56 protein-coding genes (2 of these 56 only partly in view) are annotated in these 56106 nt (G+C 70.9%); 31 read left to right on the forward strand and 25 right to left on the reverse strand.

Annotated elements, in window-relative coordinates:
- The 6 genes from upp to HHX40_RS24865 all read left to right on the forward strand — a co-directional run.
- On the forward strand, positions 1-41 hold the 3' portion of the coding sequence (upp, locus tag HHX40_RS24840) for a uracil phosphoribosyltransferase (RefSeq protein WP_182882517.1). 598 nt of this gene lie to the left of the window's left edge; the window shows 41 of its 639 coding nt (coding positions 599-639); its start codon lies beyond the left edge, outside the window; its stop codon occupies positions 39-41.
- A 127-nt stretch (positions 42-168) separates the two neighbouring features.
- Entirely contained in the window at positions 169-387 is a 219-nt protein-coding gene (locus HHX40_RS24845) for a hypothetical protein (RefSeq protein WP_117408390.1), read from the forward strand.
- Between the two features lie 73 nt (positions 388-460).
- Positions 461-637: a hypothetical protein gene (locus HHX40_RS24850; RefSeq protein ID WP_165900791.1), complete on the forward strand. Its 177-nt coding sequence runs from the start codon at positions 461-463 to the stop codon at positions 635-637.
- The gene (locus HHX40_RS24855) at positions 634-1164 is read left to right on the forward strand and encodes a PH domain-containing protein (RefSeq protein WP_117408391.1); all 531 of its coding nucleotides are present in this window, start codon (positions 634-636) and stop codon (positions 1162-1164) included. The genes HHX40_RS24850 and HHX40_RS24855 overlap by 4 nt, the downstream gene beginning before the upstream one ends.
- Before the next feature lie 181 nt (positions 1165-1345).
- On the forward strand, positions 1346-2623 hold the full coding sequence (locus HHX40_RS24860; RefSeq protein WP_259403891.1) for a helix-turn-helix domain-containing protein: 1278 nt from the start codon (positions 1346-1348) through the stop codon (positions 2621-2623).
- Between the two features lie 99 nt (positions 2624-2722).
- A complete protein-coding gene (locus HHX40_RS24865; protein ID WP_117408393.1) occupies positions 2723-3412 on the forward strand; it encodes a FadR/GntR family transcriptional regulator in 690 nt (229 codons plus the stop codon).
- A gap of 35 nt (positions 3413-3447) precedes the next feature.
- Here HHX40_RS24865 and dnaN read toward each other — a convergent pair whose 3' ends face one another.
- The 3 genes from dnaN to HHX40_RS24880 form a co-directional block, all read right to left on the reverse strand.
- Positions 3448-4539, reverse strand: coding sequence for a DNA polymerase III subunit beta (gene dnaN / locus HHX40_RS24870; RefSeq protein WP_117408394.1), 1092 nt, complete (start codon positions 4537-4539; stop codon positions 3448-3450).
- Between the two features lie 92 nt (positions 4540-4631).
- Positions 4632-5285, reverse strand: coding sequence for a response regulator transcription factor (locus HHX40_RS24875; RefSeq protein WP_117408395.1), 654 nt, complete (start codon positions 5283-5285; stop codon positions 4632-4634).
- Positions 5276-6772, reverse strand: coding sequence for a sensor histidine kinase (locus tag HHX40_RS24880; RefSeq protein ID WP_182882519.1), 1497 nt, complete (start codon positions 6770-6772; stop codon positions 5276-5278). Before HHX40_RS24880 ends, HHX40_RS24875 begins: the two co-directional genes overlap by 10 nt.
- A 132-nt stretch (positions 6773-6904) precedes the next feature.
- Here HHX40_RS24880 and HHX40_RS24885 point away from each other — a divergent pair, with 132 nt between their 5' ends.
- From HHX40_RS24885 to HHX40_RS24905, 5 genes are all read left to right on the forward strand, one after another.
- Positions 6905-7897, forward strand: a complete 993-nt coding sequence (locus HHX40_RS24885; protein ID WP_182882520.1) for an ABC transporter ATP-binding protein — start codon at positions 6905-6907, stop codon at positions 7895-7897.
- On the forward strand, positions 7894-8655 hold the full coding sequence (locus HHX40_RS24890) for an ABC transporter permease (RefSeq protein WP_182882521.1): 762 nt from the start codon (positions 7894-7896) through the stop codon (positions 8653-8655). The genes HHX40_RS24885 and HHX40_RS24890 overlap by 4 nt, the downstream gene beginning before the upstream one ends.
- Positions 8656-8837: 182 nt before the next feature.
- Entirely contained in the window at positions 8838-9629 is a 792-nt protein-coding gene (locus HHX40_RS24895; protein ID WP_182882522.1) for a helix-turn-helix domain-containing protein, read from the forward strand.
- A gap of 89 nt (positions 9630-9718) precedes the next feature.
- Positions 9719-10171, forward strand: a complete 453-nt coding sequence (locus HHX40_RS24900; protein WP_182882523.1) for an SRPBCC family protein — start codon at positions 9719-9721, stop codon at positions 10169-10171.
- A 180-nt stretch (positions 10172-10351) separates the two neighbouring features.
- A complete protein-coding gene (locus tag HHX40_RS24905; RefSeq protein ID WP_182882524.1) occupies positions 10352-11086 on the forward strand; it encodes a metallophosphoesterase in 735 nt (244 codons plus the stop codon).
- A gap of 70 nt (positions 11087-11156) precedes the next feature.
- Here HHX40_RS24905 and HHX40_RS24910 read toward each other — a convergent pair whose 3' ends face one another.
- Together HHX40_RS24910 and HHX40_RS24915 are read right to left on the reverse strand one after the other, a co-directional pair.
- The gene (locus tag HHX40_RS24910) at positions 11157-12461 is read right to left on the reverse strand and encodes a carotenoid oxygenase family protein (RefSeq protein ID WP_182882525.1); all 1305 of its coding nucleotides are present in this window, start codon (positions 12459-12461) and stop codon (positions 11157-11159) included.
- A gap of 72 nt (positions 12462-12533) precedes the next feature.
- The gene (locus HHX40_RS24915) at positions 12534-13094 is read right to left on the reverse strand and encodes a hypothetical protein (RefSeq protein WP_259403892.1); all 561 of its coding nucleotides are present in this window, start codon (positions 13092-13094) and stop codon (positions 12534-12536) included.
- A 93-nt stretch (positions 13095-13187) separates the two neighbouring features.
- Here HHX40_RS24915 and HHX40_RS24920 point away from each other — a divergent pair, with 93 nt between their 5' ends.
- Positions 13188-13757 (forward strand): PadR family transcriptional regulator, encoded by a 570-nt coding sequence (locus HHX40_RS24920; RefSeq protein ID WP_182882527.1) that lies wholly within the window; start codon positions 13188-13190, stop codon positions 13755-13757.
- A 161-nt stretch (positions 13758-13918) separates the two neighbouring features.
- On the opposite strand, the gene HHX40_RS24925 is transcribed toward HHX40_RS24920, so the two are convergent.
- Positions 13919-14512: a TetR/AcrR family transcriptional regulator gene (locus HHX40_RS24925; protein ID WP_182882528.1), complete on the reverse strand. Its 594-nt coding sequence runs from the start codon at positions 14510-14512 to the stop codon at positions 13919-13921.
- Between the two features lie 115 nt (positions 14513-14627).
- Between HHX40_RS24925 and HHX40_RS24930 the strand changes: the two genes are divergently transcribed.
- The gene (locus HHX40_RS24930) at positions 14628-15572 is read left to right on the forward strand and encodes an SDR family oxidoreductase (protein WP_182882529.1); all 945 of its coding nucleotides are present in this window, start codon (positions 14628-14630) and stop codon (positions 15570-15572) included.
- A 30-nt stretch (positions 15573-15602) separates the two neighbouring features.
- On the opposite strand, the gene dnaB is transcribed toward HHX40_RS24930, so the two are convergent.
- Complete coding sequence (gene dnaB, locus HHX40_RS24935) at positions 15603-16970, reverse strand: replicative DNA helicase (protein ID WP_182873222.1); 1368 nt, start codon at positions 16968-16970, stop codon at positions 15603-15605.
- 290 nt (positions 16971-17260) lie between these two features.
- On the opposite strand from dnaB, the gene HHX40_RS24940 reads away from it, so the two are divergent.
- The gene (locus tag HHX40_RS24940) at positions 17261-18589 is read left to right on the forward strand and encodes an MATE family efflux transporter (RefSeq protein WP_182882530.1); all 1329 of its coding nucleotides are present in this window, start codon (positions 17261-17263) and stop codon (positions 18587-18589) included.
- Between the two features lies 1 nt (position 18590).
- On the opposite strand, the gene HHX40_RS24945 is transcribed toward HHX40_RS24940, so the two are convergent.
- The 7 genes from HHX40_RS24945 to rpsF all read right to left on the reverse strand — a co-directional run bounded on the left by HHX40_RS24945 (position 18591) and on the right by rpsF (position 23074).
- Positions 18591-19334, reverse strand: coding sequence for an amino acid ABC transporter ATP-binding protein (locus HHX40_RS24945; protein ID WP_182882531.1), 744 nt, complete (start codon positions 19332-19334; stop codon positions 18591-18593).
- Positions 19331-20266 carry an amino acid ABC transporter permease gene (locus tag HHX40_RS24950; protein ID WP_310738263.1) on the reverse strand — a complete coding sequence of 312 codons (936 nt, stop codon included), beginning with the start codon at positions 20264-20266 and terminating at the stop codon, positions 19331-19333. The genes HHX40_RS24945 and HHX40_RS24950 overlap by 4 nt, the downstream gene beginning before the upstream one ends.
- Positions 20263-21150: an ABC transporter substrate-binding protein gene (locus tag HHX40_RS24955; protein ID WP_182882533.1), complete on the reverse strand. Its 888-nt coding sequence runs from the start codon at positions 21148-21150 to the stop codon at positions 20263-20265. The genes HHX40_RS24950 and HHX40_RS24955 overlap by 4 nt, the downstream gene beginning before the upstream one ends.
- Before the next feature lie 182 nt (positions 21151-21332).
- Positions 21333-21779 carry a 50S ribosomal protein L9 gene (rplI, locus tag HHX40_RS24960; protein ID WP_117408409.1) on the reverse strand — a complete coding sequence of 149 codons (447 nt, stop codon included), beginning with the start codon at positions 21777-21779 and terminating at the stop codon, positions 21333-21335.
- Positions 21780-21796: 17 nt separating this feature from the next.
- A complete protein-coding gene (gene rpsR, locus HHX40_RS24965) occupies positions 21797-22033 on the reverse strand; it encodes a 30S ribosomal protein S18 (RefSeq protein WP_036324737.1) in 237 nt (78 codons plus the stop codon).
- Positions 22034-22143: 110 nt separating this feature from the next.
- Positions 22144-22692 carry a single-stranded DNA-binding protein gene (locus HHX40_RS24970; protein ID WP_182873231.1) on the reverse strand — a complete coding sequence of 183 codons (549 nt, stop codon included), beginning with the start codon at positions 22690-22692 and terminating at the stop codon, positions 22144-22146.
- Between the two features lie 91 nt (positions 22693-22783).
- Entirely contained in the window at positions 22784-23074 is a 291-nt protein-coding gene (rpsF, locus tag HHX40_RS24975; protein WP_117408411.1) for a 30S ribosomal protein S6, read from the reverse strand.
- Positions 23075-23256: 182 nt separating this feature from the next.
- Between rpsF and HHX40_RS24980 the strand changes: the two genes are divergently transcribed.
- Complete coding sequence (locus tag HHX40_RS24980) at positions 23257-23589, forward strand: hypothetical protein (RefSeq protein ID WP_117408412.1); 333 nt, start codon at positions 23257-23259, stop codon at positions 23587-23589.
- A gap of 33 nt (positions 23590-23622) precedes the next feature.
- On the opposite strand, the gene HHX40_RS24985 is transcribed toward HHX40_RS24980, so the two are convergent.
- Entirely contained in the window at positions 23623-23799 is a 177-nt protein-coding gene (locus HHX40_RS24985; RefSeq protein WP_165900793.1) for a hypothetical protein, read from the reverse strand.
- Between the two features lie 178 nt (positions 23800-23977).
- On the opposite strand from HHX40_RS24985, the gene HHX40_RS24990 reads away from it, so the two are divergent.
- The gene (locus HHX40_RS24990) at positions 23978-24766 is read left to right on the forward strand and encodes a deoxyribonuclease IV (protein ID WP_117408413.1); all 789 of its coding nucleotides are present in this window, start codon (positions 23978-23980) and stop codon (positions 24764-24766) included.
- A 46-nt stretch (positions 24767-24812) separates the two neighbouring features.
- Here HHX40_RS24990 and HHX40_RS24995 read toward each other — a convergent pair whose 3' ends face one another.
- The 4 genes from HHX40_RS24995 to HHX40_RS25010 all read right to left on the reverse strand — a co-directional run bounded on the left by HHX40_RS24995 (position 24813) and on the right by HHX40_RS25010 (position 31171).
- Positions 24813-26048, reverse strand: a complete 1236-nt coding sequence (locus tag HHX40_RS24995; protein ID WP_182882534.1) for a glycosyltransferase family 87 protein — start codon at positions 26046-26048, stop codon at positions 24813-24815.
- Positions 26049-26172: 124 nt separating this feature from the next.
- On the reverse strand, positions 26173-27573 hold the full coding sequence (locus HHX40_RS25000; protein WP_182882535.1) for a glycosyltransferase family 87 protein: 1401 nt from the start codon (positions 27571-27573) through the stop codon (positions 26173-26175).
- Between the two features lie 114 nt (positions 27574-27687).
- On the reverse strand, positions 27688-30384 hold the full coding sequence (locus HHX40_RS25005; RefSeq protein WP_182882536.1) for a transglycosylase domain-containing protein: 2697 nt from the start codon (positions 30382-30384) through the stop codon (positions 27688-27690).
- Between the two features lie 403 nt (positions 30385-30787).
- Positions 30788-31171: a DUF5318 family protein gene (locus HHX40_RS25010; RefSeq protein WP_182882537.1), complete on the reverse strand. Its 384-nt coding sequence runs from the start codon at positions 31169-31171 to the stop codon at positions 30788-30790.
- Positions 31172-31296: 125 nt separating this feature from the next.
- On the opposite strand from HHX40_RS25010, the gene HHX40_RS25015 reads away from it, so the two are divergent.
- Together HHX40_RS25015 and HHX40_RS25020 are read left to right on the forward strand one after the other, a co-directional pair.
- The gene (locus tag HHX40_RS25015) at positions 31297-31935 is read left to right on the forward strand and encodes a PadR family transcriptional regulator (protein WP_111700074.1); all 639 of its coding nucleotides are present in this window, start codon (positions 31297-31299) and stop codon (positions 31933-31935) included.
- Between the two features lie 13 nt (positions 31936-31948).
- Positions 31949-33028 (forward strand): inositol-3-phosphate synthase, encoded by a 1080-nt coding sequence (locus tag HHX40_RS25020; RefSeq protein ID WP_111700075.1) that lies wholly within the window; start codon positions 31949-31951, stop codon positions 33026-33028.
- A 92-nt stretch (positions 33029-33120) separates the two neighbouring features.
- Here HHX40_RS25020 and idi read toward each other — a convergent pair whose 3' ends face one another.
- Positions 33121-33714 (reverse strand): isopentenyl-diphosphate Delta-isomerase, encoded by a 594-nt coding sequence (gene idi, locus HHX40_RS25025; protein ID WP_182882538.1) that lies wholly within the window; start codon positions 33712-33714, stop codon positions 33121-33123.
- Between the two features lie 101 nt (positions 33715-33815).
- On the opposite strand from idi, the gene HHX40_RS25030 reads away from it, so the two are divergent.
- The 3 genes from HHX40_RS25030 to HHX40_RS25040 all read left to right on the forward strand — a co-directional run bounded on the left by HHX40_RS25030 (position 33816) and on the right by HHX40_RS25040 (position 38826).
- Positions 33816-35123 (forward strand): MFS transporter, encoded by a 1308-nt coding sequence (locus HHX40_RS25030; protein WP_138459824.1) that lies wholly within the window; start codon positions 33816-33818, stop codon positions 35121-35123.
- 119 nt (positions 35124-35242) lie between these two features.
- Complete coding sequence (locus HHX40_RS25035; RefSeq protein WP_182882539.1) at positions 35243-37333, forward strand: vWA domain-containing protein; 2091 nt, start codon at positions 35243-35245, stop codon at positions 37331-37333.
- Positions 37333-38826, forward strand: a complete 1494-nt coding sequence (locus HHX40_RS25040; RefSeq protein WP_182882540.1) for an extracellular solute-binding protein — start codon at positions 37333-37335, stop codon at positions 38824-38826. Before HHX40_RS25035 ends, HHX40_RS25040 begins: the two co-directional genes overlap by 1 nt.
- 20 nt (positions 38827-38846) lie before the next feature.
- Here HHX40_RS25040 and HHX40_RS25045 read toward each other — a convergent pair whose 3' ends face one another.
- Both HHX40_RS25045 and HHX40_RS25050 read right to left on the reverse strand, forming a co-directional pair.
- Entirely contained in the window at positions 38847-40109 is a 1263-nt protein-coding gene (locus HHX40_RS25045; RefSeq protein WP_182882541.1) for an adenosylmethionine--8-amino-7-oxononanoate transaminase, read from the reverse strand.
- A complete protein-coding gene (locus HHX40_RS25050) occupies positions 40110-41546 on the reverse strand; it encodes a CCA tRNA nucleotidyltransferase (protein WP_182882542.1) in 1437 nt (478 codons plus the stop codon).
- A gap of 141 nt (positions 41547-41687) precedes the next feature.
- Between HHX40_RS25050 and HHX40_RS25055 the strand changes: the two genes are divergently transcribed.
- The 8 genes from HHX40_RS25055 to trxA all read left to right on the forward strand — a co-directional run bounded on the left by HHX40_RS25055 (position 41688) and on the right by trxA (position 51225).
- Complete coding sequence (locus tag HHX40_RS25055; RefSeq protein ID WP_111700081.1) at positions 41688-42224, forward strand: aminoacyl-tRNA deacylase; 537 nt, start codon at positions 41688-41690, stop codon at positions 42222-42224.
- A 46-nt stretch (positions 42225-42270) separates the two neighbouring features.
- Positions 42271-44511 carry a DUF6049 family protein gene (locus tag HHX40_RS25060; RefSeq protein WP_182882543.1) on the forward strand — a complete coding sequence of 747 codons (2241 nt, stop codon included), beginning with the start codon at positions 42271-42273 and terminating at the stop codon, positions 44509-44511.
- Between the two features lie 72 nt (positions 44512-44583).
- Positions 44584-46182: a murein biosynthesis integral membrane protein MurJ gene (murJ, locus tag HHX40_RS25065; RefSeq protein WP_182882544.1), complete on the forward strand. Its 1599-nt coding sequence runs from the start codon at positions 44584-44586 to the stop codon at positions 46180-46182.
- 385 nt (positions 46183-46567) lie between these two features.
- Positions 46568-48067, forward strand: coding sequence for a protein kinase family protein (locus tag HHX40_RS25070; protein WP_182882545.1), 1500 nt, complete (start codon positions 46568-46570; stop codon positions 48065-48067).
- A 9-nt stretch (positions 48068-48076) separates the two neighbouring features.
- Positions 48077-48718, forward strand: a complete 642-nt coding sequence (gene sigM, locus HHX40_RS25075; RefSeq protein WP_182882546.1) for an RNA polymerase sigma factor SigM — start codon at positions 48077-48079, stop codon at positions 48716-48718.
- On the forward strand, positions 48708-49667 hold the full coding sequence (locus HHX40_RS25080; RefSeq protein ID WP_182882547.1) for a zf-HC2 domain-containing protein: 960 nt from the start codon (positions 48708-48710) through the stop codon (positions 49665-49667). The genes sigM and HHX40_RS25080 overlap by 11 nt, the downstream gene beginning before the upstream one ends.
- Positions 49668-49889: 222 nt before the next feature.
- The gene (trxB, locus tag HHX40_RS25085) at positions 49890-50819 is read left to right on the forward strand and encodes a thioredoxin-disulfide reductase (protein ID WP_111700087.1); all 930 of its coding nucleotides are present in this window, start codon (positions 49890-49892) and stop codon (positions 50817-50819) included.
- Positions 50820-50901: 82 nt separating this feature from the next.
- The gene (trxA, locus tag HHX40_RS25090; protein WP_111700088.1) at positions 50902-51225 is read left to right on the forward strand and encodes a thioredoxin; all 324 of its coding nucleotides are present in this window, start codon (positions 50902-50904) and stop codon (positions 51223-51225) included.
- 198 nt (positions 51226-51423) lie between these two features.
- Here trxA and HHX40_RS25095 read toward each other — a convergent pair whose 3' ends face one another.
- Complete coding sequence (locus HHX40_RS25095) at positions 51424-52041, reverse strand: GNAT family N-acetyltransferase (protein ID WP_111700089.1); 618 nt, start codon at positions 52039-52041, stop codon at positions 51424-51426.
- Positions 52042-52392: 351 nt separating this feature from the next.
- Here HHX40_RS25095 and HHX40_RS25100 point away from each other — a divergent pair, with 351 nt between their 5' ends.
- Together HHX40_RS25100 and HHX40_RS25105 are read left to right on the forward strand one after the other, a co-directional pair.
- On the forward strand, positions 52393-53625 hold the full coding sequence (locus HHX40_RS25100) for a PLP-dependent aminotransferase family protein (protein WP_138459930.1): 1233 nt from the start codon (positions 52393-52395) through the stop codon (positions 53623-53625).
- Between the two features lie 571 nt (positions 53626-54196).
- Positions 54197-55147: a D-alanine--D-alanine ligase family protein gene (locus HHX40_RS25105; RefSeq protein WP_182873247.1), complete on the forward strand. Its 951-nt coding sequence runs from the start codon at positions 54197-54199 to the stop codon at positions 55145-55147.
- A gap of 90 nt (positions 55148-55237) precedes the next feature.
- On the opposite strand, the gene HHX40_RS25110 is transcribed toward HHX40_RS25105, so the two are convergent.
- Together HHX40_RS25110 and HHX40_RS25115 are read right to left on the reverse strand one after the other, a co-directional pair.
- Positions 55238-55693, reverse strand: a complete 456-nt coding sequence (locus HHX40_RS25110) for a VOC family protein (RefSeq protein WP_182882548.1) — start codon at positions 55691-55693, stop codon at positions 55238-55240.
- Between the two features lie 177 nt (positions 55694-55870).
- On the reverse strand, positions 55871-56106 hold the 3' end of the coding sequence (locus HHX40_RS25115; protein WP_182882549.1) for a ParB/RepB/Spo0J family partition protein. It continues 784 nt past the right edge of the window; only the last 236 of its 1020 coding nucleotides appear in the window; its start codon lies beyond the right edge, outside the window; its stop codon occupies positions 55871-55873.

The raw sequence follows: 56106 nt of genomic DNA on the forward strand, positions 1-56106 counted from the left end.
GCCTCGGCGACGCCGGCGACCGCCTATACGGCGTGGTCTGATTTCCCTCTCCTTCCGCACGCTCCGCAGCCCTTCTCTCCCTGGTTACGCACCGCTCCCGCTAGGGTACGCAGTGTGATGACGACGTCACCTCGCGCTCACGCGAGCGGGGCGCCACAGGGAGAGCGATTGAGCCAGCATCCGGGCGGCGAGCACTACGAGCAGCTCGAAGCCCTGCTCAGGGACGAGTTCGCGGGAGTGCATCCCCCCGCGACGGTGACCCGGTGCGTGCAGGCCGCCCACCACGGCGCCGTCGAGGTCATCGGCCACGCGCCCGCCGGGCTCGTGGAGCGGATCGCCCGCAAACACCTGCGGGTGCTCGCGACCGCCGCCGAGGGGCGGGGCTGACACCGTCACGATCACTGATCCCGTTCGCGGTTCGCCGCTTTACCAAACGGGGTGACTGGGTAATGTATTGGTCATGGGAGTGGTGACGGCGGTGCAGGGGAAGAAGATCCTCAAGTGGACGGTCATTGTCGTGGTGGCCTTCTACTTGCTCACGAGGCCGACTGACGCGGCCCACACGGTCCACGGAGCCCTCAACGGAATGATCAACGCGGCCGACTCGATGGCGCAGTTCTTCGCCTCCCTGACATGAGACTTGTGACCCACGGGGACTCCGCCCCGTCGTCGGTCAACCGTTACCTCCTCCCCCACGAACAACAGGTCATCATGGTGCGGCGGCACCCTGCCGTGCTCCTGCGCCCGGTCGCCGAGATCTTCGGAGGGCTCATCCTCGCCGGAGTTCTCAGCAAGTTCCTGAGCGACGGCGGCGCCGCGCAGGCCCTGGCCATCGTCTGGTGGGCCTGGCTGCTGCTGCTCGTCCGCTTCGTATGGAAGGTGGCGGAGTGGTCGGTCGACTACTTCGTCGTCACCTCCCAGCGCATGCTTCTCACTACCGGCCTCATCACGCGCAAGGTCGCGATGATGCCCCTGGGCAAGGTCACCGACATGAGCTTCCAGCGCTCGCTCCTCGGCCGCATGCTCGGCTACGGCGAGTTCGTACTGGAGTCGGCCGGCCAGGATCAGGCCTTCCGCACCGTCCCCCACATCCCGTATCCGGAGACCCTGTATCTAGAGGTCTGTCAGATGATCTTCCCCGGCAAGGACGGGGACGACGACTGACGGCCTCGGCCGTCCGTTATCTCGACACCGTGATCGAACCTTCACCGTCGTGATTCTTGACGGAGGGTTACACGAATCGGTCGCTTCGTGCCATTATGGCGACACTATTGACCCTTCCCCCGCCCTGAGAGATCAGATGCCGAGTCAGGGAACCATCGGTGACCGCGTCCGCGGACTGCGGTTGAGCAGGCGAATGTCGCAGGCCCAGTTGGCCGGACCCGACCTATCCGACAGTTATGTCTCACTCATCGAGTCCGGAAAGCGGACGCCAACGCCGGTCGTCGCCCGGCTGCTCGCCGAGCGTCTCGGTTGCACCACCGAGTTCCTGCTTCACGGGATAGAGCCTCGGCAGCGCATCGACACCGAGCTCGGCCTCCGGCACGCCGAGCTGGAGCTGTACCACGGCGACCCCGCCGTGGCCGCCGACCGCTTCGGCGAGATCGCCAAGGCGGCGGGCGAGGACAACGCGATGCTGGCCGCGCACGCGCGGCTCGGCGTGGCGCGGGCGCTGGAGGCCCAGGGCCGCGTCGGCCGGGCCGTCGAGGCGTACGAGCGGCTGCGCCGTGAGGCCACCGCGCATCCCGAGCGCCTCGCCGACCTCCCGCTGACCATCGCGCTGTGCCGCTGCTACCAGCGGGCCGGAGACCGGTTGCGCGCCCGCGACCTCGGCGCCCACGCGCTCGGCCAGGTCGACCGGCTCGGCGTGATCGAGGGCGACCTCGCCGTCGAGCTCGCGCTGGCGCTCGTGGAGGCCGAGACCGGCCTGCCGTACGTCGAGCGGGTGCTGGACAGCGCGGGACTGCCGCAGGCCGCCGACCGCAGCGGAGAGATCCTCGCGTTGTGGCAGGCGAGCGTGACGGCGGGCGAAGGCGAGGACTCAGCCCTGGCCGTGCAGCTCGCCGAGGACGCCCTCGCGGCCGGCCGCCCGGCCCGGATCGCCCTCCGGTGCGCCCGCATCGCGATGCACTGGGCCCGGATCACAGCGGCGGATCCCGAAGGTGCGGATTTGGATCGAGCCAACAAGCTGGCGGCGTCCGCCGTGGGGGTTTTCGCCCGATTCCCGGCCGAGCGACGGGAGCACGCGAGGGGTCTCGTGGTGCTGAGTTCGGTACGGCTGCGGACGGGAGACACGGAATCCGCACTCGAACTCGCCGACGAGGCACTGGTTCGGCTGGGCGACGCCCGGGGGACCACAGCGGCCACCGCGAACATGGTGCTCGCCGAGATCGCTTTGGCACGGTCCGAAGACCCGGCGCCCGCGCTCACCCGGGCCCATGACCTGCTGGGCGGCGAGACGCCGGACCGGGACACCGCCCGGGCCTGGCGGACGCTCGGCGACCTGTGGGGTCAGGCCGGTGCTCTCAACCAGCAGACGGAGGCATATCGTAGAGCCCTGGAAGCCGTGGGGATCCGCGTGAACATACCGGGCTCCACCACCGCGGCGGCGCTCGCTCGGTAGCCTCCCTGGAGCTCCGGATTTGTTCCGGAAGCTCTGGAATAATTAGGGTCGACCACTCATTCCATCATCGGATGATTGGCTACCCAAAGGAGGCTGACTGTGAGCCTGCGGACGGCGCAGCGGGCGTCTCTCGTGGACCAGGTGATCGACCAGCTCAAGGAGCAGATCACCTCCGGCTCCTGGCAGATGCATGCCAAGATTCCCACCGAGACCGTGCTCGCCGAGCATCTCGGAGTCGGCCGGAACACCGTCCGCGAAGCGGTGCGGGCACTGACGCACGCCGGGCTGCTGGAGTGCCGCCAGGGCGACGGCACGTATGTTCGGGCCACAAGTGAGCTCTCGGGCGCGATGGCCCGGCGGCTGCGGGCGGCCGAGCAGCTGGAGATCCTCGAGGTGCGTCGTGCCCTGGAGGTCGAGGCGGCCCGGCTCGCCGCGACGCGGCGCACCGACCAGGACATCGCGTCCATCGAGGCCGCGCTGGCCGCGCGGGAGAAGGCGTGGGCGGACGGCGACGCGGAGGCGTTCGTCGAGTCCGACCTCGCCTTCCACGTCGCGGTCGTCGAAGCCACGCACAACACGGTGCTGATCGACCTGTACGTCGACTTCTCGGCGGCGCTCCGGGCGAGCATCGCCGCTGCCGGCGGCTCGCTGGAGCAGAACTACATCCCCCACGACGCCATCGTCCGCGCGATCGTCGCCGGTGACGCCACCGCGGCGGAGCGGGCGGGTCACGCGTGCATGGAGCACATCCTCATCGCCCTCACCGAGTCGGCGACGCTGACCTCCTGAGCCGCCCTCCGGCTCCCAGAACCGGGACCGCGAGGTCAGCCGAGCCGCAGGGACATCACCAGGTAGCGGTAGCCGGGGTCGTCGCCCTCGTCCGTGACCAGGGCGGGCCGGGTCGGCGAGTCCAGGTGGACGCGCGCCCGCTCGGTCCCGACGCCCGCGAGGCCGTCGAGCAGGAAGTGGGGCTGGAAGGCGATCTGGATGTCCGGGCCTTCCAGCTCGGCCTCGACGACCTCCGCGCCCCTGCCGATGTCGCCGCCGCCGGCCTGGATCAGCACCTGTCCCGGGGAGAACGACAGCCGGACCGCGGTGTTGCGCTCGGCGACCAGCGTCACCCGCTTGACGGCCTCCACGAACGGCCCCACCGGGACGTCGGCGTGGATCGGCCACTGCTCGGTCAGCCGGGCCCGGTAGTCGATGAACTGCTCGTCGAGCAGCCGGACGGTGGTGGTGCGGCCCTGGCTCTCGAATCCGGCCACGTTGTCGCCGAGCCCGACCGCCACCTCGCCCCCGCGCAGCGAGCGCGCCACCTCGACCAGCACCCGCGCCGGCACGACCACACCGTGCCGCTCCTCCTGCCGCTCCGGGTGCCACAGGAACTCGCTCGCCGCGATGCGGTAGCGGTCGGTGGCGGCCAGGGAGACCCGGACGTCCTCGATGTCCATCCGGATGCCCGTGAGCATGGGCAGCGTGTCGTCGCGGCTCGCGGCGGGCGCGACCTGGTTGACGGCGGTGGCGAAGACACCCCCGCCCACGGCACCGACCCTCGGCGGCATCGGCGGCATCGCGGGGAAGTCCTCGTCCGGCATGGTCAGCAGGCCGAACTCGGCGCTGCCGCAGGTGAGCACGGCCTCCGAGCCGCTGGTGGCGATCTCGACGGGGCGTGCCGGAAGGCTGCGGGTGACCTCCGCCAGGACCTTCCCCGGGATCAGCACCCGCCCCGGCTCCGCCACCTCGGCCTCGACGTCGGCCCGCGCCGACACGTCGTAGTCGAAGGCGGACACCCGCAGGTCGTCCCCCGCCTCCAGCAGCAGCCCCGCGAGGACGGGCACCGCGGGCCTGGCCGGGAGCACCCGGGCCGCCCACGCCACCGCTTCGGCGAGCACGTCGCGGTTCACCTGGAATTTCATCCCGACCTCCTGCCTGTGCCACCTGCCTGTGCCACGACTCGATTCCCCAAGGTAGCGCCCAGCACCGACATTCCAGGGGCCGGTCACACGGTTCAGCTGGGCCTGCTGCCGAGGAAGGCCAGCACCGCGAGCACCCGGCGGTTGTCGTCGTCGGAGGGCGCCAGGCCGAGCTTGGCGAAGATGTTCGCGGTGTGCTTGCCCACCGCGCTGTCGCTGAGGAACAGCCGCTGCCCGATGGCGGCGTTCGACCTGCCCTCCGCCATCAGTTCCAGCACCTCCCGCTCCCGGGGGGTGAGCCGGCCGAGCGGCTCGTTGCGCGAGTTGCTGGCCAGGAGCCTCGCGATGACCTCCGGGTCCATCGCCGTGCCGCCCGCCGCGACGCGACGTACGGCGTCGACGAACTGCTCGCCGTTGAACACCCGGTCCTTCAGCAGGTAGCCGACCCCGCCCGAGCCGTCGGCCAGCAGCTCCCTGGCGTACAGCTGCTCGACATGCTGGGAGAGCACGAGCACCGGCAGCCCCGGCACCCGCCGCCGCGCGGCGAGCGCGGCCTGCAGCCCCTCGTCGGTGAACGTCGGCGGCAGCCGTACGTCGACCACTGCCACGTCCGGACGTTCGCCGACCAGCGCGGCGAGCAGCTCCGGGCCGGACTCGACCGCGGCGACGACCTCGAAGCCGTGCGCGCGCAACAGGTGGACCAGGCCCTCCCGCAGCAGGTGCAGATCCTCCGCCAGGACTACCCGCACCCGCTCTCCTTCTCCCGCATGGCCCGTGCCGTCGTGGTCAGCGCGACGGTCAGCAGGCCGCCGCCGAGCAGCATCATGCCGACGATGACCGGCCACTGGAAGGGCTCGGGCATGTACAGCCCCAGGAACCAGGACCTCACCGGCGAACCGGCCAGTTTGAGCACCATCGCCACCAGCCCCTGCGGGAACAGCGCGATCGGCCACAGCGCCCAGCAGACGCCGCCGAGAAGGCGCCACGGAGACCGGGGCGCCACCCGCAGCGGGAAGGCCCGCGGCAGCTCGACGACCGCCGTGGTCGGGCCGCCCGCCGGGCTGCTCAGCGCGAACACGCCGTCGAACGCCCCGAGCCTGCGCTCGATGCCGCGCAGGCCGGTGCCACGCCCGGGGTCCGCGCCGCCGCGGCCGTCGTCGGTCACCGTCACCCGCAGCGCGGGACCCCGCGCGCTCACGTCCACCCACGCCTCGGTCGCGTCGCCGTGCCGGGCGGCGTTCGCCAGCAGCTCGCTGACCGCGAAGTACGCCGCGGACTCCAGCGGCGCGGACGCGCGCTCCGGCACGTCGACGGTCACATGGACGCGCAGCGGGCTGTCCAGGGCCAGCGCGCGTACGGCGTCGCCGAGACCGCGTTCGGCGAGCACGGGGGGATGGATGCCGCGCACCAGCCGCCGGATGTCCTGCAGCGCGGCCGCCGAGGCGTCCCGCGCCTTGTCCAGCAGCGCCCGGGCGGCCCGCGGGTCGGTCTCCAGCAGCTGCTCGGCCGCGCCGATCGTCATCCCGATCGCGACGAGACGGGCCTGGGCGCCGTCGTGCAGGTCGCGTTCGATCCGCCGCAGCTCGGCGGCCTGCGAGTCGACGACCTCGGTGCGCGCCGCGTCCAGGTGGCTGACCCGCCGGGCCAGCCGCGTCTTCTCCGTGGGCCCGAGGAGCACGGCGGCGACGCCTCCGTGGACGCGCAGGGCCCACGGCGCGTACCAGTAAGCGACGCCCGCCGCGAGCAGGATCCACACCACACCCAGGGGGTCGCCTCCGGCCAGCCGCAGCACGCCGTACGCGGTCGTGAGCAGCGGAGCGGCGGCCACGAGTCCGCAGGTCACCGGCGCGGCGAGCAGATAGGCGAGGTCGCGCCAGGTCGCCGGATCCTTGATCATCCAGTTCCACCGCTTGTTGAAGGCGGGGATCGTGGGCTTCTTGTACAGGGTGCGGCCGTCGCGGTACCAGCCGTCCGCCTGCGGCACCGGCGGGGACGGCGCCGGCAGGTAGGGGTCGTCCACCGGCACGCCCGACCAGCGCCCGGACAGATCGCGCGCCAGCCCGGTCACGGCCCGCGTGAGCCGTACGGCCGGGGGCAGGGCGAAGACCAGGCCGAGCAGGAAGGTGAGCAGCGCCGCCGTCAGCATCACCAGGGCGGCGGCCAGGCCCAGCAGGGCGAGGCCGGCGAGGGCTGCGCCCCTGCCGAGTGCGACGAGGGTACGGCGAGCTGCGGTCATGCGTCCAGTCTGCGAGTTCCGGGCGGTTCCGCACAGTGGCCCCGGACCCCCGGCAGGGGTGGGGGAAAGTACACCCCCGCCGGGTCCGCAGCCGCATTCCGGGCGGCCCGCCTGATTTCTAACGTCGTCGGCATGGCAATCATCACCGTGGACCACCTCCGCAAGACGTACGGGGCACGCGTGGCGGTCGAGGACGTGTCGTTCTCCGTGGAGGAGGGCGAGGTCTTCGGCATCGTCGGCCGCAACGGGGCCGGCAAGACGACGACGGTCGAGTGCGTCGCCGGGCTGCGCACCCCCACGGCGGGCACGATCGATCTGGACATCGGCCCGGACGGCGGCGTAGCCGCGGACCTGAAGGAACAGGTCGGCGTGCAGCTCCAGGAGTGCTCGCTGCCCGACAAGATCCGGGTCGGGGAGGCGCTGTCGCTCTACGCGTCGTTCTATCGCCGTCCCGCCGACTGGCGGGCGCTGGCCGCCGACGCCGGGCTCGACCTCCGCGCGTCGTTCGCCACCCTCTCCGGCGGGCAGCGCCAGCGGCTGTCGGTCGCGCTCGCGCTGGTGGGCAGCCCGCGCGTCGCGATCCTCGACGAGCTCACCACCGGCCTCGATCCGCAGGCCCGGCGGGAGACCTGGGAACTGGTCACCCGGATCAGGGACCGGGGCGTGACGGTCCTGCTCGTCACCCACTTCATGGAGGAGGTGGAGCGGCTGTGCGACCGGGTCGCGGTCATCTCGCGCGGCCGGGTGCGCGCGGTCGACACGCCCGCCGGGCTCGTCGCCCGCGCCGGCGGCGAGCAGCGCCTGGTCTTCCGTACGGAGAGGCCGCTGACGCATGCGCAGGTCACGGGCCTGCGGGCGCTGCCCGAGGTGACGTCGGCCACCGTGGAGGGCACGGTTGAGGGCACGGTGGAGGGCTCGGTGCGGGGCGCGGAGGACGGCGGGGGCGACGCCGGGGAGGTCACCGTCACCGGCACCGGCGACCTGCTGAGCGCGGTGACGGCGGTGCTGCCCGCGTCCCTGATGCGTGGCCTCCGCATGGAGCGCACCACCCTCGACGACGCGTTCCTCGCCCTCACCGACCCCTCGTACGGACCCTCTCACGCACCCTCCCAGGAGGAGTCATGACCACCGCCCCTACAGGGGTTCTCGTCCGGATCGCGGCCGTGGAGGCCCGGCTCTTCCTCCGTGAGCCCGCCGCCGTGTTCTTCGCGGTCGTGCTGCCGGTCGCGCTGCTGCTGACCCTCGGCGCCACGATTCCCGGCTTCCGCGACGCGGACCCGTCCCTCGGCGGGCAGCGCTTCGTGGACGCGCCCTTCACCTCGATGATGGTGCTGCTGTCGGTCGTGACGCTCGGGCTCAGCGCGCTGCCGGCGGTCCTGGTGACCTACCGCGAGCGCGGCGTGCTGCGGCGGCTGTCCACGACGCCGGTACGGCCCGGGGCCCTGCTGTCCGCGCAACTGCTGATCAACGTGGGCGTGGCCGTGGTCGCGACGACGCTGACGCTGGGGCTGGGGCACCTGTTCCTCGGGGTGCCGCCGCCCCGCTCGCCCTGGGCGTTCGCGGGGGTCTTCGTCCTCGGCTCGACCACCATGCTCGCCATCGGGCTCCTCCTCGCCGCCGTGGCGCCGAACTCCAAGGTCGTCCAGGGTGCGGGGGCCGCGCTCATGTTCCCGCTGCTGTTCCTGGCCGGGATGTGGCTGCCCAGGCCGCTCATGCCGGAGCTGCTGCGCCGGATCAGCGACTTCACGCCCACCGGGGCCTTCGGGCAGGCGCTCACGGACGCGCTGGGCGGCGGGGGTCCCCAGGCCGTCCACCTCGCCGTACTGGCGGGCTGGGCGCTGGCCGCCGGGCTCGCCGCGGCCCGGATGTTCCGCTGGCAGTGAGACCGGTGCGGTGAGAGCCGTGCGGTGAGAGCCGTGCGGTGAGACCGGTGCGGTGGAAGGCGGCCCATTCCGTGCCCGTCGCGGGGGCGGGGGCACGGGACGGGCCGCGACCGGTCACGTGGGGCCCGGTGGTTACCCCGGGGGTAATCGCCCGGCTGTGCGGACGGGGATAGCGTCGGGGCGTGACCGTCGCCCAGATCCACCAGCGGCCGTTCGGTGAGCTCCTGCGCCGGTGGCGCGAGCACCGGCGGCTCAGCCAGCTCGACCTCTCCAACCGCGCCGAGATCTCCACTCGGCACATCAGCTTCCTGGAGACCGGCCGCTCCACGCCGAGCCGCGACATGGTGCTCCACCTCTCCGAGCACCTGGATCTCCCGCTGCGCGAGCGCAACCACCTGCTGCTGGCCGCCGGGTACGCCCCGGTCTACGCGGAGTCGCCGCTCAACTCGCCGGGGATGGCGGCGGTGTGCGAGGCGATCCGCCGGCTGCTGTCGGCCCACGACCCCTATCCGGCCGTGGTGGTGGACCGGGCCTGGGACCTCGTCGACGCCAACGAGGGGATCGCGCTGCTCGCCGAGGGCGTCGATCCCGACCTGATGGGCAACGTGCTGCGGGCGAGCCTGCATCCGGAGGGTCTCGCGCCGCACATCCTGAACCTCGGCGAGTGGCGGGCGCACCTGCTCGGACGGCTGCGGCGGCAGATCACGCACACCGCCGACCCCCGGCTCACCGAGCTGTACGCCGAACTGCGCGACTACCCCTGCGACCAGCCCGAGCCCGAGGTGGAGCTGCCCGGGCCCGGAGACATCCTGGTGCCGCTCCGGGTGCGGCGGGCCGGGCAAGAGCTGTCGTTCTTCAGCATCGTGGCCACCTTCGGCACGCCGCTCGACATCACGGTCTCCGAACTGGCCATCGAGTCGTTCTACCCGGCGGACGCCGCGACCGCCGCCTTCCTGCGCGACACGTCTTCGTGATCATCCGGAGATCATCCGGCGTCCGGCGTTCTGTCACACTTCGTGCATCGACACGTGCCTTGGCCGTGCCTGAGCAGAAGGAGGCGGGAATGCCCACACGAGTACTGGTCAACACGTTCCACGTGGACGCCGCTCCGGAGAAGGTCTTCGCGCATCTCACGACGCCCGAGAGTTACGTCGGCCTGTCACCGCTCGTGGTCGCCGTACGCGACGTCGACCGGTCCGAGCCGGGCGTGGTGCGGTACACCTCCGTCGAGCGGTTCCGCTTCCTCGGTCTCAGCTACGACAACCCCATCGCCGTGACGCTCCTCACCGAGGGCCTGTCCGTACGCGGACAGGTGCGCAGCCCCGGCGGAGTCCGGCTCGGCTACCGGTTCGATCTGTCCCCCGAGGGGCCCGGAACCCGGGTGGCCGACCGGCTCGACGTGGGCGCGGCCTGGTTCCTGCTGGGCTTCGCGGCAGGCCAGGCACGGAAGGTGCAGCTGGCCCGGGCCGGTATCCTCGCCCAACGGCTGTCGGAGGGTTCCGCCCGGATGTCCTGACGGAACCGGTTTCACGGCGTACGGTGCGGTCGCGGGCGGCGCTCGCGAGCGGTGGCCCACCGGCGGCGGCTCGCGGGATGTGCACGCGGGCGGCGGCTTCCGGGGCGGCGCCTCGTGATCATGTCCGCCGCGCTCTCACGTGAGAAGCTGTAGCCCCCCATCCATGGCCGGAGGTATCACATGCTCGTGCTGGCGCACGTCAGCGACATCCACATCGACGGAAGCGAGCGGAACACCTCGCGCGCCGCACGCGCGCTCACCTACGCGAGGTCGCTGCGGCCCGACGCGATCGTGCTCACCGGTGACCTGGCGGACCACGGCGCGATGGAGGAGTACGAGATCGTCCGTGAGCTCGTCTCCGGTGACGACGTGCCGCTCGTGCTGTGCCCGGGCAACCACGACACGCGCGCCCACCTCCGCAAGGTCCTGCTGGAGCAGGACGGCGACCACCCGGTGAACCAGGCGCTCAACCTCGACCACGCGACGATCGCGCTGTGCGACTCCAGCGTTCCCGGGCGGCCCGAGGGTGAGATGAGCGACGACACGCTGGCCTGGCTCGACTCGGTGCTCGCCGCGACCCCCGGAGTTCCGGCCTTCGTCGGCATGCACCACCCGCCGGTCGCGCTCGGCATCCCGTACGTGGACGGCATCCGGCTGGAGCGGCCGGAGGGGCTGGCGGAGGTCCTCGGCCGTCACCCGCACGCCATCGCGGTGCTGGCCGGGCACGCGCACACCGCGGCGGCCACGACGTTCGCCGGGCTGCCGCTGCTGGTCGCGCCGGGAGTGGTGAACACGGGGCTGCTGCCGTCCGAGACCTCCGCGCACCCGCCGGTCGACCACGACCTGCCTCCTGCCGTCGCCCTGCACGTGCTCGACGACGGCCGGGTCACCACCCACTTCCGGCCCGTCCCGTAGGCCGCGGCGCCGTCCGGCCGTACGGCCCGCGCCGGATCCTCCCGCGCGGGCCGTACGGGCGACGGCGGCCTCAGGCGTCGGGGATCCACGAGCCGTGGAACCCGGCGGGCACCCGCCGCGGCAGCCGTACCGACGCGACCTGGGTCAGGTCCGACGCGTCGAGCACGAGCAGCTCGGCGCCGTCGTCGGTACCGGCGATCGACAGCAGCCAGCCCGCGTCCTCCCCGCCCTCGCTGACTGCGCCGGCGGCGGGGACGAACACGGCCTCACCGGGCGTACGGTCTCCCGTCTCGTGGGCCAGACTCGTGCCGGCGCCGGTGTCGTACTTCACGATCGCGTCCTTGGTGACCGCGTAGAGGTAGCGGCTGCGCAGGCCGGTCAGCGTCTCGTTGACGGTGGGGAACTCGACGTCCCGATCGTCGAGGGCCTCGTCCTTCGACACGCCGGTCGCGGGGTCGAGCACCCAGCGGTGCAGCGCCGCGCCGCCGGTGTGCGCGGCGGGGCTGGCCGTGCCGCCGATGGTCGGCCAGAAGGCCTGGAACGCCCCCGGCGCGTAACGCACGGCGTCGACGACGATCCGCCCGTGCTCGTCCTCGCTCGCGTTCCCCACGTGGAAGACGTAGCAGGGGTCGATCTCGAACCACCGGACCTTCCCGGTGCGCCGGCTCATCACGCCGAGCCGGGCGCCGTACAGGTCGTCCCACCGATACGGCATGCTCCGGCCCACCAGGTTCACGTCGAAGACGACCGGCAGGTCGAGCCAGACGACGTGGTTCGCGGTGATCGCGAAGTCGTGCGCCATCGTGGGCCCGGGGACCTCGACCTCACGGGTCTCCACCAGCTCGCCGGCAGCAGACAGGCGGTGGTAGGTGAGGTAGGGCGGCGCCCAGCCGTACCCGAAGAAGTGCAGCTCCCCGGTGACCGGGTCCTCCTTGGGGTGCGCGGTCATCGCGGTGGCGAGCCAGCCGCCGAAGTCGCAGGGGCCGACCGTGTCGAGCTCCGGCGTCATCTCGTACGGCAGGCCGTTCTCGACCAGCGCGAAGATCTTGTCGGCGTGCGAGACGACATGGGTGTTCGCGGGGACGGCGGCCAGGTCGACGCCCTTGTCGCCGAGGTAGGGCGCGCCGTCGAGGCGGGTGGTGCGCACCCACCGGTTGCGGTACCACTCGGCACGCCCCTCGCGTAACCGGATGCCGTGGATCATCCCGTGGCCGACGAACCAGTGGCCGGGCTCTTCGCCGGGGCGGGGGTTGGGCCCGTTGCGGAAGTAACGGCCGGTCAGCTCGGGCGGCAGCGTGCCCTCCACGGGCAGGTCGAGCGCGTCGATCTCGTCGGGTACGGGGGCGAGGCGGCCGGAGAGGTAGGAGGCGGTCATGTCTCGTGGCTCCTTTCAGAACGGCTTTCCAGACGGCTTTCCAGACGGCTTTCAGACGGTTTTCGGGCGGCTTCAGGCGGCGTTGTAACGGGCGCGGACGATCCGGGGGTAGCGGACCGTGAACAGGGCGGGCAGTGCGAGACCGCAGACCTTCACGGTGACGAGGGCGGCGGTGGCCTGCGGCTCGAAGGCGAGCAGCAGGGCGAGCGCGACGGCGGTGAGCGTGAACGCGGCGGCCCAGACGGTGGTGATGACGGCGTTGACCTGGTAGAAGATCTCGGTCGCGTGCACCTCGGGGGCCGTGGAACGGCGGGCCATGCCCAGCGTGAACGGCCTGCGGACCGCCAGCGACCCCCAGGCGGTGAGCGCCAGCCAGCCGACCGACACGGCCGGTCCGTACTCGCCGAGCGGCGCCGGGGTGACCGTGAAGGCGACGAGCGCGAGGGCCGCGAAGAACACGCCCGAGCTGAGCTCCAGGACGATCTCGTCCCAGCCGCGCCCCGCGCGGCGGTCGACGGCCAGCAGAACGATCGCCACGAGGAGACCGGCCCCGGCTCCGTACCTCGCCTCGCCGTTGGTGCTGAGCACGGAGAAGACGATCCAGGGGAGGAAGGTGAGGACGTAACGGAGCACGGCGGGTTCCTTCGGGCGACGTTCCATTTGTGACATGTCAAAAGTAGAAGCTCCAGAGATGACATGTCAACACAGGAATGTAGGATCTGGCGCATGAGTCTTCGTCACGCACTGCTGGGGCTGCTGTCGGCCGGCCCGGCCAGCGGGTACGACCTGCTGAAGACGTTCGAGATATCGCTGGCCAACGTCTGGCCGGCCACCCAGAGCCAGCTCTACTCGGAGCTGACGCGCCTGGATCGCGAGGGTCTGATCGAGGTCGCCGCCGAGGGCCCGCGCGGACGCAAGGAGTATCGGATCACCGGAGAGGGCCTCGCCGAGCTGCGCCACTGGCTGGTGGAGGAGCCGCCGACGCAGAGCCGGCGCAGCGACATGCTGCTGCGGGTGTTCTTCCTCGACACGGTCGCGCCGGACCAGGCCCACGGCTACCTGGAGAGGCTGGCCGTACAGGCCCGCAAGGAGCACGCCGCGCTCCGCGGCGTGCGCGAACAGATCATCGGCCAGGGCGAGGACGCGCTGCGGCTGTACGGAGACCTCGCGCTGGAGTGGGGTCTGCGCCTGACCGCCGCCCAGCGCGACTGGGCCGAATGGGCGGCCGCCCGGATCGCGGCCCTGCCCCACCAGAGGCCGCACGAGAGCTCCGAGCCCGGCCCACGGCCCGCGTGAGCCGTCCGGCGCCGCGTCCTCCAACCGCCTCATGGCCCGCTACATCGCGGCGCCGTCGTCCTCATCGGCGGCGCGCGCGGCCGCCCCAGCTCGAAGGCCCGCGTGCCCTCCGGCACCTCCAGCAGCTACTCCAGCGCAGCGCGAGCGCGGCCGGCACGGCTCTATTCCGGCCTGCATCCTCGGATGATGGACGCGATGACGTCGTCGAGTCCCTGCTCGTCCGTCTCGGGCAGCGGCACGCCGCTCACCGTGAGGCCGACGTACCCGTGTAGCGGAGCGAACACCGTCAGGGCGATACGGTCCAGCGGCCCTTCGCGGACCTCGCCTCGGCGCTGCCCGGTACTGACCAGTTCCAGGCTCTGCTCCATCCACCGGCGTGCGGCCGCCCCCAGCGCCTGTGACGCCTCCGGGCTGTGCTTGGCCGAGAACATCAGGTCGAGCAGGGCGGCGTTCGCCACGCAGAAGCCCACGTAGGCCCGGGCCATTACGTTCAGGCGCTCGCCGAACGTCTGGCCGGCGCCGTCCTGGGCGGCTGCGATGGTTTCCACAAGCCGTTCGAATCCGTCCAGGGCCAGCGCGTCCAGCAGTGCCTGCTTGGTCTTGAAGTGACGACTCGGCGCTGCGGGGCTCACCCCGAGGTCGCGGGCCAGTTCCCGGAGCGACAGCGCACCCGATCCCCGCTCGCGCAGCGTCTGCTCGGCCCGTTCTAGCAGGGCAGCGCGGAGGTCGCCGTGGTGGTAGGGGCGCTTCTTCATACCGCCAGCCTAGTCCGAACATCAACTACCTTGTATGCATTGCATACAATGTAGTTGTTGCATACATTGGAGAACCAGTGCAGACGGTCAACGAAAACGACCCCAGGAGGAGCGCATGCCACGCAAACCCATCGACATCACCGTGCCCGACCTCACGGGGCGGCGCGCCCTCGTCACCGGAGCGAGCGACGGCATCGGTCTCGGAATCGCGACGAGGCTCGCCGCGGCCGGAGCCGAGGTGCTCCTGCCGGTACGGAACCCACGCAAGGGCCAGGCGGCGGTCGCCAGAATCTCGCAGGCGGCTCCCGGAGCCGACGTGTCGCTTCACGCCCTCGACCTGTCGTCGCTCGCCTCCGTCGCGGCCCTCGGCGACACCCTCCGCGAGGAGGGCCGCCCGATCCACATCCTCATCAACAATGCCGGGGTGATGACCCCGCCCGACCGCCAGACGACCACCGACGGGTTCGAGCTTCAGTTCGGCACCAACCACCTCGGCCACTTCGCCCTGGTGGCCCACCTGCTTCCGCTGCTGCGCGCCGGACAGGCCCGCGTCACCTCGCAGATCAGCGTCGCCGCGAGCCGGGGCGCCATCAACTGGCGGGATCTGAACTGGGAACGCTCCTACGACGGCATGAAGGCGTACAGCCAGTCGAAGATCGCCTTCGGGCTCTTCGGCCTCGAACTCGACCGGCTCAGCCGGACCCACGGCTGGGGCATCACGAGCAACCTCTCCCACCCTGGGGTCGCCCCGACCAACCTGCTCGCCGCGCGGCCCGAAGTCGGCCGCGACACGGAGACAGGAGGCAGGAAGCTCATCGGCGCCCTGTCCAGGCGGGGCATCCTCCTCGGGACCGTCGAGACCGCCACGCTCCCCGCCCTGTACGCCGCGACGGCCCCCGAAGCCCGGCCCGGCGGCCTCTACGGGCCGAGCGGACTCGGCCACCTCGGAGGCCCGCCCGCCGAACAGAAGCTCTACTCCCGCCTGCGCGGCACCGAGGACGCCCGGCGAGTCTGGCGAGCCTCCGAAGAACTGACGAAGGTGTCGTTCCCAACCGGCTGAGACACTCGGCACCCGTCGCGGGGCGACACGCTAGTGGGTGGCCATGTCGACGAAACGGCTGTAGTGGCCCTGGAAGGCGACGGTGACCGTGGCTGTGGGGCCGTTTCGGTGCTTGGCCACGATCAGGTCCGCCTCGCCCGCGCGCGGCGACTCCCGCTCGTACGCGTCCTCCCGATGCAGCAGGATGACCATGTCGGCGTCCTGCTCGATAGATCCCGATTCACGAAGATCGGACACTTGAGGCCGTTTGTCCGTTCTCTGCTCGGGACCACGGTTGAGCTGGGAGATGGCGATGACGGGCACCTCCAGCTCCTTGGCCAGCAGCTTGAGCGCCCGGGACAGCTCGGAGACCTCCTGCTGGCGGCTCTCGGTCTTCTTCGGCGAGCTCATGAGCTGCAGATAGTCGACGATCACGAAGCGCAGGTCGTGCCGCTGCTTCAGGCGGCGGCACTTGGCCCGGATCTCCATCATCGACATGTTCGGGGAGTCGTCGATGAACAGCGGCGCCTCGGCGACCTCCCCCATCCGGCGGGCCATCCGGGTCCAGTCGTCGTCGCTCATCGTGCCCGAGCGCATCGTGTGCAGCGGGACCCGCGCCTCCGCCGACAGCAGGCGCATCGTGATCTCGTTGCGCGACATCTCCAGCGAGAAGATGACCGTGGTCATCCCATGCTTGATAGCCGCAGACCGGGCGAAATCCAGACCTAGGGTGCTCTTTCCGATCGCGGGGCGGGCGGCCACGACGATCATCTGGCCGGGGTGGAGGCCGTTGGTGAGGACGTCGAGGTCCTGGAAGCCGGTCGGGACGCCGACCATCTGGCCGCTGCGGCTGCCGATGGCCTCGATCTCGTCCAGGGCGCCGGGCATGATGTCCGACAGCGGGAGGTAGTCCTCGGAGGTGCGGCGCTCGGTGACCTTGTAGATCTCGGCCTGGGCGCGGTCGACCAGGTCGTCGACCTCCTCGCCCTGGCCGCCGTAGCCGTAGGAGACGATGCGGGTGCCCGCCTCGATGAGGCGCCGCAGGACGGCCTGCTCCCGGACGATCTTCGCGTAGTAGCCGGCGTTCGCGGCGGTGGGCACGATCGCGGTAAGGGTGTGCAGATAGGCGCCGCCGCCGACGCGGGCGACCTCGCCCCGCTTCTGCAGTTCGTCGAAGACGGTCACCGAGTCGGCGGGCTCGCCCCGGCCGTAGAGATCGGTGATCACGTCGAAGACGATCTGGTGGGCGGGCCGGTAGAAGTCGTCGGCGCGCAGCACCTCGATGACGTCGGCGATGGCGTCCTTGGACAGCAGCATGCCGCCCAGCACCGACTGCTCGGCCTCGATGTTGTGCGGCGGCGTCCGCTCGAACGTCGATTCGGAGCCTCCCGGGCCTCCCGGGAAGTCGAGCACGCTCACCTCACACCCCCTGCCCAGCGGTCACAGCATCCCCAACCCGGTGCGACAGTCTCCCCAACCTCGGGGCGGGGCGGCAACCCGGCCGGTGGACAAGCCTGTGGACAACGTGTGCAGGCACGCCCGTGACATGTGGGAAGCCTGGGGACGAGCCTGTGGACAGCCAAGCAGCCGCATCGGGGAAATCCATCGCTACCTGCGGTTTCACTGTCCACCGCCTGTGGAGGAAAGAAAGTCGCAGAGGGATTCCCGATACTGATCGAGCATGACCTCGTAAGCCGCAAAATAGGCTTATGTCCCTTACCTCCAGAACAGGACACGGACGCGCCCACGACAGGGAGATCCTGAGGCTCGCGATCCCGGCATTCGGGGCACTCGTGGCCGAGCCGCTCTTCCTGCTCACCGACTCGGTCATCGTCGGCCACCTCCCCGATCCAGCGCTCGGCGCGCTCGGTGTGGCCAGCGCGGCCCTGTCGGCTCTCGTCGGGCTGTGCGTGTTCCTCGCGTACGCCACCACGGCCGCGGTCGCGCGGAGGCTTGGGGCGGGGGACGTCAGGCAGGCGATGCGCCAGGGGATGGACGGCCTGTGGCTGGCCGCGATCATCGGCCTGGCCGTCGGTGTGGCGTGCTGGCCTCTTGCTCCGTTTATCGTACACCTGTTCGGAGCGGTGGGCCAGCTCGCCACGGAGGCCGTCACCTACCTGCGCATCAGCCTCATCGGCATCCCCGCGATGCTGCTGGTCCTCGCCGGCACCGGCGTGCTGCGGGGGATGCAGGACACGCGTACGCCGCTCGTGGTCTCCGTGGCGTCGTTCGCGCTGAACGGGCTGCTCAACGCCTGGTTCGTGCTCGGGCTCGGCTGGGGGCTCGCCGGGTCGGCCTGGGGCACGGTCCTCGCCCAGGCCCTCGCGGCGGCGGCCTATCTCGTGATGGTCGTGCGCGCCGCCCGCGCGCACGGCGCCTCGCTGCTGCCCGACCTCGCGGGGCTGCGCGCCGCCGGAGCGGCCGGGCTGGCCCTGGTCGTCCGTACGGCGTGCCTGCAGGCGGTGCTGCTCGTCGCCGCGGGGATCGCCACCCGCATGGGCGACGAGCAGATCGCCGCGCACACGATCGCCACCCGGATCTGGACCTTCCTCGCCTTCGCCCTCGACGCGATCGCCATCGCCGGTCAGGCCATCACCGGCCGCGCGCTGGGCGCGGGAGACACCTCGGGCACCCGCGCGGCGACCCGGCGCATGCTGATCTGGGGCATCGCCTGCGGCGTGGTGTTCGGCGCACTCGTGCTGGCCGCCCGGCCGCTGGTCCCGGCCCTGTTCGACGCGCGGGGCGAGGCCGCCGCCGAACTGCTGGCCGTGCTGTGGCCGGTGGCCCTCCTCCAGCCCGTCGCGGGTGTGGTGTTCGTGCTGGACGGGGTGCTCATCGGCGCCGGCGACCAGCGCTATCTCGCCCACGCCGGGCTGTGGACGACGCTGGCCTTCCTGCCGTTCGCCGCGGTGGCGGGCACCCTGGTCGCCCTGTGGCTCGCGCTCGGCGCGTGGATGGCCGCCCGGCTGGTCACGCTCGGCGTCCGCGCGTACGGCACCGCCTGGATGGTGACCGGCACCTCGCGGACGGCGACCTGACTCACATGCGGCGGGCCTCCAGCACGCGCTGGAGGAACGCGCGGGTGCGGGGATGCCGGGGCTCGGAGAAGATCTGCCCGGGTGGACCGCTCTCCAGCAGCACGCCGCCTTCGAGGAAGCAGACCTGGTCGGCGATGTCACGGGCGAAGCCCATCTCGTGGGTGGCCAGGATCATGGTCATCCCGGTGTCCTTGAGCTCGCGGATGATCCCCAGCACCTCGGTGACCAGCGTCGGGTCGAGCGCGGAGGTCACCTCGTCGAGCAGCAGCAGGCGCGGCCTGGTCGCGACCGCGCGGATCACGGCGACGCGCTGCTGCTGTCCGCCGGACAGCCGGTCGGGATACTCGTCCGCCTTGGCGGCCAGCCCGAACCTGTCCAGCAGCTCACGCGCCCGCGCCTCGGCCTCCTCCGCCCGTACGCCGTGCACCTTGCGCGGCGCGAGCGTGATGTTGTCCAGCACGGTCATGTGCGGGAACAGGTTGTAGGCCTGGAACACCATGCCGATGCGGCGGCGCACGTCGTCCGGGTCGGCCCGCGGGTCCGTGATCTCCGTCCCGTCCAGGTGGATCGCGCCGTCGTCGATCGTCTCCAGCAGGTTGACGCAGCGCAGCAGCGTCGACTTGCCCGAGCCGGACGCGCCGATCAGGCAGACCACCTCGTGCGGGGCGACCTCCAGGTCGATTCCGCGCAGCACGCTCTGCCCGTGGTAGTGCTTCCAGACGCCCTCGATCGTGAGCAGGCTCATGCCGTGCCGCCTCCCGCTTGGCGCCGGGCGACTCGCGCGGCGAGATGGTCGGTGAGCCGCGCCATCGGCACGGTCAGGGCGATGAACAGCAGCGCGGCGGCGAGATAGGGCGTGTAGTTGAAGGACATGGCGGCGTGGATCTGCGCCTGCCGCAGCGCCTCCAGCGGCCCGAGCACGGCGACCAGGGCGGTGTCCTTCTGCAGTGAGGTGAAGTCGTTGAGCAGCGGCGGGACCACCCGGCGGACGGCCTGGGGCAGCACCACGTAGCGCATGGTCTGGCCGTGGGTGAGGGCCAGCGACCGGGCCGCGGCCCGCTGGCTGGGGTGCACCGACTCGATCCCCGCCCGGAACACCTCCGCGACGTACGCTCCGTAGGACAGGACGAGCGCGATGATGCCGAGCGTGACGGGGTCGCTCGGCGCGCCCTGCAACTGGAGCGCCGGGATGCCGAACCCGACCAGGTAGATGAGCAGGATGGTCGGGATGCCGCGGAAGACGTCGGTGTAGAGCACGGCCAGCGCGCGCAGCGGGAAGAACACCGGCGAGCGCAGGCCGCGCACCAGCGCGACGAGAAGGCCCACCACCAGGATGAACGCCTCGGCGATGAGGAAGATCTTGATGTTGAGCAGGAACCCGCGCAGCACGTCGGGCAGCGCGGCGACGAACGCCTCGGGGCTGAGGAAGGTCTCCTGGACGCGCGGCCACCCCGGCGACTTGGTGATCCCGACGACCAGGGCGACCACCACGACGATGGTGGAGGCGGTGGCGATGGACACCGACCGCCGCCCGCGGGCGCGCAGCTCCGCCTCCCGGCGAAGCTGCCGCTCGCTCTTCACCCACTCCGGCGGATCGCCCGGCCCGTCCGGATCGCGATCGGGATCGTCCTCCCGGCCGGACGGCCCGTACGGCGCCGACGCGTGCCCGTCGGTCACTTGAGCTCCGGCGCGCCCGCGGCGGCGGTCAGCCACTCGCCTTCGATCTTCGCCAGCTCACCGGAGCTCCGAAGCTCGCCGAGCGCCTTGTCGACGCAGCTCACCAGGGAGCTGCCCTTCTGGAACAGCAGGCCGAACTCCTCCGGCTCGCCGCCGGTCGCGGCGAACTGGCCGACGATCTTCGAGCCCTTCACCTGCGCGGCCGTGACGTAGAAGGCGGTGGGCAGGTCGACGACGATGGCGTCGATCTGCTTGTTCTTCAGCGCGGTGATCGCGTCGACCTGCTGGTTGAACACGCTCGGGTCCTTAACCGGCTGGATGACCGCCTGTACGGCCTGCAGCGCGGTGGTGGCCGCCTGCACGCCGATCTTGGCGTCCTTGAGATCGGCGAGGCTGGTGGCGGAGGCGTACTTGCCGCCCTCCAGGGCGACCACACCCTGCTTGACGGTGTAGTAGCCCTGGCTGAAGTCGACGGCCTTGGCCCGCTCGGGGGTGATGGAGATCTGGTTGACGTCGAAGTCGAACTGCTTGGGCCCAGGGGCGAACGACGAGTCGAACGGCACGACCGTCCAGGCGACCTCGTCCCTGGTGAAGCCCAGCTGCCCGGCCACCGCGTAGGCGACGGCGCTCTCGAACCCCTGGCCGCTGGAGGGGTCGTCGTTCTTGAACCACGGCTCGTACGCCGGTTTGTCCGTGCCGATGGTGAGCTTGCCGGGGGTGGTGAGCTTCAGGCTCTCCTTGGCACACGCGTCGGCGCCCGTGGAGGCGCCCGCCGACGTGCCCGCCGAGGAGCTCGCGGTGGTGGAGGCGTCGTTCGCCGGGGCGCAGGCGGCGGCCGCCAGCGTGAGGGCACCGGACGCCAGCAGCAGAGAGGGACGGCGCATCACAGCCTCCATCAGGGGGTCTTTCCACGAAATCCGTCAAAACGGATGGGATGATACTAGCGTTCCGTAGAACCCCCCTTTACCTGGGGAGATCCTGGAATTCACGCTCGTCCACCCGGCTCGGACGACGAAGGGCCCCTCTCCGCGGACGGAGAAGGGCCCTCGACGGACTGCGGCGGGTGTCAGCCCGCGACCACCTCGACATCGAGGGTGGCGGCGACCTCCGGGTGCAGCCGGACGCTGACCTTGTGGGTGCCGACGCTCTTGATCGCGTTGCCGATCTCGATCCGGCGGCGGTCGAGCTGGGGACCGCCGGCGGCCTTGACGGCGTCGGCGATGTCACCGGTCGTGACCGAGCCGAACAGCCGGCCGGACTCGCCGGCGCGGGTCTTCAGCTTGACCTTGAGCGCGCCGAGCTGGCCGGCGACCTCCTTGGCGGAGCCGAGGTCGCGGATCTCGCGGGAGGCGCGGGCCTTCTTCAGCGAGGCGACCTGCGACTCGGCGCCGCGGGTCCAGCGGATGGCGAAGCCACGGGGAATGAGGTAGTTGCGGCCGTAGCCGTCCTTGACCTCGACAACGTCGCCGGGAGCGCCGAGCCCGGAGACCTCAGTGGTGAGAATGAGCTTCATGTCCTGGGTCTCCCTTCTCAGCGCGCGGTGCTCGTGTACGGCAGCAGGGCCATCTCACGAGCGTTCTTGATAGCGGTGGCCACGTCGCGCTGGTGCTGGGTGCAGTTGCCCGTCACCCGGCGAGCACGGATCTTGCCGCGGTCGGAAATGAACTTCCGCAGCAGCGCCGTGTCCTTGTAGTCGACGTAGGAGATCTTGTCGTGACAGAAGAGGCAAACCTTCTTCTTGGGCTTGCGCACTGCCGGCTTCGCCATCGTGGTGCTCCTTTCAGAGCCCCGCGTTTCGCGGGAATGGTCGCTCGGTTGTGTTTACAGTGAGTGGGACCGGAAGGCCCGGGACCGGGTCGTGCCCGAAGGTCGTTTCCCTAGAAGGGCGGTTCGTCGCTGAAGTCGCCGCCGAAGCCGCCACCACCCTGGGGAGCGCCGCCGCCGAAGCCGCCGCCGCCACCCCCTCCGCCGGAGCCGTAGCCACCCTGCGGAGCGGGAGCCGCGGACGCCCACGGGTCGTTGGCCGGGCCGCCGCCGAAGCCGCCGCCTCCGCCCTGGCGCGAGGTCTTGTTGACCTTCGCCGTCGCGTTGCGCAGCGAAGGGCCGACCTCGTCGACCTCGACCTCGTAGACCGTGCGCTTCTCGCCTTCCTTGGTCTCGTACGAACGCTGGCGCAGCCGTCCCTGCACGATCACCCGCATGCCGCGCTGGAGGCTCTCGGCGACGTTCTCCGCCGCCTGCCGCCAGACGTTGCAGGTGAGGAACAGGCCCTCGCCGTCTTTCCACTCGTTGGTCTGCTTGTCCAGGAACCTCGGAGTGGACGCGATGCGGAACCGGGCCACGGCCTGCCCCGTCGGGGTGAAGCGCAGCTCCGGGTCGTCGACAAGATTGCCGACAATGGTGATCTGTGTGTCGCCTGCTGCCATCGGTCGCTTTCGCCTTCCTATCCCGTCAGCTGAGCCGTCAGGGGCTCAGAGTACGGCTCGGGCCCGACAAACCGCCGGGCTTCTGAGCCGTCTAGTGCAGCTCGGGGCGGATGACCTTGGTGCGGAGAATGCCCTCGTTCAGGTTGAGCTGGCGGTCCAGCTCCTTCACGGTGGCGGGCTCGGCGGTCAGGTCGACCACCGCGTAGATGCCCTCGGACTTCTTCTCGATGTCGTAGGACAGGCGGCGACGGCCCCAGACGTCGACCTTCTCCACGCTTCCGCCGTCGTTGCGGACGACGGCGAGGAACTGGTCGAGCGACGGCTGCACGGTGCGCTCGTCGAGGGACGGGTCGAGGATGACCATCATCTCGTAGCGACGCATGTGTTATCCAACCTCCTCTGGACTCTTGCGGTCACGACGCCTTGCCGTGACAGGAGGACCTGCGCGATGCCGGGCGGCCAAGCCGCCCCAGCTGTGTCACACGCAGTCGAACCAGGCTACCAGCCCCTTGGCCGTACGCCGGACGGAGAGCGAAACTGGAGGTCGGAGAGGGGGGAGGCGCGATGCCACGTGTCATCGGCCGGAGAAGGAGGCGCCCCGGTCACCTGACGCTGAACACCGACGGGCGTCCGCACCCGCGGGAGAACGCGTTGACGATCGCCACGCTCGCGTGCGGTCTGGTGGCGTTCGTCACGGGGTTCGTCGTGCAGGCGCACATGGTCGCGTCCTGGGTCGGCGCGATCGGGTTCTGGGGCGGCCTCTACGCACAGTTCGTCTCGTCGACCAGCAGGCAACGGGCACTGATCATCGTGGGGATCGTGGGGTCGTTCGTCGGCGCGGCGCTGGGGATCGCGCACGGCGGCTTCTTCCCCCGCGGGTTCACCCTGCGCAACTGACTCGTCCACGGCGCCGCTCCGACCGGAGGTGGCTCAGCCGCCGATGTGCAGGTCGACGCCGAGGAGCACGAGGAACCACAGGAAGACGGCGATCAGGGCCTGGGCGACCTGCTTGATGAGGGTGGGGGTGATGTAGTGGTGGATCCAGGCCACGTAGAGGCCGACGAGGATGTAGATGAGAAGGATGAAGCTGCCTAAGCGATATCTCATGCTCGTCTCCCTGACGAAGTAGGATCGGCGCGCGGGTCTCAGGGCGCGTGACACGCGACTTCCCTGGTGCGCTCTTTTGAAACAGCGCACCCTCTTGAAACGCTCTTGGAGAGCGCCTACAGTTCGCCCTCCGCGTCCGGCAGCCGCTCACCAGGCACGCACGTGTTGGAGGACCTCCATGGACAGCCACAGCGCCGGCCCGCGGATCGGGGCCCACGTCGACCAGGACGACCCGCTGGCGCACGCGGCGGCCCGCGACGCCGAGGTGGTGCAGTTCTTCCTCGGCGACCCGCAGGGATGGAAGAGCCCGGTGCTCCCGGCCACCGCCGACGCCCTGCGCGCCTCGGACGTCGATGTCTACGTGCACGCGCCGTACGTCATCAACGTGGCGACCGCGAACAACCGCATCCGCATCCCGAGCCGCAAGCTCCTGGACGCGCACCTCAAGGCGGCGGCGTCGATCGGCGCCAAGGGGCTGGTCGTCCACGGCGGGCACGTCAACGCGGGCGACGACCCGCAGACCGGGTTCGACAACTGGCGCAAGGTCTTCGAGCGCACCGAGTGCCCGATTCCCGTCCTGATCGAGAACACCGCGGGCGGCGGCAACGCGATGGCGCGCAGGCTGGAGCGGATCGCCCGGCTGTGGGACGCCGCGACGGCGGGTGCGCCGGACCCCTCGATGGTCGGCTTCTGCCTCGACACCTGTCACTTCCACGCGGGCGGCGAGGAGCTCGCCGGGCTGGTGGAGCGGGTGAAGGCGATCACCGGCCGGATCGACCTCGTGCACTGCAACGACTCGCGGGACGCGTTCGACTCGGGCGCCGACCGGCACGCCAACCTCGGCGCCGGCCAGATCGACCCCGAGTCGATCCTCGCGGTCTGCCGCGCGGCCGGGGCGCCGATCGTGGTCGAGACGCCGTTCGAGGGTCAGGCCGAGGACATCGCGTTCCTGCGCAAGCATCTGTGACGCAGGGCCGTCCACAGCCTGTGGATAAATCTGCGGATTGCGAACCTCAGAAAACGGGTAGGGCTTCTGGAACGTCCTGCTCGTCCTTCGCCTTCTTCGGCCTGCGCGTGGCCCGCCACAGCTGCACGTACGACGTGACCGCCGCGGCCAGGAAGACCAGATTCCGGAGGGTCAGCACCACCGTGCCGGGCAGCGCGCCCTCCCAGCTGTAGTCCTGCTCCACCCAGGGGTACATGATCCCGGTGAGCAGGGCGGCGACCATGACGAGCCAGGCGGCCGGCCGCTGCGTCGGCCCCGGCTCCGCGCGCCGCACCGCGAGGATGACGGCGGCGACGCCGATCACCCAGACGAAGTACTGCGGCGACAGCACCCGGCTGGTGACGACCAGGAACAGCACGGTGGTGAGCGCGGCGTCGTAGTAGGACCGCGGGCTGGGAGCCGCGCGCAGCCACCACACCCCGATCAGCACGAGCGCCACGGGCGTGGCCGCCAGGCTCACCCCGATCGCGGTGTCCACGCCGGCGCCCACGGCCTCCATCGAGCCGTGCTGGTAGGTGGTGAAGCCGTCCCACCACCCGAGGGCCCGGGCGAGCGCGAACGGCGTCGCGGCGAGCGACTCGATCTGCAGCCCCCGCTCCTGCTGCGCGGTCAGGAAGTCGAGCGCGTGCGGCAGGGTCAGAGCGGCCATGCCGCAGCCGGCCACCGCGACGACGAGCGTGGAGCCCGTGGCGGTCAGCAGTTCACGCCACCGCCGCAGGCCGGTGAGCAGCGCGACCGGCCACACCTTGACGATGAGCCCGACGCCGATCAGCGCTCCGCGCACCAACGGGTTCGCCGAGGCCGTCAGCGCCAGCACCGCCACCAGCGTGACCATCAGGTCGTACCGGCCGAGGAGCACCGGCCCGAGCAGGGCCGCGCCGATGGTCCACGCCCACGGGCCGGTGCGGCCTCCGCCGCGCGGGGAGTGCGAGAACCGCCACACCAGGAACAGGATCACGAGGTCGCAGAGCAGGGACAGCAGGTAGAAGGCGACGTGATACTCGAACGGCAGCAGCCGGGGGACGAGCATCGGCAGCGCCGCGAACGGCGGATACTGCCACTTGTCGTCCCCGGCGGGGAACTCCCCGCGCGCCAGGACGTCCGACCAGCCCTGGTAGAGGGTGACGTCGTTGCTGAAGGAGTCGCCGTGGCCGGTCGGGATGGCCTGGGTCGCGACGAGGAACAGCCCCGCCCTGGTCACCGTCCACACGAGCAGCAGAAGCCATGGCGGCCTCCGGCGCATCACCGTCTCCTCCCCGTTCGCCGCACGCTTGCGAGCGACGTTACGCGAAGCCCGCGCGCACGTCTCGCGGGAACATCCGGCGAGGGTGCGCGCGGGCCGTGAAATCCGATGAAAGATTCATGCCTCAGACCGGTTCCGGCTGCTCCTGTCCGCCCCGCTCCTCCGGTCCGTCACGCTCCTCGGAGCCGCCCCGGGCGAGGACCGCGCGGCGCAGCACGAAACGGTCCTCGGCCTGGTCGAACGGGCCACCGGACGGGTCGTCCACATCCCCCTGGCGGACGACGTCGTGCTCGGGGCGCAGGATCTCCCAGACGACCAGCGCCATGAGGACGACGATCGTCAGCAGGCGGGCCCAGACCGACAGGAAGTAGGGGTCGTCGCCGATGCCGAGCGAGGCCTGGTCGGGGATCTGGGTGATCAGGTAGAGCCAGATCGAGAAGAAGTACCAGCACTCGGCCACCTGCCAGGCGGCGAGGGCCCCCCACCTCGGCCTGGCCAGCACCGCGAACGGCACCAGCCACAGGACGTACTGCGGCGACCAGACCTTGTTGGTGATCATGAACGCGGCCAGGGCCAGGAAGCACAGCTGCATCAGGCGAGGCCGGCGCGGCGCGGTGAGCGCGAGCACGGCCACGCCCAGCAGCAGCACCGCCAGGGCCGCCATGGCCATCGTGTTCAGCTTCTCACCGTCGCCGAGGAAGGCCAGGAACTCGGGCCTGTCGTGGCCGAACCACTGCGTCTTCTGGAAGAAGAACCACAGGCCGCCCCAGTCGGCGCCGCGCTCGCTGCTGAAGGCGTAGAACCGCTGCCAGCCCTCGAAGTTGATCATCATGATCGGCACGTTGACCAGCAGCCAGGCGGCGGCCGCCCCCGCGACGGTCTTCAGGAACGGCATCCATTTGGCCGTACGCAGGGTGAGCAGGAACAACGCGCCGAAGAACATCAGCGGGTAGAACTTCGTGGCCACGGACAGAGCCAGCAGCACACCGGCCAGCCACGGCCGGTGCCGGGCCCAGGCCAGCAGGCCGCCGAGCGCGAGCGCGCCCGCGGCGAGGTCCCAGTTGATGTACGCGCAGAGGATGACGGCCGGGCCGACGGCGTACCAGAGGGCGTCCCAGGGGCGGCGGCCCGCGAGCGCGGCCGTCAGCAGCACGCCCACGACCAGCGCGATGCCCATCAGGACCACGGTGACGTCGTAGAACACGACCCCGTCACCGCCGGCGAGGCGCCGGGCGAACTCCATGATTCCGCCGATGCCGACCGGATACTCGACCGGGTAGTCGACGTACGGGACCTTGCCCTCGTTGAGCTTCTCCGCCCAGAACAGCGGATAGATGTCCGTGTAGCAGAAGTGCGTGTACTGCCCGATTCCGCCGTCCCAGGCGCCGCCGAACCGGCACGGATACTTCCACAGGTAGGCGAGGACGGCGCCGAGTCCCGCGAGAAGCCCGAGAGGCAGGTACGGCACAGCCCGCGCGGCGACCCCGGGCATCGGGGCGGAGTCGTTCGTGGTCCGGGTCGTCATGGTGGGTATTGCACCATCGAACCCCGTGAGTTGGCGACTCAGACGGTTCGAGGGGGCCCGCGGCGGCGCGCCGCGGGCCCCCTCGTCACGGTCTAACGAAGTTTCGGTCCGGGCTCAGGGACTGGTTCCGGACTGCCTCGCGACGGGTGCCGACGCGGGGGCACCGGTGCCGTCCGCCGGGGCGTTCTGTCCCCCTGGTCCCCCCTGTCCGCCCGGGCCCCCCTGTCCTCCGGGGCCGTTGTCGCCGAGATCGAGACCCACGCCGTCGTCGCCACCGCCGACGCTGCCGTCACAGGACAGGTCGCCGGGGAGACAGGAACCGTCGCCGCCGCCGCCGTTCGGGAAGTCGGTCGGCATGTCGTTGGGGAACCCGCCGCCGCCGTCCTCCGGGCTGGGGGACGGGGTGGGCGTCGGGCTCGGCACGATGTTCTCCGGGCTGCCCATGCCGGCCTTCGCCGGGAACTGCTCGACGGGCTTGCCCTCGTGCGCCGCGACCATGAAGTCGTGCCAGATGTGCGTCGGGGCGTCGGCGCCCTCGAAGCCCAGCGACACCTCCTTGACGCGGGTGTACGGGTTGTTCCCGTTGTACTTCGGGTGCTCCTTGCCGTTCGGCGTGATCGGGCAGTTGGAGTAGCGCGGCTGCACGATCTTGCCGCTCTTGGTCACGCACTGCTCGCGGTACATGCCGACCGCGGTCACCAGCTGCGGCGTGTAACCGACGAACCAGGCTTCCTTCTCGTCGTTGTTGGTGCCGGTCTTGCCGGCGGCGGGGCGCCCGATGGGACCCCAGCGGCTGGCCGTACCGGACTTGATGACCTGCTCCATGGCGTAGGTCGCGTCGGCCGCCGCCTCCGGCGAAATCACCTGCTTGACCTCGCGGGCCTCGGTCAGCACGACGGTCTTGCCCTGCTTGACCTCTTTGATCACGTGGTAGTCGACGTGCTTGCCCGCGTTGGCGAAGATCGAGTAGCCGGCCGCCTGCTCCACCGGCGTGACGCCGACGCTGCCGATCGCGAGCTGGTAGCCGTGCCCGCTCTGGCCGCCGACGCCGTTCTTGTCCTCCTCCAGCGCCCGCTTGCTGATGCCGGCCGCCTCGGTGAGCGACCGCAGGTCGTCCAGCTGGCCGGGCAGCTTGAACGCCATCGAGGCGAACGCCGTGTTGATCGAGTGCGCGGTCGCGTAGATCACGTCGATCGACGCGGGCACGGAGTGCCCGTTGGTGATCGGAGTGGTGCCGGGCAGCTCCTTCGGCATCGTCTCCTTGCCGGGGACGTAGCTGTTGAGGCTGTAGCCCGCGTCGAGCCAGGCGGCCAGCACGTACGGCTTGAACGCCGAGGCCGCCTGCTTCCTGGAGTCGAAGGGCTCGTTCCAGGTCTCGTTGAGGTAGTTGCTGCCGCCGTAGAACGCGATCACCCGGCCGTTCGTCGGGTCCACGGCCGCGAGGCCGGTGTGGAACTCCTTCGACATCGACGAGGTCGTGTTCAGGACCGCCTTCTTCGCCGCCTGCATGAGCTTCTTGTCGAAGGTGGTGTAGATCTTGTAGCCGCCGCTCTCGATCTGCTCGCGGCTGAGCTTGCGGCCCTCCAGCTCGTGCAGCGCCTGGCTGAGCATGTAGCCCTTGAGCCCGCTGAACTCCTGCGGATTCTTCTGCGGCTTCGGCTTGGGGAACTTCGCGGTGGCCGCGACGTTCGGATACTTGGGCTTGCCGTCCTTGTCCGTCATGAGGGACATGCCGTTGAGGACGTACTTGAAGCGCTCCTCGGTGCCCGCGTAGTTGCCGTCGGCCTCGGCCTTGTCGAAGTTGCCCGGCTGCTGGATGCGCCCGGCCAGGTAGGCCCCCTGCGCCACGGTCAGCTTCTTGGCGGGCTCGTTGAAGAACTCGCGGGCCGCCGCCTCGATGCCGTAGGTGTTGCGGCCGAACGGCACCGTGTTCAGGTAGTACTCGAGGACCTTGTTCTTCGACCAGTCCTTGTCGAGCCGGACCGCGATGAAGATCTCCTTCACCTTGCGCTTGATGGTCTGCTCGGTGCTGAGGCCGTTGAAGTAGTTGCGGGCCATCTGCTGGGTGATGGTCGAACCGCCCTGCGTCTGCTGGCCCGTGGCGGTCATCCAGACCGACCGGGTGAGGCCGGCGATGTCGATGCCGCCGTCCTCCCAGAACGAGCGGTTCTCCGCCGCCACCACCGCGTCCTGGACGTGCTGCGGCACCTGGTCGAGGGTGACCGCCACCCGCTTGGTGCCGAGGCGGGCCAGCACCGAGCCGTCGCGGTAGTAGAAGGTGCTGCCCTGGGCCTTGGCCGTCTCCTGCGCGTCATGCTCGGAGGGCAGCTCCGTGTTCGCGTAGGCGACCGCGATCATGCCGAAGATTCCGGCGCACAGCACGGTGAGGCTCGCGAGGAGGATCTTCCAGCTCGGGACGAACCGCTTCCAGCCCGTACGGCGGGGCTTGGCGTTCTCCTCGAAGTCGTCGTCGTCGAAGTCGCGCGGGTCACGCGGACCACGCCCTCCCGGACCACCGGGCCCACCCGGTCCCCCCGGACCACCGGGACCGCCGGGGCCGCGTCCGCCGCGGCCGGTCGGCCTGCGGCGGCGACCGCCGGTCTGCCCGCCGGTCTGCATCGACTCGGTGGGCTGTCCCTCGGCGTCGCGGCGGGGGCCGCCCGCCGGCATGCCCAGCGCCTGCGTGCGCTCGTCGGCGCCCGGCGCCCCCGGCCGCCCCGGACCGCCGGGGCCGGCGGGACCACCGGGACCGCCCGGGCCCTGCGGGCCGTAGCGCGGGTCGTGCCCCCCTGGCGGCCGGCCGCCGCCCATCGGACCCCGTGGGCCCGGTCCCTGACCATGTGCCGGACCCTGCGGCGGACCCTGCATCGGGCCGCCTGGCGGCACCGCGCCCATGGCCGCCGTGTCCTCGAAGGCCGCCTCACGGCGGCGGGGGTCCGGTCCGGGAGGGGGCGGCTGCGGCGCGCGACCCCGGCCGGGTTGCCGCGGCGGAGCGGGGTCGCCGTACGCGTCGTACTCGTCGGACTCCCGGGGCGAGCGACGACGGCGCCCAGGGCGGGATGATCCACCGGAGCCCGAGGCGTCCTCGGGGCGGCCGGACGATTCCGGTCCGTAGCTGCTGTAAGTCACACGTCCTCGTCAGATGTCTTCGGGAAACTGATCGACGTCGGCCGGCAGGCCGGGAGGGTTCCTCCTGGGAAGGTGGAGGGTCGCCCTACAGGGAAGGGCCCGGGGGATCGGCTGTTCCGTGGACGAACGACACCGCCAGGTGGTTCCAGGTACAACCTTGGCAGACCTCCACCACGCAGACCCGGGATTCGCCGTATTCCCGGGCCGTCACGGCGCGCTCCGTCCTCCCCCTGGTCCGTTCCGCCGCTCGTCCCCGTTCGCCTCCGTCCACAGGTGTGACGTTGGTCACGTTCCTTCGCCCGCGCGTGGGGCAGATGCGAGACGTGGGCTCAGCGTGAGGCCGGGCCGCACGTGGGAGGAGAGGGCGGGCGTCCCAGACGTCCCGCGCCCGCGTGCGATCGGCGCGGAAGGACCGTACGGCCGCCCGCCTGGCGAAGCCGCGGGCCTCGACCGATCGCTGTGAGCACATGTGGCCAGATTACGACCCTTTGCCAAATCTTGCCCAACTGTTGACCCGTTGCCAGATATGACACCCCGACGTATCCTGCAGATGTATCGAGTCGATACATCAGTCGGACACAGGAGGTGGTTCCAGTGACGGGCTCTCGTGGAGGTGTGCTGGAACTCGCCGTCCTGGGGTCGCTGCACGAAACACCTCTGCACGGATACGAGCTGCGCAAACGGCTCAACACGCTGCTCGGCATGTTCCGTGCGTTCTCCTATGGCTCGCTGTATCCCTGCCTCAGGGGCCTGCTCAACGACGGGCTCATCGTCGAGGAGGAGCCCCCGCAGGACACGGTTCTCGGCCGCAGGTCGAAGATCGTCTATCGGCTCACGGCGGAAGGTAAGGAGCGGTTGCAGGAGCTGCTCAACCAATCGGGCCCGTCCTCCTGGGAGGACGAGAGCTTCGGCATCCGCTTCGCCTTCTTCCGCCACACGGAAGCCGAAGTGCGGCTGCGCATCCTGGAGGGCCGCCGCAGCCGCCTGGAAGAACGCCTCGACCGCGTCCGTGAGGCTCTGTCCCGCACGAGGGAGCGACTCGACAGCTACACGCTGGAGCTCCAGCGCCACGGGCTGGAGTCGGTCGAGCGCGAGGTTCGCTGGCTGAACGAGCTGATCGACTCGGAACGACGGAGCCGGTCGGCTCCCGGCGAGGGGGATCACCCCCCGGGTCCCGCGCAGGCCGTACAGGAAGAGACCCAGAGGGCGGACACGCCCGAGGCAGATAGGTAAAGGAGCGAGTGCTATGGGTTCGGTGCGCGTAGCCATCGTCGGTGTGGGCAACTGCGCCTCATCGCTGGTGCAGGGCGTCCACTACTACAGGGACGCGGATCCGGGCAGCCGTGTGCCGGGCCTCATGCACGTGCGGTTCGGTGAGTACCACGTCGGCGACGTGGAGTTCGTCGCGGCTTTCGACGTGGACGCCAAGAAGGTCGGCCGCGACCTGTCGGAGGCCATCGTCGCCTCCGAGAACAACACGATCAAGATCTGCGACGTGCCGCCGCTCGGCGTCACCGTGCAGCGTGGTCCCACCTTCGACGGGCTGGGCACGTACTACCGCGAGATCATCGAGGAGTCCGACGAGCAGCCGGTCGACGTCGTCCAGGCGCTCAAGGACGCCCGGGTGGACGTGCTCGTCTCCTACCTGCCGGTGGGCTCGGAGGAGGCCGACCGCTTCTACGCGCAGTGCGCGATCGACGCCAAGGTGGCCTTCGTCAACGCGCTTCCGGTCTTCATCGCCTCCGACCCCGAGTGGGCCGCGAAGTTCACCGAGGCCGGCGTGCCGATCGTGGGCGACGACATCAAGTCGCAGGTCGGCGCCACGATCACGCACCGCGTGCTGGCCAAGCTGTTCGAGGACCGCGGAGTGGAGCTGCTGCGCACCTACCAGCTCAACTTCGGCGGGAACATGGACTTCATGAACATGCTGGAGCGCACCCGCCTCCAGTCCAAGAAGATCTCCAAGACCCAGTCGGTCACCTCGCAGATCCCGCACGAGATGGGGAAGGCCGACGTCCACATCGGCCCGTCGGACCACGTGCCGTGGCTGGACGACCGCAAGTGGGCCTACGTCCGCCTGGAGGGCAGGTCGTTCGGCGACACCCCGCTGAACCTGGAGTACAAGCTCGAGGTCTGGGACTCGCCCAACTCGGCCGGCATCATCATCGACGCGGTCCGCGCGGCCAAGATCGCCCTGGACCGGGGCATCGGCGGCCCGCTGCTGTCGCCCTCGTCGTACTTCATGAAGTCGCCGCCGGAGCAGTACTCCGACGACGTCGCCCGCGAGGCCGTCGAGAAGTTCATCCGGGGCGAGAACGAGCGCTGACGGACTCTTCTCCGCGTGTCCCGCCCCGGTTCCGTGACGGACCGGGGCGGTTTCACATGCTCATGGGTGGCGGCGGGCCCGGAGGCGGCGGCTCAGGCGAGAGGGAGCGCGGCCGGCGGCAGGGCCGCCGGGTCGGCCACCGGCCAGGCCAGCGGGTCCGGCCCGAGCGCGACGAGCTGCGGCACCTGCTCCCGCGCCCAGGGCGAGATGTCCAGCTCTCCGCTCGTCACCCCGGCGGCGAAGCTCGCCCAGGGCTCCCAGCGGACCTCGCCGACCTCCTCGGCGTTGGGCGCGGCCTCCTCTCCCGTCACCACCGCCCGGTAGACCGGGCACAGCTCGTGCTCGACCATCCCGTTGTCCATGACCGCGCGGTAGGCGAAGCGCGGCAGGATCAGGTCGACGGACTCGACGATCAGTCCGAGCTCGAACGCCAGGCGGCGGACCACCGCCGCCGACAGCGGCTCCCCGGGCAGCGGATGCCCGCAGCAGCTGTTGGTCCACGCGTCGGGCCAGGTCAGCTTGTGACCCGCCCGCCGCGACAGCAGCACCCGGCCCTGCCGGTCGAAGACATAACTGGAGAACGCCAGGTGCAGCGGAGTGTCCGCGCCGTGGACGGTGGACTTGGGAGCGGTGCCGATCGGGTTGCCCTCGACGTCGACCAGCACGACATGTTCCGGTGAGGTCACCGTCAGAGACTACGGTGTCACGCCGTCGCCGGTCAGTGGCAGGGGGTTTTATCGGGGTTGATCCTGATGCCTCTCGGAGATCGTCCGCGTAGGCTGTCGCCGTGTCCTACGTCTCCGATCTGCGGGTGGTCCTGCGGGGTCGCAACTTCCGGCGGCTCTTCGCCACGAGGCTCGTCTCGCAGTTCTCGGACGGGATCTTCCAGCTCGCCGTCGGCGGGTACGCGTTCTTCAGCCCGGAACGGCAGGCCAGCGCCGCCGACATCGCGGCGGGCCTCGCCGTGCTGCTCCTGCCGTACAGCGTGCTCGGGCCCTTCGTCGGGGTGTTCATCGACCGCTGGTCGCGGCGGCAGATCCTCGTGATCGCGCCGTTCGTGCGCGGGACGCTGCTGGTGCTGGCCGCCTGCCTCGTCCTGGCGGGGACCTCCGACGTCGTCTTCTACGTGGCGGCGCTCGGCGTGCTCGCGGTCAACCGCTTCTTCCTGGCGGCCCTGGGCGCGTCGCTGCCCCACGTCGTGCCGGGCGACCAGCTGATGATGGCCAACGCGGTGACTCCCACCTCCGGCACGGTGGCGACGTTCCTCGGGATGGGCGCGGCCATGGTGCTCCGCACGATCGCCGGATCGGACGACCGGGGCGTGGCGGTGCTGCTGGTCTGCTCCGGCGTCGTCTTCGGGCTGAGCGCGCTGATCGCCCGGACGATGGAGCGCTCCCTGCTCGGCCCGGCGTACGACCCGGACCGCCCGCAGGCCCGCGAGGCCGTACGGCACGTGCTGACCGGGCTGGTGGACGGCGCGCGGCACGTCGCGCACCGGCGCTCGGCGGCGGCCGCCCTCACCGGCATGGCCGCCCACCGCCTCATGTTCGGCATCTCGACGGCGGCGGTGGTCCTCATCTACCGCTACTCCTTCACCAGCGACCCCGACGACGCGCTGAAGGGCATCGCGCTCGTGCTGGGCGCCGTCGGCGCCGGGAGCTTCGCCGCGGTGCTGGTCACCCCGTGGGCCACCGAACGGATCCGCATCGAGACCTGGGTCCCGGCCATGCTGATCACCTGCGGGATTCTGGAGTTCGCGCTGTGCGTGACGTTCCGCGAGTGGGGCTTCCTCGGTGCCGGGCTCGTGATCGGCGTCGCGGGACAGAGCGTGAAGATCTGCGCCGACACCGTCGTGCAGCGCGACGTCGAGGACGCCTATCTCGGCCGCGCCTTCTCCGTGTACGACATGCTGTTCAACGGCATGACGGTCCTCGGCGCGGTGCTGGCGGCGGCTCTGCTGCCCCACGACGGCAGGTCCTACCCCGCGCTCGCCGTGATCGCCGTCGGCTACCTGCTCGGCGCGGTGGTCTACCGGCTGGTCCTCCCCTCCCCCACCACCCGCCACCCCGCCGTCGCCTCCGATCGACCCGAGTAAGGGCCGGGCGTGATCAGGTGATGTGCCCCTGACATATCCATGACGGCGCCCTGACGGATCATCCGAGAGCTACTATTCCGGCAGTTCCCGGTCCTCTCATCACCGAACAGGCCGTTGTGATGTCCTCCCCGACCCCCTCGACCGCAGGAGACGACTCCGACCGGCCGCCAGGGAACGCACCGGGGGAGGCGACGCCCCCGGAGCGGCCCCCGAAGGTGGCGGCGGCGCGGGAGACGCTCGTCACGACGCTCGCCGCGGCCGCGGCGAACAGCATCTGGACGGAATACCACGCCTTCCTGGAGCACCTGCCGGTCCCGACGTACGTCGGAGTGCTGGCGACCGGCGTGCTCGGCGGTTTCTTCCTGTCGGGCCGGGGGCCGGCGGGTGTGCTCGCCCGACTGACCGGATGGCTCGGCCCGCCCGCCGCGAGGATCCGGGACTGGATCCTGGCCCCCCTCTCCCAGCGGACGCGGACGGCGAAGACGCTGCGGACGCTGCGCCGCGCCCTGCCCGTGCTCGTGATCGCCTATCTGTCCGTGGCGTCCGGTGTGGTCGTCGTCCTGGGCGTCTGGGGCGCGTCGATGCTGGTGCGGTGGGCGTCGTCACCCTCCTGCGCGGATCCGCGGGAGTTGTTCGTGATCACGGCGCCGGAGAACGTCGACGAGCTGCGCGATGCCGTCGCGGCCTATGCCGGCGATTCGGACGACTGCCCGCCGTACCGGATCTCGGTCGGCCCCGCGCCGTCGGCGGCCGATATCGCCACGGGCTTCACCCTCGGCTGGTGCCGGGGAGACGAGTCGTTCCCGAGGCTCTTCGGGAGGCGCCCTGACGCCTGGATCGCCACCAGCACCGCCGAGGTGGAGCACGTTCTCCGGCTCCAGAGCACCAGCAGCCCTTCGGGACAGCCCTGCGACAGGATGGCCGGCGGAACGGCGACGCTGCGCCCGGGCCCGAGTGTGGCCGGCGAGCAGCTGGTCGTCGCGATGCTCGCCGAGCGCGCCGACGACCTGGAGAGACTGCCTCCGGAGCGGAGAGGCGACAGAGCGCTGGCGGACGTCATGCGGACGGTCCGCACCGATCTGGGCATGCGCCTGGTCTACCCGCAACCCGGTCTCTCCTCGGCCGGTCTGCTGGCGGCCGCACGCCTGGTCGGCCTGGAACGCCCTGAGGACACCGTGCGGAGCATGGTCTCCGACGACAGCGTCAACGCGCTCCTGTGCCGCTTCAAACGGATGACGAGGGCCGAGAAGAATGAGCATGCCCTGCTCATCCCGGCCCACAGTGTGCGGGAGTACAACGCCGGGGAGATCGCGGACGAGGGCTGCCGGGGCATGGGCGAGGACGAGCCCAGACTCACGGAGGAACGGCCGCCCGGTCTGCCCCTCCTCGACTATCCGTTCGTCGCCGTCGACTGGCCGGACGAGGGCGCCCAGGCCTCCCGGGACGAGACGGCCGAAAGCCGCCTCGCTCTCGATCACTTCGCCGCCTGGCTCACGCACGAGCACCCGCTCTTCGGCCGCCCGGCACCGCCTGCCAAGCAGAGCGGCGATGACGTGCTGGACCAGGCGAAGAAGGAGATTTCCCGGCGGCTGCACCCCGTCGACCTGCAGTTCCTGCTCGACGTCTCCGGATCGATGTCCCGATCGCTCCTTCCCGCGAGTGAGGCGCTCCCCGAGATCAGGCAGGCGCTCATCGAGACCGACCGGCTGTCGCTCAGCACGTTCTGGCGGGAGAAGGACGAAGGTCCCGTAAGGGTCAGCGATCCCACCGACAAGGACGAGCCGAGCCGTCTGGACAGGTTCGTCGGGCGTTTCCGGCTGGAGCGGAGCCGGGGACGGGACGCACCGCTGTGGACGGCGATCGAGGAGCTGGGAAGGAAGTTCGGCCCCCCGGCCCGTTCGGTGGTGGTCATCACGGACGGAGGACCGTTCGGGACCGGAAGGGATCCCCGGCCTGCGGAGCAGGACGTCGTACGGGCCCTGAGCCGCAGCCCCTCGATACGCAACCTCTACGTCCTCGTCCTCGGGCACAACGGGTGTGGGGGCAGGTTCCCGCAGCCGGAGCGGGTACACGGGCCGGGGGCGAAGCCGGGGTCGGAGCAGCGCGTGATCTGCGCCGAGATCGGAGGAGGGCAGCCCTCCCGGACAGGGACGCAGGCGGTGGCGGGCGTGCTGCGTAACGCGATCTTCACACTACGGGAGTGGTCCTGATGACCCGGCGACCGGAGCTGTGGTGGTCACGGCTTCCCCCCTTCCGGAGGCGGCTCGCCGCCGGAGGGTTCGCGGTGGGCGTCCTCCTCGGGAGTCTGCAACTCCTGCACACCGGGAGGGACACGGCCTGCCACTCCGACGGGCGGATCACGATCGCGGCGAACAGCGACGTCAGCGCCGGAGGCTTCCGCAGGGACCTCGTCCGGCAGTGGAACGCGAAGTCGAAACGCACCGACGATCTCGTCGAGATCTCCGACTCCACCGACGAGGCCAGGGCCGAGATGGCCGCCGCGGCCCAGTCGCACCGCTGCACCTACGACATCTTCCTCCTGGACGTCGTCTACATCCCCGAGTTCGCGAGGAACGGCTACCTGAGCGAGCTCACCCCGAAGGAGTTCGGCGCGGCGTGGCCGCACGTCACAAAGGAGGTGCTGCGGGCGGCACAGGTGGACCGCAGACAGTACGCCGAGCCCCTGGCCACAGACGCGCCGCTGTTGTTCCGCAAGGCCGGCCTGCCGCTCCCCGCCACATGGGCGGATCTCGTCGGAGACGGCAGCCGGACCGGCTACGCCGGCACGTACGGCTACGTCGGGCAGTTCGACGACTACGAGGGGGGAACCGTCAACCTCATGGAGGCGGTGCTCTCCTCCGGCGCCGAGATCACCGAGGGCGACGAGGTCGTGCTCGACCAGTACGCCGAGAAGACGAAGAACGCGCTCGCCCACCTGCGCGGGCTTCTCGACGGCCTCGCGGGGGACGGGAGCCGGCCACCCGGCCCGGGCGGCCCCTCCTCCAGCCCGGCGCCCTCCCCCGGCGCCGAGGCCCGGTGCCAGGACCGCCTCGGCCGCGGCTGTCTGTTCCGGTACCGGGAGGAGAGCAGCCTGCAGGCTTTCCGGGACGGGGACGTGGGGTACATGCGGAACTGGCCGTTCGCCTTCCCCCGTCTGGCGCTCGACCCGTCGATGCGGGCCGGAGACGGGTCTCCGCTGTTCGAGGTGTCCCACCTGCCCGGCAAGGGGATCACGGGGGGCTACGCCCTCGCGATCAGCGCGACCATGCCCGAGGAGGAACGTCCGGACGCGGTACGGCTCATCCGCTTCCTCACGTCGGCCGAGGCCCAGAAGCAGCTGTTCGCGTGCGGCGGCTACCCGCCCGTCATCAAGGAGGTCTACGACTTCTACATGTCACAGGAGAAGGGCCCCCGAACGTGCAGCGAGCTCCAGGATCGGGAGGATCCGTCCCCCGAACCCGGATCGGAGATGACGGCCCTTGAGCTCGGCGACTTCGCGACGGCGATCCACGACGCGCTGGGCCGGGCCGAGTCACGTCCGGTCTGGCCCCACTACGCCACGTTCAGCGACACGTTCAGATCCTGCGCGAGAAAAGCGGTGACCGGCGAGATCGAGGCGCGGGAGATCGACGTCGACAGCTTCGCCGAGGCCCTGCGGACGGCCGGGGACGGCAGGCGGCCGGACGATCCCTGCCCCGGCTGACCGGCGAGCCGGGGGCCGGGTCACAGTGCCTCGGCGGCGGCGTTCATGGCGGCGGTGATCGTCGCGACGTCCTCCGGAGCGCAGGCGTACGGCGGCATGGTGTAGATGAGACGGCCGAAGGGCCGCAGCCAGACGCCGCGCTTCATCACCGTGTCCTGAACCTTCGCGACGTCGACGGGTTCGTCCGTCTCGATCACGCCGATGGCGCCCAGTACCCGCACGTCCCTTACGCCCGGGGCGTGGACGGCCGGGGCGAGGCCGTCGAGCAGCCCGGCCTCGATGCGGGCGACCTCCTCCCGCCACGGGCGCTCGGCCAGCAGGTCGAGCGAGGCGCCGGCCACCGCGCAGGCGAGCGGGTTGCCCATGTAGGTGGGGCCGTGCATCAGCACTCCGATGCGGTCGGCCACCCGCTCGGTGCACAGGGTCGCCGCGAGCGTCACGTATCCGCCGGTCAGGGCCTTGCCGACGCACATGATGTCCGGCCTGATCCCGGCGTGGTCGCAGCCGAACATCTCCCCCGTACGGCCGAAGCCGGTGGCGATCTCGTCGGCGATCAGCAGGACGCCGTGCTCGTCGGCGAGGTCGCGCAGCCGCCGAAGGTAGGCCGGGTGGTAGAAGCGCATGCCCCCAGCGCCCTGCACGACCGGCTCCACGATGATCGCGGCCAGCTCCGCCGCACGCGCCTCGACGGTATCGGTGAGCTCCCTCAGGTACGCCTCGTCGGGTTCCGGAGCCGTCCGGACCGGGCGGCGGCCGTAGTCGTCCGGCGGCGCGGGCGCGAAGACGTGCCGCGGCAGCATGCCGGTGAACAGGTGGTGCATGCCGCTCACCGGGTCGCAGACCGACATCGCGCCGAGCGTGTCGCCGTGATAGCCGCCGCGCACGGTCATCAGCGTCGAGCGCCCGCTGTACTGGATCGCCATCTTGATCGCGACCTCGACCGCCACCGAGCCCGAGTCGGCGAGGAAGACCCGGCCGAGCCCGGTCATCCCGGCCAGCCGCTCCGCGAGCCGCACGGCGGGCTCGTGGGTGAGGCCGCCGAACATGACATGCGCCATGTCCTCGATCTGTTCGCGTACGGCCCGGTTGAGCCGGGGGTGGTTGTGGCCGTGTACGGCCGCCCACCAGGAGGCCATGCCGTCGATCAGCGCACGGCCGTCGTCGAGGACGATCCGCACGCCGTCGGCACGCCTGACCACGTGGACGGGCACCCCGGACGACACCGCCGAGTACGGATGCCACACGTGCGCGCGGTCCAGCCGGAGAACCTCGTCCGCGTCCACCTACGACAGCAGGCCGTTGTCGCGGGCCCAGGTGCGCAGGGCCTCCCCGGCCGCCTCCTTGCCGATCAGTCCGTGGTCCATGCGGATCTCCAGCAGGTGCTTGTAGGCCCGGCCGACGACCGGGCCGGGCGGCACCCCGAGGATCTCCTGGATCTCGTTGCCGTCCAGCTCGGGCCGGATCTTGGCGAGCTCCTCCTCCTCGGCCAGCCGGGCGATGCGCTCCTCCAGCTGGTCGTAGGTGCGCGACAGGGCCTGCGCCTTACGCCTGTTGCGGGTGGTGCAGTCGGCCCTGGTCAGCTTGTGCAGGCTGCTCAGCAGGTGCCCGGCGTCGCGGACGTAGCGGCGGACGGCGCTGTCGGTCCACTCTCCCGTGCCGTAGCCGTGGAAACGCAGGTGCAGCTCCACGAGCTTGGACACGTCGGAGATCACGTCCTTGGGGAACCTGAGCTCGGTCAGCCGCTTCTTCGTCATCTGCGCCCCGACCACCTCGTGGTGGTGGAACGACACCCGGCCGCCCGGCTCGTTGCGCCGGGTCTTCGGCTTGCCGATGTCGTGCAGCAGGGCGGCCCACCGCAGCACCCGGTCCGGTCCGGCGGTCTCCAGCCCGATCGCCTGCTCCAGCACGATCAGCGTGTGCTCGTAGACGTCCTTGTGCCGGTGGTGCTCGTCGATCTCCAGCCGCAGCTTCGGCAGCTCGGGCAGCACGTGGGCGGCCAGCCCGGTGTCCACGAGCAGCGAGAGGCCGGCCCTCGGGTGCGTGCCGCAGACCAGCTTGTCGAGCTCGTCGCGGATGCGCTCGGCCGAGACGATCTCGATGCGGCCGGCCATCGCGGTCATGGCCTCGACCACCTCGGGGGCGACCGCGAACCCCAGCTGCGCGGCGAACCGCGCGGCGCGCAGCATCCGCAGCGGGTCGTCGTCGAACGACCGCTCGGGGGGGCCGGGCGTGCGCAGCACCTTGGCGCCGAGGTCGGGCAGCCCGCCGTACGGGTCGGCGAACTCGTGGCCGGGCAGGCGGACGGCCATCGCGTTGACCGCGAAGTCGCGGCGGGCGAGGTCGCCGTCGAGGGAGTCGCCGTACATCACGTCCGGCTTGCGGGAGGCCGGGTCGTACGACTCGCTGCGGTAGGTGGTGATCTCCAGGAGCCAGCCGCCCTTGCGCACGCCGACCGTGCCGAACTCGATCCCGATCGTCCAGACGGCGTCCGCCCAGTCCTTGACGATCTCCAGCACCCGGTCGGGCCTGGCGTCCGTCGTCAGGTCGAGGTCCTTGCCCACGCGGCCCAGGAAGACGTCGCGGACGGATCCACCGACCAGGGCCAGCTCGTGTCCCCGGGCCGCGAACAGCTCGCCGAGCTCGTCGGCGACAGGGGCGATGCGGCGGAACAGTTCGTTCACGGCGTGCTGCTGGCTGTCGCTCAGATTTGAAACGGACAAGGCTGGGTAGGTCCTTCGGTCACGGAACAGAAACTCTCCCCCGATGGCCCAGGTGTCGGGTGTCACCCAGGGGAGACACGCCTAGCGATCACCAGGCCACGGACGGTTCGGGGGCGCTGGACGACGCAAGGAGCACAAGAGATGAAAGACGCTCTCGCGATTCACCGCTGGCTCCTCGCCCACCAGATCCACCATGAGATCGTACGTCTTCCGCGCCCGTTGACATGCTCCGACGAGCTTCCCGAGGTCCTCGGGGTGGCCCCCGAGACCTGCCTGTGCGTGTCGCTTTTCGAGGTGACCGCGCGGTCGGGCACCCAGGCGGTGGCCGTGGTGAGCACGGTCGGCCGGTCTCCCGGGCCCGCGGCGGTGGCCTCCCTCCTGCGTACCCCCAGGGTACGCCCCGCCTCCGCCAACACGGTGAACTCGGCGACCGACTACGCCGACGGGCTGGTCTGCCCGCTGCTGCTGCCCGACGAGCTGACCGTGCTGGTGGACCAGCGGCTGCGGGACCGCCTCGATCCCGACGACGTCGTCCACACCGCGACCGGCGAGCGCCGCACCGCGTTGCGGCTGCGCGCGATCCACCTGTTCGACCTGGTCGCGGCCAAGGCCGTGGACATCAGGACGATCCCCCGGAGGGGCGCGGCGAGCCTCGCGAGTCCTATGCGGACCGCTTAGGCCATAGCATTCTGGGCGTGCGCCGTTCCTCACCGCTGGCCCGCACATGATTCGCAAGGCCGCACTGCTGACCCTGCTGACCGCCCTGCTCGCGTCCCCCGCGGGCATGGCCGGTACGGCTGCCGCCGTACCCGCGGGTCGCGCCGCGGCCGCCGCCGCTCCCGCCGATCCGCTGGTCGTGAACGAGATCACGCCGGAGGTCGTGCGCGACGCCGCCGCCCCCGTGACGATCTCGGGGACCGCCGTGGGCGCCCAGGGAACCTCCGTACGGGTGGTGGTCCGCTACGCGCCGAACCGGCCGCTGACCTCGCGCGGCGAGATGGCGGCCTACCTGTCCGAGCAGGGATACGTCCCCTCCAACTGGAGCACGAGGGTCCAGGCCACGCCGCTCGACCAGGCGGGCAAGCTGCCCTTCCGGTTCACCGTGACGCCCCAGGAGCTGGGGATGTCCCGGCCGGGCGTCTATCCGCTCGCGATCGAGGTGACCGACGCGGCGACCGGTCAGCGGATCGCGATCGAGCGCACCTTCCTGACGTACGCCCCGAAGGGCGAGCAGATCCCCAAGGTGAAGCTGGCGCTCGCCCTTCCCCTGGTGGACCGGCCGCACCGCGCCGACGACGCGACGTTCATGGACGACGACCTGTCCGCGTCGCTCGCGTCCGGCCGCCTGGCGGCGCTGCTCCAGACGGCCCAGGACACCGGGGACAAGGTCACCTGGTTCGTCGACCCCGCCCTGCTCGACGACGTCCGCGTCCTGTCCTCCGGCGCGCGGATCGTACGCGGCGTGCGCAAGGAGGCCGACCGGGCCGCGGGCCAGTGGCTGAACGGCCTGCGCGGCGCGCTGACCGGCAAACCCGTCGTGGCCACGCCGTACGCCGATCCGGACATGACCGCGCTGGTCCACCACGGCCTCGACAAGCAGGCCGCGGCGGCGGTCCAGCGCGGGGCCGCGCTCGCGAGCGAGGTGCTCGGCCGGGAGATCCACGGCACCACGGCCTGGCCGGCCGGTGGCCGGATCGACCGGGACACCCTTGACGAACTGGCCATCTCGGGCGTGACGTCCGTCCTGTTGTCCGCGGACGCGCTGCCGGTCAGGGCCGCGGCGCAGGACGACCCGACGGCGATCACCCCCACCCCGCTCACTTCCGACGGCGCGGCCACGCTCTACTCCGTGGCGGACAAGCCGCTGACCGCGCTGCTCGCCGATCCCACGCTGAGCGAGGTCCTCGGCGGGAACGTCTCGGCTCCCGGCGCGGCGCTGCTGGCGCGGCAGCGGTTCCTCGCCGAGACCGCGATGATCGCCTTCGAGCGGCAGAACGGGCAGCCCGCCCAGCCGGGCCGGTCGGGCCAACCGAACAGGACAGGACAGGACGGGCCGGACGGATCGGCGAAGACGCCGTCGCCCACCGTGGTCGCGGTGCCCGGCTCGCACCTGTGGACGCCCGACCCCGCGTTCGTCTCCGGCCTCCTCCAGGCCGCCTCCTCCGCCCCCTGGCTGAGCATGACCTCACTCGACTCGGTGAAGCCGGGACGGGACGGGGCGCCGCGGGGCGACCTGACCTACACCGAGCGCGACCGCGAGTCGGAGCTGGGCCGCTCCCACCTCGCGACCGTCCGGAAGCTGGAGCGCAAGGCCGAGGCCGTGGCCACCGTCACGGCGGAGCACACCGACGTCTTCCACGCGGCGATACTCCGGCTGACCTCGGCCTCCTGGCGGGGTGACGCCAAGCGGGCCGCCTCCTTCGCGCAGCGGGTCAAGGAGACGATCGACCAGCGCATCACCGGCGTGTCCGTGCTCGACAGCCCGCGCTCGGTGGCGGGGAGCAACGGCCAGGTGCCCGTCAGCGTGGCCAACAACCTGGACCAGGACATCGAGATCAGGATCCGGGTCACGTCGGGCAGCAAGTCCCGCCTCGCGATCGACGCGGACGACGGGACCTACGTGACCCAGCCGACCCGGGTCCTCGCCGGCCGGAGCCAGCTCGTCAACGTGCCGGTGATCGTACGCGGCGGAGGCGGCGAGGCGAGCATCTCGGTGCAGCTTCTCACCGACGGCGACGTGAAGTACGGCAACGCCGTACGGGTCGTGGTGCGCGCGACCGGCTACACCGGCATCGCCGTCGTCATCGTGGGGGCGGCCCTGGTCATCATGCTCGCGGCCGTGGTGATGCGGGTCCTGCGCCGCAGGTCGAGGAGGGCGTTCCCGTTCGACGGCACGACCGCCGGCGAGGGCCCGCCGGAGGACCGGCCGGGCGCCGTGCCGGCCGAGCGGACGCAGTCACCGTAGGCGGACCCCGACCCGGCCCACCCCGAGCGAGGCGGCCCCGCGAACGCGGCCGTCGTGACCCGAAGGACACCCATGAGCAGGATGCTGCGAGCCAGCGCGATCATGGCGGCCGGGACGATGGTCTCGCGGCTCACCGGCTTCGCGCGGACGGCGATGCTCGCCGCGGCCATCGGCACCTTCGCCCTCGGCGACGCCTACAACGCGGCCTACATGATCCCCTACATCCTGCTCGACCTGTTGCTCCAGGGCGTGCTGAGCAGCGTGGTCGTGCCGGTGATCGTACGGGCGCAGCAGCGCGACCCGGACGGGGGCCAGGCGTTCGAACAGCGGCTGATGACGCTGGCGGTGGTGGTGCTGACGGCCGTCGCGCTGCTCGGCGTGCTGCTGGCCAAGCCGATCATGGAGCTCTACACCGCCTCGAACTGGACCGAGGACAAGGTGGAGGTCGCCGCCACGCTGGCCAGGTACATGCTGCCGCAGATCGCGTTCTTCGGGGTCGGCTCGCTGGCGGGGGCGATCCTCAACACGCGGGACAGGTTCGCCGCCCCGATGTGGGCGCCGGTGCTGAACAACATCGTGGTCATGGGCGTCCTGGCCGCCTACTACGCCGTCGGGTCGTCCGACATCGAGAAGGTGAGCGAGCGCGACCTCACGCTCCTCGGCCTCGGCACCACGGCCGGCATCGTCGCCCAGGCGATCGTTCTGGTGATCGCGTTGCACCGGGCCGGGTTCCGGTTCCGCCCCCGCTTCGGCGTGCGCGGCACCGGGCTCGGGGAGGCGGCCAGGGCCGCCGTGTGGACGTTCGGCTACACCGGCATCACCCAGATCGGGTTCTGGGTCACCACCAAGCTCGCCACCGGCGCGGGCGACCGGGCGCCGGGCGCCGGCAACAGCGCCTGGGCGTACGCCTTCCAGCTCTTCCAGCTCCCGTACGGGATCATCGCGGTGTCGGTGATCACCGCGATGCTGCCGAAGATGAGCCGGTCCGTCGCCGAGGGCAGGCTGGACGAGGTGCGCACGGAGTTCGCCTCGGCGGTGCGGCTGGTCTCGTCCGTCATCGTCCCGGCGGGCCTGCTGCTGATGGTGCTCGGGCCGGCGGTCACCACACTGATCTTCTCGTGGGGCCACATGACGGCGGCGAACGCGATCTACATCGGCCATGTCCTGCAGGTGTTCGGCGTCGCGCTCGTGCCGTTCTCGATCTTCCAGCTCCTGCTGCGGGTCTTCTACAGCTTCGGCGACACCCGCACCCCCGCGATCATGGCGGCGGTGAACGTGGCCATCAACGCGACGCTCAGCCTGGTCGCGTACTTCACGCTGCCCGACCGGTACGTGGTCATCGGCATGGCCTTCGCCTACCTGGCCACGTACATCGTGCTCTGCGGCGTCGCGTGGTCGCTGGCCAGCCGGAAGATCGGCGGACTCTCCGGCCGGGAGGTCACCGCCGGCCTGGGCCGGATGTACGCGGCGGCGATCCCCTCGGCCGCGCTCGCGCTGGCGGTGCTGTGGCTGGCCCGGGAGCTCACCATGATCACGCCGGTGAGCTCGGCCGTCGTGCTCGCCGTGGGCGGCGGGGCCGGCCTGATCCTCTACCTGCTGGCCGCGCACCGGCTGCGGGTTCCCGAGGTCCGCTCCATCATTGGACTCGTGGCGGGCAGGGTAGGACGGTAGGAGTTCTCACGACCAAGCGGCAACTCGAAGGTAACCCAGAAGTCCGATTCGGACGTCTTCCATCGGGAAGGCGGGCACAAGCGGCACGGCACTAGCATGGTGCGCCAGGGAGTGTTGAGGAAGCGGCGCCCGTTGCGAGCGGGAATCCGGTGGGATTCAGCGCGGCAGGGCATCACTTTTGATACACCTTCCAGCGAAACGTCCCGCGGATCTTGCCCTACCGGAGGAATCCGGCCCGGCGGTGCTCCGTCCGGTGCCGCGGCAGGCACGAGATCTCGGGGGCGCGACCTGGAGTTGTGATCGGCGAGCGGAAGCGGGAAGGCGTGGGCGGAACCACCCGGCATCGGCTGATGCATGCCGACGGGCCGCGGAGCGGGGCGGCCGCATGAGCATGTCCACGGTCGAACCGGGGACCCGGCTGGCGGACCGGTTCCGCCTGGAGGACCGGGTCCACGAGTCCGCGGGCGCGACCCTGTGGAAGGCGCTGGACGAGATCCTCGCCCGCCCGGTCGCCGTCCACACGTTCGCGCCGGACTTCCCCCGGGTCGCGGAGGTCGTCACGGCCGCCCGCCTGGCGAGCCGGCTGACCGACCCGCGCCTCACCCAGGTCTTCGACGCGGCCGACGAGGACGGCACCGCGTACGTCGTGAGCGAGTGGGTCAGCGGCGACTCGCTGCTCGACCTGCTGGAGAGCGGCCCGGTCGAGGCCGAGCGCGGCGCCGCCCTGGTGGCCGAGGCCGCCGAGGCGCTGGCGCACGCCCACGCGGCGGGCCTCACCCACCTGCATCTCACCCCCGGCCGCCTGGTCTGGACGAGCGGGGGAACGGTCAAGCTCCTGGGCCTCGCCGTCGACGCCGCGATCCTCGACCTCCACAGCGAGGAACCCGCCCGGGAGGACGCCGAAGGGCTGGGCCGTCTGCTGTACGCCGCGCTGACCGGGCACTGGCCGGGCGACTCCGACTGCGGCCTGCCCTCCGCGCCCCTCGACGACGGCAAGGTCTGCACCCCCCGCCAGGTCACCGCCGGCGTGCCCGGTTATCTCGACGCCATCACCTGCCGCGCCCTGCTGCAGGAGCCGAGGCGGGGACAGCCTCCGCTGGCCACCCCGGCCGAGGTGGCCGAGGCCCTCTCCGAGGTGCCGCGTCCCACCCCCGTCCCGGTCACCACCGCCCCGCCCGCGCTGAACCTGCGCTCCGAGGCGCCCGACGGCCTGGGCCTGGGCGTGACCACGAGGCCGCCGCAGAAGCCGATGGCGCATCCGCCGCCGCCGCGTCCGCAGACCGGCGCGGCGAGCAAGATCCTGCTGACCGTCATCGTGCTGCTCGTGATGGCGGCCGTCGGGGTCGGCGCCTGGACGGTGGGGAAGAACCTCGGCAACGCCCCGCGGGTCACGCAGCCGGACGTCGCCGATTCGCCGTCGCCCACGGCCAAGCCGGTCGCCGTCGAACCGGTGAGCGCGACCGGGTTCGACCCCCTGGGCTCCGACCGCGCGGAGAAGCCGGAGATAGCCGGGCTCGCCGTCGACGGCAAGCCGTCCACGGAGTGGCACACCGACAGCTACCTCGGCGCGGACCTGGGCGGGCTCAAGGACGGGGTGGGGCTCATCCTCGACATGGGCAAGCCGGTCCCGATCGCCGACGTGGCCGTCTCGCTGGGCGACGCCGCCGGCGCGACCGTGCAGCTCAAGGTGGGCGACGCGGCGGATCTCGGCTCGCTGAGGACGCTCGCCGAGGCGAAGGGCGCCTCTGGCACGGTCACGCTCACGCCGAGCAAGGCCACCACAGGTCAGTACGTTTTGATCTGGTTCACCCGGCTTCCGCCCTATGCCGGGAAGTATCGTGGCACCATCTACGAAGTAACGGTGCACTCCCCCGGACCGGCATAGCAGGGACCTGTGAACTCCCCACCAGACACACCCCCGACGGCTGAGCACGCGCAACGCGCCGTGTCCGACGCCGATCTGCTGACGCGCCATCTGGGCGGCGATCCGCACGCGTTCAGTGAGATCGTCAGGCGGCACCGCGACCGGATGTGGGCGGTCGCCCTGCGTACGCTGGGTGATCCCGACGAGGCCGCCGACGCGGTGCAGGACGCCTTCGTCTCGGCGTACCGGAAGGCGGACAGCTTCCGCGGCGAGGCGGCGGTCACGACGTGGCTGCACCGTATCGTGGTGAACGCCTGCCTCGACCGCATGCGCCGCAAGTCGGTGCGGCCCGTCGCCGACGACGAACTCATCGAGGCCGCCGAGCGGGAGTCTCCGGCCACCGACCAGTCGGGCGAGCGGGAGGTGTCCCTGGAGGTGACGGCGGCGCTCAAGCTGCTGCCGGCCGACCAGCGGGCCGCTCTCGTGCTCGTCGACATGATGGGCTACGCGGTGGACGACGCCGCCGCGGTCCTGGGCGTCCCGCCCGGAACGGTGAAAAGCCGCTGCGCCCGGGGCCGCGCCAAACTCGCCCCGATTCTTTCGCATCTACGGAACCGATCAGACCTGACTCGCGTCTCATCCGGGAAGGGAGCAGAACTTCGTGACGGGTGACACGCACTACGACCTGGAGATGCTCGCCGAACTGGCGGAGGGTCTCCTCGACGAAACCACGGCACGGCGGGTCCGCGAGCACCTCGCGGTCTGCGACCCCTGCGGGGAGAGCCTCGCCGACCTGGCCGCGGTCCGCGAGGTCCTGGCGGCCGTGCCGGTGCCGGCGATGCCTCTGGGCGTCGCCAAGCGCATCGACCGCGCGCTCGCCGCCGAGGCCCCGGACTGGGACCGCGTCATGCGGGACTCCCCCTGGGAGAACGCGCCGTGGGAGACCGTCGAGACTCCGGTCGAATCCATCGTCCCTGCCGGGGCGCCGCAGCCGGGGCTCGTACCCGCGCCGGAGCCGGAACCCGAGCTCGCGCCGGTCGCCGCGGCGACGGGTCCGCTGGGCGTCGTGTCCGGCGACGGGACGATCACGCCGGCCGGGCGCCGCACCGGGACACGTACGGGGGGCCGTAAGTCCGCCAGACGGCGCGCGTGGGCGATGCCCGCGGTGGCCGCCGCCGCGGCGATCGCGGTCATCGGGAGCGGGGTCGCCGCCACCGGCCTGCTCTGGTCCGGCGGCGCGCAGCCTCAATTGGCGTTGAGCCAGGGCGACGCGAGCCAGACCCCGGAGAAGACCCGTGCGCAGGCGCTGACCTACTCGACCTACGCCAGCGGCCACAACTACACCAGCCGGGAGCTGCGCGGGCCGCTGCTGGGCTACTTCGGCGTCGGTCCCGGCGTGGACGGCGCGTCCACGAGCGACGAGGGTCTCGACAGCTGCGTCAAGCAGTTCTCCACCGAGCTCGACCGCACGCCGATCGGGGTCGACAAGGCCCTGTACAACGGCAACGAGGCCACGATCATGGCGTTCTGGGAGGACAAGAACATCAACGCCGTGCGGGTGGTCGTCGTGGACTCCGAGTGCCGCCGCCTGCGGCCGGAGGGTCTGGCCAGCTGGAGGTGACCTGACGCCGCTCCGGGCTCACCCGGCGGCGTACGTAGTGCGGCGCGAGCCGTACCATCGGCAGTGACGAAGCCCCCCGCGACCTCCGGGGGGCTTCGCGATGTCCGGGTGCCCCAGACGCGTCAGGAGTCCTCGGGTGCCGGGGGTCGGCCGCGGGAATCGCCGGGGCCTAGGATCTGTTGACGCGACTGCACATCACACCGGGATCGGAAGGCGAGTCCGTTGAGCGACGTCCGTAACGTGATCATCATCGGATCGGGCCCCGCCGGCTACACGGCTGCCGTGTATGCCGCGCGGGCGGACCTGCGGCCGCTCGTCTTCGAGGGCTCGGTCACCGCGGGTGGTGCGTTGATGAACACCACCGACGTGGAGAACTTCCCCGGGTTCCCCGACGGGATCATGGGTCCGGACCTGATGGACAACTTCCGCAAGCAGGCCGAGCGCTTCGGCGCCGAACTGGTGGCGGACGACGTCGTCGAGGTCGACCTGGAGGCCGACCCCAAGGTCGTCAAGACCTACACCGACACCTACCTGGCCAAGTCCGTGATCATCGCCACCGGCTCGCGCTACCGCGAACTGGGCCTGGAGAACGAGAAGCGGCTGTCCGGCCGGGGCGTGTCCTGGTGTGCGACCTGTGACGGGTTCTTCTTCCGCGACCAGGAGATCGTGGTCGTCGGCGGCGGCGACACGGCGATGGAGGAGGCCATCTTCCTGACCCGGTTCGCCCGTACCGTCACCGTGATCCACCGCAGGGACACGCTGCGCGCCAGCAAGATCATGCAGGACCGGGCGTTCGCCAACGACAAGATCCGCTTCGTCTGGGACAGCGAGGTCGTCGACGTGCTCGGTGAGGACCGGATCTCCGGCGTGCGCGTGCGCAACCTCAAGACCGGCGAGGAGACCGATCTGCCGGTCGGGGGACTGTTCATCGCCATCGGCCACGAGCCGCGCACGGAACTGCTGAAGGGCCAGATCGATCTCGACGACGAGGGCTACGTCCTCGTGCAGTCGCCCACGACCAGGACCAACCTCGACGGGGTGTTCGCGGCGGGCGACGTCGTCGACCACATCTACCGCCAGGCGATCACGGCCTCCGGGACCGGATGCGCCGCGGCGCTCGACGCCGAGCGCTGGCTGACGCTGAACGCCTGAGACCGTTTCCGGGCGGCCGCGGGAATGCGGTGACCGTTCCCGCGGTTGCACCCACCACACCAGACACAAGGGGAGAGTTACCTTGGGCGCCATCAAGAGCGTGACGGACGCGAGCTTCGAGGCCGAGGTCCTCAAGAGCGACAAGCCGGTTCTCGTCGACTTCTGGGCCGAGTGGTGCGGTCCGTGCCGCCAGGTCGGGCCCATCCTCGAGGAGATCGCCACCGAGAACGCGGACAGGCTGACCATCGTCAAGCTGAACATCGACGAGAACCCGGTCACGCCGCGCGACTACGGCGTGCTGCAGATCCCGACGATGAACGTCTACAAGGGCGGCGAGGTCGTCAAGCAGATCATCGGCGCCAAGCCGAAGGCCATGCTGCTGCGCGAGCTGGAGGGCGTGCTCTGACGCGCCCCGATCGAGCTGGACAGGAGCCCCCCGCGCGAACGCACGGGGGGCTCCGCTGCGTCTTGGGACCGCCAGGGCCTGATTCCCTCGACGGTCCTGAGATCGCTTGGCGGTCTTCAGGAGATCGCGTGGAGCCTGAGATCACGTGGAGCCTGAGATCGCGTGGAGCCTGAGATCGTGTGGGGCCCTGAGATCGCCTCAGACGGGCCGCAGCGCCCGCTCCGGGGACATCGAGCCGAGTAGGCGCTCCAGCGCCACCTCGACGTCCTCACGCCACGAGACGGCGGTCTTGAGCTCCAGGCGGAGCCGGGGGAAGCGCAGGTGCGGGCGTACGGTCTTGAATCCGACCGACAGCAGATAATCCGCCGGCAGCAGGCAGCCGGGCTGCTCCCACTTGAGGTCGCCGAAGGCTTCTATGGCTCGTACGCCGCGGCGGGTCAGGTCCTTCGCGACGCCCTGCACGAGCATCCGGCCGAGCCCGCCTCCGGAGAACTCCGGCACGATGTGCGCGGTCATCAGCAGCACCGCGTCGGAACTGACCGGAGAGGTCGGGAACGCCACCGATCGGGGGACGTACAGCGGCGGGGCGTAGAGCACGAAGCCGGCCGCCACGCCGTCGACGTAGGCGATCTTCCCGCAGCTTCCCCATTCGAGGAGGGTCGCGGAGATCCACGCCTCCTTCTCCAGCCCCGGGTCGCCCGCCTCCACCGCTCGCTCCCCGCTCACGGGGTCGAGCTCCCAGAACACACATCGCCGGCACCGGCGCGGCAGGTCGTCAAGGTTGTCGAGGGTGACATTGACCAGCCGACGCGACACGTGATGCCCCAATCCCCGCTAGCGGTCCCGCCAGAAAAGCGCGCGAATACGGCGTCTACTGCACGCATCGTAACTCAGCGGCAGGGCCGGAGCGCGTACGCCACAAGAGCCACAGCCGAGCGTTTACGTCGCCCTCACGGTGAAACCAATGAGGCAGGAATGCAGGAAAAGGGGTCTGTGATGGTCAATACCCTGTTGTGAGCAGCGTGGCGCGTTACCGTACTCTGGATTTCTCGGCTATGTGATCGGAGGTGGACCGTGACGCATGAGCTTGATCACGGTCGGACGAACGCGGCCCACGGGTCGCGCATTGACGCCTACGTCGACAGGTACGCCGCCCGGGCCGCCGGGATGGTCGCCTCCGAGATCCGAGCTCTCTTCGCCGTCGCCTCGAGGCCCGAGGTGGTCTCGCTCGGCAGCGGCATGCCGTACATCACGGCCCTTCCCCTCGACGTGGTGGGCGATCTCGTCGCCGATCTCGTCGCCACCCGCGGTTCCGTCGCTCTGCAGTACGGCGGCGGCCAGGGCGACCCCGCCCTGCGGGAGCAGATCTGCGAGGTCATGCGCCTCGAGGGCATCGAAGCCGGCCCCGACGACATCATGGTCACCGTCGGCTCCCAGCAGGCGCTCGACCTCATCACCCGCATCTTCATCGACCCCGGTGACGTCGTGCTCGCCGAAGGGCCGTCCTACGCCGGGGCCCTTGGCACGTTCGCGGCCTACCAGGCGAAGGTCGTCCACATCGCCATGGACGACCAGGGGCTGATTCCCGAGGCGCTCGCGCAGACCATCTACGCCCTCCAGGCGGCGGGGAACCGGATCAAGTTCCTCTACACGATCCCGACCTTCCAGAATCCCGCCGGTGTGACGCTGAACGAGGTGCGCCGCCGCCAGGTGCTGGAGGTCTGCCGCCGGACCGGCGTGCTCGTCGTCGAGGACAACCCGTACGGCCTGCTCGGGTTCGACGGGGAGCCGATGCGGGCGCTGCGGGCCGACGATCCCGACGGTGTCGTCTACCTCGGCTCGTTCTCCAAGACCCTGGCCCCGGGCTTCCGCGTCGGCTGGGCCGTCGCGCCTCACGCGATCCGCGACAAGCTGGTCCTCGCCATGGAGTCGGCGGTGCTGTCGCACTCTACGTTCACCCAGCTCGCCGTGGGGCAGTACCTCACGACGCAGCCGTGGCGGGAGCAGATCAAGACGTTCCGGGAGCTGTACCGCGAGCGGCGCGACGCGATGCTCAACGCGCTCGAGGTGTTCATGCCGCCCGGTTGCACGTGGACCCGCCCGGCCGGCGGGTTCTTCGTCTGGATGACGCTGCCCGAGGGGCTCAACTCGAAGGCTCTCCTCCCGCGGGCCATCGCCGAACGGGTCGCCTTCGTGCCCGGCACCGGTTTCTACTCCGACGGCGGCGGCACGCGGAACATGCGGCTGTCGTTCTGCTACCCGGAGCCGGACCGCATCAAGGAGGGCGTACGCCGCCTCGCCGGGGTCATCGAGCAGGAGCTCAGGATGCGGGACACGTTCGGCACCGGTTCCATACCGCGGCAGGGAGGCGTGGACACCCCCGGCCCGGACCTCGCCTAGGGAGTGTCTGGCCCGCCTCGCTCAGGTGTGGGTACGGCCCACGCCTGAACCGGCGTAGCCTCTCCTACTGGGACGTCGCAGCCTCCCGCCCCTCCCCTCGTGGTCGGGCCTGGACGACGACCGCCAGGAGGGGCACGAGTGCCGCGACCGCCAAGATTTGCCCGGACGGAGCGTTGGCCAGAGTGGTGCATCGCAAGGCGGAGGAGGAGCCCATAGCGGAGCTATGGGCGACGACGACAACGCGGCGAGGTGCCGCTCTGGGCGACGCGACGGGGCAAAGATAGGCGGGAGGGGCACTAGCCTGTTCAGGCTGGCCGTACCGACTCCTCGACGCGAGAAAGGCCCTCTTCGTGAGCGAGCGAACGATGACCGCAGGATCGCCCCCCGCACCTCCGCGGAGGGGAACGCGCCCCGGGCCGGGCAACGCCGATCACCGGTGGATCGGGGGTCGTACCTCCGAGAGCCGCACGGCGGCCACGGCCGGCCGTGCTGAAGGGCCCGGCCCGCGTGCGCGGGGAAATGACCTGACCCAGCCCAGCGGCGTGTTCGCCCGCATCGGTGGTGAGACGGCATGAGCGATCTGAGTCACGTGCTCGTCCTCGCCGGAGGGCTCTCCTACGAGCGTGAGGTCTCCCTGCGCTCCGGTCGCCGGGTGGCGGAGGTGCTGCGGGCGGCCGGTGTGGACGTGGAGACGCGCGACACCGACGCCACCCTCGTGCCCGCCGTGTTGTCGGACCCGCCGGACGCGGTGTTCGTCACCCTGCACGGCGGCGCCGGGGAGGACGGGGCGATCCGGTCCGTCCTGGAACTGCTCGACGTGCCCTACGTCGGTGCGACGCCGGACGCCTGCCGGGTCGCCTTCGACAAGCCCACCGCCAAGGCGGTCGTCCGATCCTGGGGGCTCAACACCCCCGACTCGGTGGCGTTGCCCAAGGAGACGTTCCACGACCTCGGCGCCACGGCGGTGCTCGCCCGTATCGTCGACCGCCTCGGACTGCCGCTGTTCGTGAAGCCCTCACGTGGAGGGTCCGCGCTCGGCGCGTCGATCGTCCGCAGCGCCGAGGAGTTGCCCGCGGCGATGGTCGGCTGCTTCGCGTACGGGGACACCGCGTTGATCGAGCAGTACGTGCAGGGCGTGGAGGTCGCCGTCTCTGTCGTGGATCTGGGTGACGGACCGGTCGCCCTGCCTCCGGTGGAGATCGTGCCCGACCGCGGCGTCTACGACTACGCCGCCCGGTACACGGCCGGCCAGACCGAGTTCTTCGCACCTGCCCGGCTCTCTCCGGAGGCCACCGAGGCGTGCGCGGGGATGGCCGTGGCCGCTCACACCGCACTGGGGCTGCGTGACGTCTCCCGCACCGACCTCATCGTCGACGCCACCGGCAAGCCGTACTTCCTTGAGGTGAACGTCGCCCCCGGCATGACGGAGACCTCCCTGCTGCCGATGGCCGCCGAGGCGGCCCACCGGGATCTGGGCACCCTCTGCAAGGGACTCCTGGAGCTCGCCGCGGCTCGCCGCTGAACCGCCCCTCCTGTTTCACGTGAAACAGGCGAGAGACCGACGCTGCGGCATGCGTGCCTGTGCGCACGCATGCCGCGTGGGGCGACGAGGTCAGCCGAACCAGCTGTCGTAGGCGCTGTGCAAGGTGTCATGGGGCGGATCCGGGAGCACCTTGAAGAACTTCCACGCGTAGCCGTAGGGATCGAGGACCTCGGCGTACCGCTCCCCCCACGGGGCGTCGGCCGTCTCAGTGGTGACCTCGCAACCGGCCGATCGGCAGTAGTCCACGGTCGCTCTGACATCGTCTACCGCTATGCCGATGACCACGCCCAACCCTCGCGGACCGGCCAGCGTGCCTCGTTCACGATCGCTGTCGGGAAACGGCATGCCGGTCAGGGCGTCGACGAGTAGTTGGAGATCGCCGCGTCGCAGGATCGCCATGACTGTCCGGCCGTCGGGACTGGAGATCCTGCCGATCCGCTCGAATCCCAGCCCCTCGTAGAACGCGGCCGCCGCACTCACATCGTCGGCCCGAAGCCCTACCCGAAAGGGAGCCTCGTCGTTCATCGCGCCTCCATCGCTCGCCCATCGACCGTGCCTGAGCACGGTGCCTGAGCACGGTGCCTGAGCACGGTGCCTGAGTACCGTGCCTGAGCACGATGCATCAGTGCGAGAAGCTGCGTCCAGTGCGACAGCGTGGCCGGCGGTGGCGATGTTTCACGTGAAACAGCGACTACCCAGCGACTACTCGGTGGCGATCCCCGCGCTGCGCATCGCGTTGGCGGCGTCCGGAGCCATCGTGTCGATGATCCGCTCCAGGTCGTCGATGGTGGAGAACTCGACCACGATTCGGCCCTTCCTGCTGCCGAGATCGACCTTCACCTTCGTCTCGAAATGATCGGAGAGCCGGTCGGCCAGATCCCGCAGTGCCGGAGCCGTCGGCTTCTTCGCCCGCGGCTTGCGGGGAGCCGGACCCGCGG

It is taken from the genome of Microbispora sp. H10949, assembly GCF_014161435.1.
GTDB lineage: Bacteria > Actinomycetota > Actinomycetes > Streptosporangiales > Streptosporangiaceae > Microbispora > Microbispora triticiradicis.

What these genes read in the sequence shown, in the direction of transcription:
- HHX40_RS24850 (WP_165900791.1), top strand. Translation starts at nt 461, where the DNA reads ATGGGAGTGGTGACGGCGGTGCAGGGGAAGAAGATCCTCAAGTGGACG.
- HHX40_RS25100 (WP_138459930.1), top strand. Translation starts at nt 52,393, where the DNA reads ATGGTCGCCTCCGAGATCCGAGCTCTCTTCGCCGTCGCCTCGAGGCCC.
- HHX40_RS24985 (WP_165900793.1), bottom strand. Translation starts at nt 23,799, where the DNA reads ATGAGATATCGCTTAGGCAGCTTCATCCTTCTCATCTACATCCTCGTC.
- HHX40_RS25110 (WP_182882548.1), bottom strand. Translation starts at nt 55,693, where the DNA reads ATGAACGACGAGGCTCCCTTTCGGGTAGGGCTTCGGGCCGACGATGTG.
- HHX40_RS24910 (WP_182882525.1), bottom strand. Translation starts at nt 12,461, where the DNA reads ATGACCGCCTCCTACCTCTCCGGCCGCCTCGCCCCCGTACCCGACGAG.
- HHX40_RS24970 (WP_182873231.1), bottom strand. Translation starts at nt 22,692, where the DNA reads ATGGCAGCAGGCGACACACAGATCACCATTGTCGGCAATCTTGTCGAC.
- HHX40_RS25055 (WP_111700081.1), top strand. Translation starts at nt 41,688, where the DNA reads ATGAAAGACGCTCTCGCGATTCACCGCTGGCTCCTCGCCCACCAGATC.
- HHX40_RS24990 (WP_117408413.1), top strand. Translation starts at nt 23,978, where the DNA reads ATGGACAGCCACAGCGCCGGCCCGCGGATCGGGGCCCACGTCGACCAG.
- murJ (WP_182882544.1), top strand. Translation starts at nt 44,584, where the DNA reads ATGAGCAGGATGCTGCGAGCCAGCGCGATCATGGCGGCCGGGACGATG.
- HHX40_RS24885 (WP_182882520.1), top strand. Translation starts at nt 6,905, where the DNA reads ATGGCAATCATCACCGTGGACCACCTCCGCAAGACGTACGGGGCACGC.
- dnaN (WP_117408394.1), bottom strand. Translation starts at nt 4,539, where the DNA reads ATGAAATTCCAGGTGAACCGCGACGTGCTCGCCGAAGCGGTGGCGTGG.
- HHX40_RS24955 (WP_182882533.1), bottom strand. Translation starts at nt 21,150, where the DNA reads ATGCGCCGTCCCTCTCTGCTGCTGGCGTCCGGTGCCCTCACGCTGGCG.
- HHX40_RS24920 (WP_182882527.1), top strand. Translation starts at nt 13,188, where the DNA reads ATGAGTCTTCGTCACGCACTGCTGGGGCTGCTGTCGGCCGGCCCGGCC.
- HHX40_RS24995 (WP_182882534.1), bottom strand. Translation starts at nt 26,048, where the DNA reads ATGCGCCGGAGGCCGCCATGGCTTCTGCTGCTCGTGTGGACGGTGACC.
- HHX40_RS25005 (WP_182882536.1), bottom strand. Translation starts at nt 30,384, where the DNA reads ATGGGCGGCGGCCGGCCGCCAGGGGGGCACGACCCGCGCTACGGCCCG.
- HHX40_RS25010 (WP_182882537.1), bottom strand. Translation starts at nt 31,171, where the DNA reads ATGTGCTCACAGCGATCGGTCGAGGCCCGCGGCTTCGCCAGGCGGGCG.
- HHX40_RS24980 (WP_117408412.1), top strand. Translation starts at nt 23,257, where the DNA reads ATGCCACGTGTCATCGGCCGGAGAAGGAGGCGCCCCGGTCACCTGACG.
- rpsR (WP_036324737.1), bottom strand. Translation starts at nt 22,033, where the DNA reads ATGGCGAAGCCGGCAGTGCGCAAGCCCAAGAAGAAGGTTTGCCTCTTC.
- HHX40_RS24880 (WP_182882519.1), bottom strand. Translation starts at nt 6,772, where the DNA reads ATGACCGCAGCTCGCCGTACCCTCGTCGCACTCGGCAGGGGCGCAGCC.
- HHX40_RS24900 (WP_182882523.1), top strand. Translation starts at nt 9,719, where the DNA reads ATGCCCACACGAGTACTGGTCAACACGTTCCACGTGGACGCCGCTCCG.
- HHX40_RS24855 (WP_117408391.1), top strand. Translation starts at nt 634, where the DNA reads ATGAGACTTGTGACCCACGGGGACTCCGCCCCGTCGTCGGTCAACCGT.
- HHX40_RS24940 (WP_182882530.1), top strand. Translation starts at nt 17,261, where the DNA reads ATGTCCCTTACCTCCAGAACAGGACACGGACGCGCCCACGACAGGGAG.
- HHX40_RS25000 (WP_182882535.1), bottom strand. Translation starts at nt 27,573, where the DNA reads ATGACGACCCGGACCACGAACGACTCCGCCCCGATGCCCGGGGTCGCC.
- HHX40_RS24890 (WP_182882521.1), top strand. Translation starts at nt 7,894, where the DNA reads ATGACCACCGCCCCTACAGGGGTTCTCGTCCGGATCGCGGCCGTGGAG.
- HHX40_RS25040 (WP_182882540.1), top strand. Translation starts at nt 37,333, where the DNA reads ATGACCCGGCGACCGGAGCTGTGGTGGTCACGGCTTCCCCCCTTCCGG.
- rpsF (WP_117408411.1), bottom strand. Translation starts at nt 23,074, where the DNA reads ATGCGTCGCTACGAGATGATGGTCATCCTCGACCCGTCCCTCGACGAG.
- HHX40_RS25070 (WP_182882545.1), top strand. Translation starts at nt 46,568, where the DNA reads ATGAGCATGTCCACGGTCGAACCGGGGACCCGGCTGGCGGACCGGTTC.
- HHX40_RS25035 (WP_182882539.1), top strand. Translation starts at nt 35,243, where the DNA reads ATGTCCTCCCCGACCCCCTCGACCGCAGGAGACGACTCCGACCGGCCG.
- HHX40_RS24905 (WP_182882524.1), top strand. Translation starts at nt 10,352, where the DNA reads ATGCTCGTGCTGGCGCACGTCAGCGACATCCACATCGACGGAAGCGAG.
- HHX40_RS24945 (WP_182882531.1), bottom strand. Translation starts at nt 19,334, where the DNA reads ATGAGCCTGCTCACGATCGAGGGCGTCTGGAAGCACTACCACGGGCAG.
- HHX40_RS24925 (WP_182882528.1), bottom strand. Translation starts at nt 14,512, where the DNA reads ATGAAGAAGCGCCCCTACCACCACGGCGACCTCCGCGCTGCCCTGCTA.
- HHX40_RS24930 (WP_182882529.1), top strand. Translation starts at nt 14,628, where the DNA reads ATGCCACGCAAACCCATCGACATCACCGTGCCCGACCTCACGGGGCGG.
- HHX40_RS25105 (WP_182873247.1), top strand. Translation starts at nt 54,197, where the DNA reads ATGAGCGATCTGAGTCACGTGCTCGTCCTCGCCGGAGGGCTCTCCTAC.
- rplI (WP_117408409.1), bottom strand. Translation starts at nt 21,779, where the DNA reads ATGAAGCTCATTCTCACCACTGAGGTCTCCGGGCTCGGCGCTCCCGGC.
- HHX40_RS25060 (WP_182882543.1), top strand. Translation starts at nt 42,271, where the DNA reads ATGATTCGCAAGGCCGCACTGCTGACCCTGCTGACCGCCCTGCTCGCG.
- HHX40_RS25020 (WP_111700075.1), top strand. Translation starts at nt 31,949, where the DNA reads ATGGGTTCGGTGCGCGTAGCCATCGTCGGTGTGGGCAACTGCGCCTCA.